47 protein-coding genes and 1 other annotated feature (1 of these 48 running past the window's edge) are annotated in these 57,671 nt (G+C 59.3%); of the genes, 31 read left to right on the top strand and 16 right to left on the bottom strand.

Annotated features, from left to right (window positions below; all coding sequences use genetic code 11):
- Positions 1–82, top strand: the end of a protein-coding gene (locus OKC31_RS11815; protein WP_247822729.1) for a hypothetical protein. The gene continues 749 nt to the left of window position 1, outside the view; 82 of the gene's 831 nt are visible here — the last part of the coding sequence; its start codon lies off the left edge, out of view; its stop codon occupies positions 80–82.
- A gap of 77 nt (positions 83–159) precedes the next feature.
- Here the strand turns inward: OKC31_RS11815 and OKC31_RS11810 are convergent, their stop codons facing one another.
- Positions 160–363: a hypothetical protein gene (locus tag OKC31_RS11810; protein WP_110303762.1), complete on the bottom strand. Its 204-nt coding sequence runs from the start codon at positions 361–363 to the stop codon at positions 160–162.
- A 484-nt stretch (positions 364–847) separates the two neighbouring features.
- Positions 848–2,089 (bottom strand): lipase family alpha/beta hydrolase, encoded by a 1,242-nt coding sequence (locus tag OKC31_RS11805; protein WP_247822730.1) that lies wholly within the window; start codon positions 2,087–2,089, stop codon positions 848–850.
- A gap of 212 nt (positions 2,090–2,301) precedes the next feature.
- Here OKC31_RS11805 and OKC31_RS11800 point away from each other — a divergent pair, with 212 nt between their 5' ends.
- Positions 2,302–3,306 carry a Wadjet anti-phage system protein JetD domain-containing protein gene (locus OKC31_RS11800; RefSeq protein WP_270657004.1) on the top strand — a complete coding sequence of 335 codons (1,005 nt, stop codon included), beginning with the start codon at positions 2,302–2,304 and terminating at the stop codon, positions 3,304–3,306.
- A 41-nt stretch (positions 3,307–3,347) separates the two neighbouring features.
- On the opposite strand, the gene OKC31_RS11795 is transcribed toward OKC31_RS11800, so the two are convergent.
- Positions 3,348–3,941: a hypothetical protein gene (locus OKC31_RS11795; RefSeq protein ID WP_247822732.1), complete on the bottom strand. Its 594-nt coding sequence runs from the start codon at positions 3,939–3,941 to the stop codon at positions 3,348–3,350.
- A 557-nt stretch (positions 3,942–4,498) separates the two neighbouring features.
- On the opposite strand from OKC31_RS11795, the gene ygeW reads away from it, so the two are divergent.
- The 7 genes from ygeW to OKC31_RS11760 all read left to right on the top strand — a co-directional run bounded on the left by ygeW (position 4,499) and on the right by OKC31_RS11760 (position 13,307).
- The gene (gene ygeW / locus OKC31_RS11790; RefSeq protein WP_247822733.1) at positions 4,499–5,686 is read left to right on the top strand and encodes a knotted carbamoyltransferase YgeW; all 1,188 of its coding nucleotides are present in this window, start codon (positions 4,499–4,501) and stop codon (positions 5,684–5,686) included.
- A 156-nt stretch (positions 5,687–5,842) separates the two neighbouring features.
- Positions 5,843–7,042, top strand: coding sequence for a diaminopropionate ammonia-lyase (gene dpaL / locus OKC31_RS11785; protein ID WP_043850868.1), 1,200 nt, complete (start codon positions 5,843–5,845; stop codon positions 7,040–7,042).
- Between the two features lie 139 nt (positions 7,043–7,181).
- Complete coding sequence (locus tag OKC31_RS11780) at positions 7,182–8,399, top strand: YgeY family selenium metabolism-linked hydrolase (protein WP_247822734.1); 1,218 nt, start codon at positions 7,182–7,184, stop codon at positions 8,397–8,399.
- Positions 8,400–8,513: 114 nt separating this feature from the next.
- Positions 8,514–9,938 carry a dihydropyrimidinase gene (hydA, locus tag OKC31_RS11775; protein WP_247822735.1) on the top strand — a complete coding sequence of 475 codons (1,425 nt, stop codon included), beginning with the start codon at positions 8,514–8,516 and terminating at the stop codon, positions 9,936–9,938.
- Positions 9,939–10,033: 95 nt separating this feature from the next.
- Complete coding sequence (gene arcC / locus OKC31_RS11770; protein WP_270657002.1) at positions 10,034–10,966, top strand: carbamate kinase; 933 nt, start codon at positions 10,034–10,036, stop codon at positions 10,964–10,966.
- 171 nt (positions 10,967–11,137) lie between these two features.
- On the top strand, positions 11,138–12,061 hold the full coding sequence (locus OKC31_RS11765) for a DMT family transporter (RefSeq protein WP_247822737.1): 924 nt from the start codon (positions 11,138–11,140) through the stop codon (positions 12,059–12,061).
- Positions 12,062–12,221: 160 nt separating this feature from the next.
- Positions 12,222–13,307 carry a calcium/sodium antiporter gene (locus tag OKC31_RS11760; RefSeq protein WP_247822738.1) on the top strand — a complete coding sequence of 362 codons (1,086 nt, stop codon included), beginning with the start codon at positions 12,222–12,224 and terminating at the stop codon, positions 13,305–13,307.
- Between the two features lie 193 nt (positions 13,308–13,500).
- Here OKC31_RS11760 and yqeB read toward each other — a convergent pair whose 3' ends face one another.
- Both yqeB and yqeC read right to left on the bottom strand, forming a co-directional pair.
- Positions 13,501–15,093 carry a selenium-dependent molybdenum cofactor biosynthesis protein YqeB gene (yqeB, locus tag OKC31_RS11755; protein ID WP_247822739.1) on the bottom strand — a complete coding sequence of 531 codons (1,593 nt, stop codon included), beginning with the start codon at positions 15,091–15,093 and terminating at the stop codon, positions 13,501–13,503.
- A 39-nt stretch (positions 15,094–15,132) separates the two neighbouring features.
- The gene (gene yqeC, locus OKC31_RS11750) at positions 15,133–15,969 is read right to left on the bottom strand and encodes a selenium cofactor biosynthesis protein YqeC (protein WP_104014758.1); all 837 of its coding nucleotides are present in this window, start codon (positions 15,967–15,969) and stop codon (positions 15,133–15,135) included.
- Here yqeC and mocA point away from each other — a divergent pair.
- Positions 15,968–16,633: a molybdenum cofactor cytidylyltransferase gene (gene mocA, locus OKC31_RS11745; RefSeq protein ID WP_333563520.1), complete on the top strand. Its 666-nt coding sequence runs from the start codon at positions 15,968–15,970 to the stop codon at positions 16,631–16,633. The two genes, yqeC and mocA, sit on opposite strands and share 2 nt — an antisense overlap.
- 109 nt (positions 16,634–16,742) lie before the next feature.
- On the opposite strand, the gene OKC31_RS11740 is transcribed toward mocA, so the two are convergent.
- Positions 16,743–16,925 (bottom strand): hypothetical protein, encoded by a 183-nt coding sequence (locus OKC31_RS11740; RefSeq protein ID WP_181222331.1) that lies wholly within the window; start codon positions 16,923–16,925, stop codon positions 16,743–16,745.
- A 181-nt stretch (positions 16,926–17,106) separates the two neighbouring features.
- Between OKC31_RS11740 and ygfK the strand changes: the two genes are divergently transcribed.
- The 10 genes from ygfK to xdhC all read left to right on the top strand — a co-directional run bounded on the left by ygfK (position 17,107) and on the right by xdhC (position 34,058).
- Positions 17,107–20,217: a putative selenate reductase subunit YgfK gene (gene ygfK, locus OKC31_RS11735; RefSeq protein ID WP_247822740.1), complete on the top strand. Its 3,111-nt coding sequence runs from the start codon at positions 17,107–17,109 to the stop codon at positions 20,215–20,217.
- Between the two features lie 30 nt (positions 20,218–20,247).
- Positions 20,248–21,576: a putative aminohydrolase SsnA gene (gene ssnA, locus OKC31_RS11730; protein WP_247822741.1), complete on the top strand. Its 1,329-nt coding sequence runs from the start codon at positions 20,248–20,250 to the stop codon at positions 21,574–21,576.
- An 80-nt stretch (positions 21,577–21,656) separates the two neighbouring features.
- A complete protein-coding gene (gene ygfM, locus OKC31_RS11725) occupies positions 21,657–22,433 on the top strand; it encodes a molybdopterin-dependent oxidoreductase FAD-binding subunit (RefSeq protein WP_247822742.1) in 777 nt (258 codons plus the stop codon).
- Complete coding sequence (locus OKC31_RS11720; protein WP_247822743.1) at positions 22,430–25,327, top strand: molybdopterin-dependent oxidoreductase Mo/Fe-S-binding subunit; 2,898 nt, start codon at positions 22,430–22,432, stop codon at positions 25,325–25,327. Before ygfM ends, OKC31_RS11720 begins: the two co-directional genes overlap by 4 nt.
- A gap of 95 nt (positions 25,328–25,422) precedes the next feature.
- Positions 25,423–26,946: a nucleobase:cation symporter-2 family protein gene (locus OKC31_RS11715; protein ID WP_247822744.1), complete on the top strand. Its 1,524-nt coding sequence runs from the start codon at positions 25,423–25,425 to the stop codon at positions 26,944–26,946.
- 52 nt (positions 26,947–26,998) lie between these two features.
- On the top strand, positions 26,999–28,315 hold the full coding sequence (gene guaD, locus OKC31_RS11710; RefSeq protein WP_247822745.1) for a guanine deaminase: 1,317 nt from the start codon (positions 26,999–27,001) through the stop codon (positions 28,313–28,315).
- 396 nt (positions 28,316–28,711) lie between these two features.
- Entirely contained in the window at positions 28,712–30,013 is a 1,302-nt protein-coding gene (locus OKC31_RS11705; protein WP_180343373.1) for an NCS2 family permease, read from the top strand.
- 373 nt (positions 30,014–30,386) lie between these two features.
- Positions 30,387–32,705 carry a xanthine dehydrogenase molybdenum-binding subunit XdhA gene (gene xdhA / locus OKC31_RS11700; RefSeq protein ID WP_270656998.1) on the top strand — a complete coding sequence of 773 codons (2,319 nt, stop codon included), beginning with the start codon at positions 30,387–30,389 and terminating at the stop codon, positions 32,703–32,705.
- On the top strand, positions 32,698–33,576 hold the full coding sequence (gene xdhB, locus OKC31_RS11695) for a xanthine dehydrogenase FAD-binding subunit XdhB (RefSeq protein WP_247822747.1): 879 nt from the start codon (positions 32,698–32,700) through the stop codon (positions 33,574–33,576). The genes xdhA and xdhB overlap by 8 nt, the downstream gene beginning before the upstream one ends.
- Positions 33,573–34,058, top strand: a complete 486-nt coding sequence (gene xdhC, locus OKC31_RS11690; RefSeq protein ID WP_021230037.1) for a xanthine dehydrogenase iron sulfur-binding subunit XdhC — start codon at positions 33,573–33,575, stop codon at positions 34,056–34,058. The genes xdhB and xdhC overlap by 4 nt, the downstream gene beginning before the upstream one ends.
- Positions 34,059–34,175: 117 nt before the next feature.
- On the opposite strand, the gene OKC31_RS11685 is transcribed toward xdhC, so the two are convergent.
- Entirely contained in the window at positions 34,176–34,715 is a 540-nt protein-coding gene (locus OKC31_RS11685; protein ID WP_247822748.1) for a glycine zipper 2TM domain-containing protein, read from the bottom strand.
- Positions 34,716–35,217: 502 nt separating this feature from the next.
- On the opposite strand from OKC31_RS11685, the gene OKC31_RS11680 reads away from it, so the two are divergent.
- Both OKC31_RS11680 and OKC31_RS11675 read left to right on the top strand, forming a co-directional pair.
- Complete coding sequence (locus tag OKC31_RS11680; protein WP_005345660.1) at positions 35,218–35,406, top strand: hypothetical protein; 189 nt, start codon at positions 35,218–35,220, stop codon at positions 35,404–35,406.
- A 223-nt stretch (positions 35,407–35,629) separates the two neighbouring features.
- Positions 35,630–37,252 (top strand): acyl-CoA synthetase, encoded by a 1,623-nt coding sequence (locus OKC31_RS11675; RefSeq protein WP_270656997.1) that lies wholly within the window; start codon positions 35,630–35,632, stop codon positions 37,250–37,252.
- A gap of 85 nt (positions 37,253–37,337) precedes the next feature.
- Here OKC31_RS11675 and OKC31_RS11670 read toward each other — a convergent pair whose 3' ends face one another.
- Positions 37,338–38,627 carry a sensor domain-containing diguanylate cyclase gene (locus OKC31_RS11670; protein ID WP_270656995.1) on the bottom strand — a complete coding sequence of 430 codons (1,290 nt, stop codon included), beginning with the start codon at positions 38,625–38,627 and terminating at the stop codon, positions 37,338–37,340.
- Positions 38,628–38,987: 360 nt separating this feature from the next.
- Here OKC31_RS11670 and OKC31_RS11665 point away from each other — a divergent pair, with 360 nt between their 5' ends.
- Entirely contained in the window at positions 38,988–40,454 is a 1,467-nt protein-coding gene (locus OKC31_RS11665) for a KAP family P-loop NTPase fold protein (RefSeq protein WP_270656993.1), read from the top strand.
- 33 nt (positions 40,455–40,487) lie between these two features.
- Here the strand turns inward: OKC31_RS11665 and hisIE are convergent, their stop codons facing one another.
- From hisIE to hisG, 8 genes are read right to left on the bottom strand one after another with little or no spacing between them, the layout of a single operon-like run.
- Positions 40,488–41,138 carry a bifunctional phosphoribosyl-AMP cyclohydrolase/phosphoribosyl-ATP diphosphatase HisIE gene (gene hisIE, locus OKC31_RS11660; RefSeq protein WP_270656991.1) on the bottom strand — a complete coding sequence of 217 codons (651 nt, stop codon included), beginning with the start codon at positions 41,136–41,138 and terminating at the stop codon, positions 40,488–40,490.
- Complete coding sequence (gene hisF, locus OKC31_RS11655) at positions 41,131–41,904, bottom strand: imidazole glycerol phosphate synthase subunit HisF (protein ID WP_043820204.1); 774 nt, start codon at positions 41,902–41,904, stop codon at positions 41,131–41,133. Before hisF ends, hisIE begins: the two co-directional genes overlap by 8 nt.
- Entirely contained in the window at positions 41,904–42,665 is a 762-nt protein-coding gene (hisA, locus tag OKC31_RS11650) for a 1-(5-phosphoribosyl)-5-[(5-phosphoribosylamino)methylideneamino]imidazole-4-carboxamide isomerase (protein ID WP_159163663.1), read from the bottom strand. Before hisA ends, hisF begins: the two co-directional genes overlap by 1 nt.
- Before the next feature lie 5 nt (positions 42,666–42,670).
- On the bottom strand, positions 42,671–43,312 hold the full coding sequence (gene hisH, locus OKC31_RS11645) for an imidazole glycerol phosphate synthase subunit HisH (RefSeq protein ID WP_043820199.1): 642 nt from the start codon (positions 43,310–43,312) through the stop codon (positions 42,671–42,673).
- Positions 43,312–44,451 carry a bifunctional histidinol-phosphatase/imidazoleglycerol-phosphate dehydratase HisB gene (gene hisB, locus OKC31_RS11640; RefSeq protein WP_247822753.1) on the bottom strand — a complete coding sequence of 380 codons (1,140 nt, stop codon included), beginning with the start codon at positions 44,449–44,451 and terminating at the stop codon, positions 43,312–43,314. The genes hisH and hisB overlap by 1 nt, the downstream gene beginning before the upstream one ends.
- A gap of 15 nt (positions 44,452–44,466) precedes the next feature.
- A complete protein-coding gene (gene hisC / locus OKC31_RS11635) occupies positions 44,467–45,537 on the bottom strand; it encodes a histidinol-phosphate transaminase (protein ID WP_247822754.1) in 1,071 nt (356 codons plus the stop codon).
- Positions 45,534–46,859 carry a histidinol dehydrogenase gene (hisD, locus tag OKC31_RS11630; RefSeq protein ID WP_270656989.1) on the bottom strand — a complete coding sequence of 442 codons (1,326 nt, stop codon included), beginning with the start codon at positions 46,857–46,859 and terminating at the stop codon, positions 45,534–45,536. Before hisD ends, hisC begins: the two co-directional genes overlap by 4 nt.
- A 12-nt stretch (positions 46,860–46,871) precedes the next feature.
- Complete coding sequence (gene hisG, locus OKC31_RS11625) at positions 46,872–47,768, bottom strand: ATP phosphoribosyltransferase (RefSeq protein WP_071910208.1); 897 nt, start codon at positions 47,766–47,768, stop codon at positions 46,872–46,874.
- A gap of 24 nt (positions 47,769–47,792) precedes the next feature.
- Positions 47,793–47,921, bottom strand: a sequence feature (His leader region).
- A 187-nt stretch (positions 47,922–48,108) separates the two neighbouring features.
- Between hisG and OKC31_RS11620 the strand changes: the two genes are divergently transcribed.
- From OKC31_RS11620 to OKC31_RS11585, 8 genes are all read left to right on the top strand, one after another.
- Positions 48,109–48,354, top strand: coding sequence for a hypothetical protein (locus OKC31_RS11620; protein ID WP_005336755.1), 246 nt, complete (start codon positions 48,109–48,111; stop codon positions 48,352–48,354).
- Between the two features lie 67 nt (positions 48,355–48,421).
- Positions 48,422–50,341 carry an ATP-dependent DNA helicase gene (locus OKC31_RS11615; RefSeq protein WP_005345619.1) on the top strand — a complete coding sequence of 640 codons (1,920 nt, stop codon included), beginning with the start codon at positions 48,422–48,424 and terminating at the stop codon, positions 50,339–50,341.
- A gap of 90 nt (positions 50,342–50,431) precedes the next feature.
- Entirely contained in the window at positions 50,432–51,133 is a 702-nt protein-coding gene (gene tsaB, locus OKC31_RS11610; RefSeq protein WP_005336751.1) for a tRNA (adenosine(37)-N6)-threonylcarbamoyltransferase complex dimerization subunit type 1 TsaB, read from the top strand.
- 110 nt (positions 51,134–51,243) lie between these two features.
- The gene (locus OKC31_RS11605) at positions 51,244–51,759 is read left to right on the top strand and encodes a Slp family lipoprotein (RefSeq protein ID WP_041202708.1); all 516 of its coding nucleotides are present in this window, start codon (positions 51,244–51,246) and stop codon (positions 51,757–51,759) included.
- An 8-nt stretch (positions 51,760–51,767) separates the two neighbouring features.
- Positions 51,768–52,646: an alpha/beta fold hydrolase gene (locus tag OKC31_RS11600; RefSeq protein WP_270656988.1), complete on the top strand. Its 879-nt coding sequence runs from the start codon at positions 51,768–51,770 to the stop codon at positions 52,644–52,646.
- Between the two features lie 198 nt (positions 52,647–52,844).
- Positions 52,845–54,521: a long-chain-fatty-acid--CoA ligase FadD gene (gene fadD / locus OKC31_RS11595; protein ID WP_270657041.1), complete on the top strand. Its 1,677-nt coding sequence runs from the start codon at positions 52,845–52,847 to the stop codon at positions 54,519–54,521.
- A 108-nt stretch (positions 54,522–54,629) separates the two neighbouring features.
- Entirely contained in the window at positions 54,630–55,742 is a 1,113-nt protein-coding gene (rnd, locus tag OKC31_RS11590; RefSeq protein ID WP_270656986.1) for a ribonuclease D, read from the top strand.
- A gap of 153 nt (positions 55,743–55,895) precedes the next feature.
- The gene (locus OKC31_RS11585) at positions 55,896–57,629 is read left to right on the top strand and encodes an SIR2 family protein (protein ID WP_270656983.1); all 1,734 of its coding nucleotides are present in this window, start codon (positions 55,896–55,898) and stop codon (positions 57,627–57,629) included.
- Positions 57,630–57,671 lie beyond the last annotated feature (42 nt).

The following is a 57,671-nucleotide window of genomic DNA, read 5'->3' as shown; positions in this document are numbered from 1 at the left end:
GCGAGGCGTGCCACCGGGTGAGCTGGTGGTCTATAAAAACGACGCCGAGATAGTGCACCAACCGGTGATCAAGGTGCTGTGACAGCAAATCCACATAAAGAGAGAGCAAGGAGCGGCCAGGTGCCGCTCTTTTGCTTTCGCAAACTGACAGATGATTCGCTAGCTTTGCGGCACCCTGACCCCTTTATCGAGATAGAGGCTACTGTAGTTGGCCCTGTGGGTGACAAACATCACCTGATGGCGGCTGCCGTCGGAGAGGATAATAAAATCCCCCGCCTGGGCGGGGCTCTGCAAGGTGATCTCCTGCTCGGGGGCGGTCAGGCGATCGACATCTTCCTTGAAGGTGAGGGTGTAAGAGTACATATGGCGCTCCACTGCTGGCTCATATCAAACACTCCGTTGAAGGTAGTTGCTGGCATGGACACGCGCGGCGCCCGATTGGCGCTGTTAGACCAAATATCAGCGATGAGAACGTGCGTGGCTTCAGTCGGGTTGTTTTGCTGAGGTGCACTTTAGGCGTTTACATCAAGGCCATTGGTATCAAAAGAGATGGGAAAGGGGCGAAAAGGAGGATGAAAAAACCGCCTTTTGGCGGTTTTTCTTATGCGGTGGGCCCTACTTCAGGGCCTTCTTCAGCTTCTTGATCTTGCCTTCATGCTTGGCAATTTTCTCAAGACGAGCGGCGATCTTCTTCTTGATCTCTTTCTTGCTTGCTTTGGCCATCGGTGGCGCTCCTTTGCAGTGGGGACACATGAGGTGTCAGTGTTGTGGGTCTTCCCTTTGACGCCCCAGAGTGCCACAGGGCTCTTTTGTGAACCAGCACTCTGTTGCTTTAATAGCCAGTTCGCTATAACTGCAAGGGGCTGAGCCAGCGCAGTAGTTGCTGGCCAACCCGCAGGTTGGCCAGCAGGGCCATATGGCTGGTGCGATAGACAATCAGGGTATGGGCAGGAAGAAAAGCCAGCTGATGGCGCGCTTCGTTGTGCTGGCCGAGGGCGCTGCGTAGCGGCACCAGTCCATCGCCAATCAGCCGATCAGCCAGCAGGCTGCGCTTGGCGGCAGTGGTCGCGGCGATGGCATAGCAGTTGACGCCACCGGGCAAGGGGAGTGGGACGCGGGGATCGCGCAAGGGCGCGGCGGGGTCGGGTTGGGCCACTTCATCTATCACCTTGCCGTGGCGCAGATCCTTGATGCCAGCACTGCGCAGCCGCGCCAGTCTGACGAAGGGCTCGCTGTAGGCGGTAGCGGGCAACAACTGTTCCAGCCAGTGACCTGCATGTTCGAGCGGTGCGCCGTGGTGTGGTGTGCCAAGAAATATCAGGTTGGCAAGGTGCGCAGGCCAGGTGAGCCCGGCCACGCCAGCATGGTGGCAGGCGCTGCGGGCAACCAGTCCCCCCATGCTGTAGCCCATTATCGTTATCTCTTTGAGCTCTCCCGGCCAGTGGGCGAGCAGCTGCTCCAGCAACAGGGCAAGTTGCTGCCCGTTTTGTGAAATGAGCAGGCCCGAGTTGTAGCGCAGGTAAAGAGGCTGATAGCCAAGCGCGTTGGCAAGTTGCTCTCCCTGATTGACCGGCTTGCCTTGATGCTCGGTCTGCCACTGCAGATCGTTCATGCAGAGTCCATGGATCATCAGCAGCACCCGTCCCTCGCGGGGTAGATCCTCCGGCATCGCTTGCCAATCGAGGGGCTTGCCCTGATATCGCAGTGTCATGGGGGTGGCGAGGGCATTGTGGTGCTCGACCAGCTTGTCCCCCAATACGCCGTTGAGCGTGGCGATCAGGGCCGCACGTTTCGGGGTTTCGGGGATCTGGTGGGGCGGCGGTGTGGCTGGCAGGCGGTTGAGCAGTTGATTGATACCGCTGCTTAGGTTGTTGGCGGCTCCATGCACTCCCTTGTAGACCAGCCCGGTGATCCCGGCTGTTTTTCCCTCATCCCGTCCCTTGAGCCCCATACCGCTCAGTACCGCCTGATGTACCGCTTCGGTGATCTCTACCGCGGCGGGCAGCGCCAGAGTCAGCAGGTGCGCCAGCTCGCGGATATCCGAAAGATGCCAGGAAGAGGATGGCGATGGGTCTGTGGCGTCGGTCATGGCAAGCCCTTGTGAAAGCGGGTATCACGTTGTCGTGCCGCGAAGAGCGCAGCGTATCTCTATATCAAACCAGCTTGCGCCCTTTGTGACGGGTTTACCAGTAACGGGCCATGCATGGCGGGGCTGATAAGAACCGCTTGCGAAGCCGGTCACGGTAATGACAGGGAAAATCACCTCTACTTTGTCATATGAAGCCACATGGAGAGGTGAGGATGTCGCTGTTTGATGAGGTGCGGGTACAGGATTTGTGTGCACGGTTGCTCGATAGCAAGAACGAGAAGGGCTGCTCCCTTGAGAGTCGGCATGGCCGCGAGTTGAAGGATCTGTTGCAGGCAGTGGCCGGGATCAAGCCGGTTGGCCGAGGTGCTCATTATGTGTTGACCGACGCGGGGCGGACTTATTTGCTCGGGCAGCTGGCGTTGGTGGCGTCCCCGGAACAGGACAAGTGTGAGCAGCTGCAACGTCTGGGAGTGAGTTTGCCTGCACGGCTTAATCAGGCCTGCTTTTATGCCCTCTGGCATGGGGACAGCAAGCATCCGCGATCAGCATCCCTTGCAGCGCCACAGCTTGCGGACTTGTCGCTCACGCAAGATGAGGTGATCCGCATCCGTACCCTCGAACCGCTCTCACTGGTCGATCGGCAGGGTCAGCAGCACGATATGACGGCAATGATGGCACTGCTGGAGGAATTGGCGTTGCCGGAGCGGACTCTGGGCACGCTGGCGGCCATCGGCTGGCAAGGGGAGCTTGTCATTACGGTGGAGAACAAGGGGGCCTTCGTCGACTACCCGCTGCAACCCGGGCAACTGCTGCTTTTTGCCCCCGGTCGCAATACCACCCTGGCCAAGCAGCTGATCCCGCTGCTGCCTGCGGGCGTGCAGTGGGCCCATTTCGGTGATCTCGATCAACGGGGTATCGATATTGCCATCGAGCTGGCGCGCGAGCTAAATCGACCGGCCATGCTCTGGCTTCCCTGTGAGCTGCAACCTTATCTGGATCACTACGCCCGTCCGGTACGCACTTTTGCGACGGACAGTGGCAAGGTGCCCTGGCGTGTGACGACGCAGGCTGATCAGGTTGATGGTCATGGCACGCCGGCAGGCGTTCCCTGGCTCGATAAACTGATCACAGACCGGACTTGGCTGGAACAGGAGGTTTTGATTCTGGCCCCTCACTGGCGGAGCTGGTCATTGGACGCGATGGGCAATCAGGGGTGAAACGGGGAGCCCGCGCTCCCCGTCATTTCGTGGTCAGCTGTTTACTTGGCGTTGATGGGCCCCTTGGTGCCGGCATCATTATCGACCCAGCCATCTTCACCCTTGATGCGGCGATCCCCCTGAATGGTGTAGATGACCATGCCATCCTTGAACACCAGCGCGCCATCGGATTTCTTGGCATTGACCTTCTTGTCGTTGACCCATACCTGATCCTTGCCATCGATGCGGATAATGGCCACGGTGGCGCCGGTTTGGGGGAAGGTGGCGATCCAGTTGCCCGCATAGGGACTGGCGCCGGTTGCCGCGGCCGGAGCATTGCCAACACCGGCAGCTGCGTTCTCAGCCTTAGTTTTGTTGATATCGCAGCCATTAAGCTCGCTCACCTGAGTGCAGCCCGAGCGCTCCAGCTTCTGCTCATAGCTCAGATTCAGACCGCCCTCCGCGGCCGGGGCGGCCGTGCCAAATCCCGCCTTGGCATTTTCCGCTTTGGTTTTGTGAATGTCACAGCCCTGCGCCTCGGTGACCTGGGTGCAGCCGGATCGCTCCAGTTGCTCGGCATATTTGGCACTAATGGCGTGGGCAGGGGTGATACCGAGCAGGGTCAGGGTGATGAGCAGAGCAGCATTCCTGGACATAGATAATCCCTCAAAGATGTAAGTCATGCAGGTTCTTCCGCGCAGTTGCGGCAGTAAACGTCGGCCTCTCCTGAGCATCCGAGACAGATGCACAGCTGGCGTATTCACGTTAGCACCTTGGGCCAACCGCGCCCAGCAATGTGGCCGAGACATTTCTGCAGAAGAGGTGGTAACAAAAGAGCAAGTCACTGCACGGCATTATCATAATGATAACGGCAACCCCGCTGATATCATTTCAGCCCCTGAAACTGACCTTTGATGATAATTCTCACCGATACCGAGATATTGCCTCTAGTTATTATCAATCGGCTATTTTATGGCTTGGCTGATCCGCTCACCTTTTTATTGAATAAACCGCTTAAATAGCCGCTGATTTTGTGGGTGGCATCACACACTTTCGCCATTTATTAATATCTGCCTGCATTTTATTGGTTTGGCACGGTTATTGATTGCCTCATATCGACGCTAACCGACGCGCTCACCCACAACCGGGATGCTGGTGACATCGTGAGTGAAAGGGGAGCTATCCATATCTCATCCAATGATTGGGGCGAACGATGAAAGCAGTTAACGAATTAATCAAAGAGATCAGAGCACTCAAATCCAACCTGCATGAAAAAGATTTTCTGCTGACCTGGGAGCAAACCCCTCAGGAGCTGGAGCTGGTATTGAAACTGGCCGAATCCCTCAAGACCCTGCGCGCCGAAAATATCTGCACCAAACTGTTTAACAGCGGGCTCGGTATCTCGGTTTTCCGCGATAACTCCACCCGAACCCGCTTCTCTTACGCCTCTGCACTGAACCTGCTCGGTCTGGCCCAGCAGGATCTGGACGAGGGCAAATCCCAGATCGCCCACGGCGAGACCGTCCGTGAAACGGCCAATATGATCTCCTTCTGCGCCGATGCCATCGGTATTCGTGACGACATGTATCTGGGGGCCGGTAACGCCTACATGCGTGAAGTGGGCGCAGCGCTGGATGAAGGGTTCGAGAAGGGGGTGCTGCCCCAGCGTCCGGCGCTGGTCAACCTGCAGTGCGACATTGATCACCCGACCCAGTCCATGGCTGATCTGGCCTGGTTGCAGGAGCACTTCGGCAGCCTGGAAAACCTCAAGGGCAAGAAGATTGCGATGACCTGGGCTTACTCCCCGAGCTACGGCAAGCCGCTCTCCGTGCCGCAGGGCATCATCGGCCTGATGACCCGTTTCGGTATGGACGTGACCCTGGCCCACCCGGAGGGGTATGACCTGATCCCGGATGTGATCGAAGTGGCCAAAGAGAACGCCAAGGCCTCCGGCGGCAGCTTCCGTCAGGTCACCTCCATGGAAGAGGCGTTCAAGGATGCCGACATCGTCTATCCCAAGTCCTGGGCCCCCTACAAGGTGATGGAGCAGCGCACCGAGTTGCTGCGCGCCAATGACCACGCCGGCCTCAAAGATCTGGAGAAACATTGCCTTGAGCAGAACGCCAAGCACAAGGATTGGCACTGCACCGAAGAGATGATGAAGCTCACCAAGGGTGGCGAAGCGCTCTATATGCACTGCCTGCCGGCCGATATTTCCGGTGTCTCCTGTAAAGAGGGCGAAGTTACCGAAGGGGTATTCGAGAAATATCGTATCGCCACTTATAAAGAGGCGAGCTGGAAGCCCTATATTATCGCCGCCATGATCATGGCTCGTAAATTCTCCGCCCCGGGAGAGACCCTCGAAACGCTGCTGAAAGAGGCCCAGAAACGGGTTAAATAAATAGCGTTGACTGACATAAATAAAAGAAATGGCAGGGGTAATCATTCCCCTGCCTGCTACAACAGCGGAATTGTCGTGAGTTTTCTCCCCGTGGTATCTGAATATCGGATTTCCCGGTGAGATGGCTCCCGACCCCATAATCTGGATGAGGTACGCATGTCCCAATTTTCTCTGAAGATGGATATTGCCGATAACCGTTTTTTTACCGGTGAACCATCTCCCCTTTTTTCTCGCGCCGAAGCACAAAAGGCCCGTGCCTTTCATAAAAAACTGGCCGGTTATGAACCGACTCCCCTGTGTGACCTGAAAGATCTGGCCGCCTATATCGGGGTAAAAAATATTCTGGTCAAGGATGAGTCAAAACGCTTTGGTCTCAATGCCTTCAAGATGCTCGGTGGCGTCTACGCCATCGCCAACCTGCTCTGTGAAAAATACGGGGTGGCCGTCGAGGATTTCTCCTTCGACCTCATCAAGCGCACCATCAAGGAGCCGATGACCTTCGCCACCACCACTGATGGCAACCACGGTCGTGGCGTCGCCTGGGCCGCCAAGCAGGTAGGCCAGCATGCGGTGGTCTACATGCCCAAAGGTTCTGCCCAGGAGCGGGTTGACCACATTCTCAATCTCGGTGCCGAGTGCATCGTCACCGACATGAACTACGACGATACCGTGCGCCTGACCATGAAGATGGCCGAAGAGCGCGGTTGGCACATCGTGCAGGACACCGCCTGGGAGGGTTACACCAAGATCCCGACCTGGATCATGCAGGGTTACTCCACACTGGCCGACGAAGCGGTCGAGCAGATGCAGGATATGGGCATCAAGCAGCCGACCCACGTGCTGCTGCAGGCCGGGGTAGGGGCGCTGGCGGGCGGCGTGCTCGGTTATCTGGTGGACTGCTTCGGGGCTAAAAACCTGCACAGTATCGTGGTCGAGCCGGATCAGGCCGACTGCATCTATCGCTCCGGCGTGGCGGGGGAGATGGTCAACGTGGGGGGCGACATGCGCACCATCATGGCCGGTCTCGCCTGCGGTGAACCCAACCCCCTTGGCTGGCCGCTGCTCAGGGGCTGCACCACCCAGTTCATCTCCTGTCACGACAAGGTGTCGGCACTGGGCATGAGAGTGCTCGGCAACCCTCTTGGCAATGACCCCCGCATCATCTCCGGTGAGTCCGGCTCGGTCGGCACCGGCGTGCTGGCGGCGGTGCGTCACCACCCGGATCGCGCGGCACTGATGGAACGTCTGGGGCTGGATAGCAACTCGGTGGTGCTCATCATCAACACCGAAGGGGATACCGATGTGAAGCACTACCGGGAAGTGGTGTGGGAAGGCAAACATCCGGCCTGCGATTAACCCCGGCTGTGAGTAATCCCTGCGAGAGCAGAGAGACGAATTGAAGCATTGATCGCGCCTCGCCAACGGGGCGCGGTAATGGGCACAGGGCGCTGCCGACGAACAGGCCGCGCACTCTCAGTTGTTATGGAGAATCACAATGAGCAAGCAAATTCCGTTTGAAATGGTGTTGGAGAAGGCCTACCAGTACAAGGCCGAGATGAGTCAGTTCCTGCGCGACATGATCGCCATCCCGAGCGAGAGCTGCGATGAAGAGCGTGTCGTGCTGCGCATCAAGCAGGAGATGGAGAAGGTTGGCTTTGACAAGGTCGAGATCGACCCCATGGGCAACGTGCTGGGCTATATCGGCCACGGCCCACACCTGATCGCCATGGATGCCCACATCGATACCGTGGGCGTCGGCAACATGGCCAACTGGAAGTTCGACCCCTATGAGGGGATGGAAGATCACGAGATCATCGGTGGCCGCGGCGCATCTGACCAAGAAGGCGGCATGGCCTCCATGGTCTATGCGGGCAAGATCATCAAGGATTTGGGGCTGGAAGATCAGTACACCCTGTTGGTGACCGGTACCGTACAGGAGGAGGATTGCGATGGCCTCTGCTGGCAGTACATCATCGAGCAGAGCAAGATCCGCCCCGAGTTCGTGGTCAGTACCGAACCCACCGACTGCCAGATCTACCGTGGCCAGCGTGGCCGCATGGAGATCCGCATCGATGTGCAGGGGGTCAGCTGCCACGGCTCCGCACCGGAGCGCGGTGACAACGCCATCTTCAAGATGGGCCCCATCCTTGGCGAGCTGCAGGAGCTGAGCCACAACCTCGGCAATGACGACTTCCTCGGCAAGGGCACCCTGACCGTCTCCGAGATCTTCTTCACCTCCCCAAGCCGCTGCGCCGTGGCAGACAGCTGCGCCGTCTCCATCGACCGCCGCCTCACCTGGGGCGAAACCTGGCAAGGGGCGCTCGACGAGATCCGCGCCCTGCCTGCGGTGAAAGCCGCCGGTGCCGAGGTCTCCATGTACCAGTACGACCGTCCGGCCTATACCGGTCTGGTCTATCCGACCGAGTGCTACTTCCCGACCTGGAAGGTGGAAGAGGATCACATCACCGTCAAAACCCTCTCCAAGGCTTATCGCGAGCTGTTCAACAAGGAGCCGGTGGTGGACAAGTGGACCTTCTCGACCAACGGGGTCTCCATCATGGGTCGCCACGGTATTCCGGTGATCGGTTTTGGCCCGGGTAAAGAGCCGGAGGCCCACGCCCCGAACGAGAAGACCTGGAAAGATCATCTGGTCAAGTGCGCCGCCATGTACGCCGTGATCCCCATGCTCTATCTGGCTGAGCTGGACAAGTAAGGGGTCTGCCGGGTGGTGACTGCCATCACCGCCCGGCTGTTGCAAGTGTGGCAAGTGCTCCGTCTCCATTGAGGCGGGGCTTTGCTGTTTGAAATGATGTTCGAGGTGGTGGGGATGAAACGGCTGATCAAAAATGGTGTGCTGGTCGATGCACAGGGTGAATATCGTCAGGATCTGCTGATCGATAACGGGGTGATCCGCGCTCGGGCCGCCGCTATCCAGCCCGATGGCGAGACCGACGTGATCGATGCCAGCGGCTGCTATGTGATGCCGGGTGGCATCGACGTCCATACCCACTTCAACATCGACGTGGGCATTGCCCGCAGTTGCGATGACTTTTTCAGCGGTACCCGTGCCGCCGCCTGTGGTGGCACCACCACCATCGTCGATCACATAGGATTTGGCCCGGCGGGGTGCAACCTGCATCACCAGTTGGCCCGCTATCACGACTATGCCGCTGATCAGGCGGTGATCGATTACAGCTTTCACGGCGTTGTTCAGCATGTGGATGACGCCATCCTCCACGAAATGGCCGCCATGGTGCAGGAGGAGGGGATCAGCAGCTTCAAGCTCTACCTCACCTACCAGTACAAGCTGGGGGACCACGACGTGCTGCGCGCCCTGGCCCGCCTCAAGGAGGTGGGGGCGCTTGCCACCGTCCATCCCGAGAACGATGCCGCCATCGCGGCGCGCCGCGCGGCCCTATTGGCCGCCGGTCACCATGAACCCTGGTATCACCCGCAAAGCCGCCCACTGGAGTGCGAAGCCGAGGCGGTGGCCCGGATGATCAATCTGGCGGGGCTCGCTGGCAATGCGCCGCTCTATATCGTCCACCTCTCCAACGGCTTGGGGCTGGAGTATCTGAAACTGGCGCGTCGTCAGGGCCAGCCGGTCTGGGTGGAGACCTGCCCGCAATATCTGCTGCTCGATGAGCAGTGTTATTACAAGGAGAACGGGGTCGACTATCTGCTGAGCCCGCCGCTGCGTGGGCGTAGCGAGCAGGACAAGCTGTGGGTTGGCATCGCTGCGGGTGACATCGATACGGTAGCGACCGATCACTGCAACTTCTCCCACGCCCAGCGCATGACCCTCTCGGGGGGCGATTTCAGCCGCTGCCCCAACGGCTTGCCCGGGGTCGAAAACCGGATGCTGCTGCTGTTTTCCCACGGGGTATTGGGCGGGCGCATCTCGCCATCGCGCTTCGTGGCCCTCACCAGCGCCAACCCGGCGCGCCTGTTTGGCCTCTGGCCGCGCAAGGGCAACCTGCAACCGGGGTCTGACGCCGATCTGGTGCTGATGGATCCCCGCGGTGACACCCTGATTTCTCACCCACTGCTGCATGACAACGGCGACTACAGCCCCTACGAGGGGATGCGCTGCCCGGGCCAGATCAGGATGACCCTGAGCCGTGGCGAGATAGTCGCTCGCGATGGCGAGTTCCTCGGGCGGCGTGGTCACGGCCGGTTTTTGGCCAGAGCGCCCTTTGATCCGGCGTTGGCGCCGGAGCTGCGCTCGCCTTGCCCCGCGGCTGCAGGCTGACAATCCGTTCGAAACAGGCAGAGCAGCAAGGTTATGTGAACAACGAAAGGTGGGCCGGTATTGCGCCGGCTTGTCCCATCACTGGAGATAACAAGATGAAACAGAGAATCGTACTGGCCCTTGGAGGCAATGCGCTGGGCAACAACCTGCCCGAGCAGATGAAGGCGGTGCAGAGCACGGCGGGCACCATTGCCGACCTGATCGCCCAGGGGCATGAGGTGGTGGTGACCCACGGCAACGGGCCGCAGGTGGGGATGATCCAGCAGGCGTTCGAGGTGGCTGCCCGCCATGACCCCAAGGCGCCCCATCTGCCCATGTCGGTCTGCGTGGCCCTGAGTCAGGGTTATATCGGTTATGACCTGCAAAACGCCCTGCGCGAGGCCTTGCTGGCGCGTGGTATTCACAAGCCGGTCGCTACACTGGTGACCCAGGTGGAGGTGGATAAAAACGATCCCGCCTTCCAGGACCCGAGCAAACCCATCGGCGGCTTCTTCAGCAAGGAGGAGGCCGAAGCATTGATGGCCAAAGGGGAGCGGCTCAAAGAGGATGCCGGCCGTGGCTATCGCCGGGTGGTCGCATCTCCCAAACCCATCGACATCATTGAGAAGGAGACCGTCTCTGCCATGCTGGCCGCCGGTCAGGTGGTGATCACCGTCGGTGGCGGCGGCATTCCGGTGCTGCGCGAAGGTAATCACCTGCGCGGTGCCAGCGCGGTGATCGACAAGGATTGGGCCAGTGCCAAGCTGGCGGAGCTCATCGATGCCGACATGTTGATCATCCTCACCGCGGTGGAGAAGGTTGCCATCAACTTCGGCAAGCCCGATGTGCAGTGGCTCGATACCCTGAGCGTCGCCGATGCCAACAGCTTTATCGCCCAAGGGCAGTTTGCCAAGGGATCCATGTTGCCCAAGGTGGAGGCGGCGCTCTCGTTCGCTACCTCCATGCCGGGGCGCAAATCCCTGATCACCTTGCTGGAGAAGGCCGCCGACGGCATTGCCGGCAAGACGGGAACTCTTATAAGCCGCTAGGTGTTCCAGCTCGGGTTGAGTGTGATTGCGGGGGCCGTCGGCCCCCTTGTTCATTTTGGGGCAGTCATGGTCAGCGGAGGATGAGCGGCGTAAGATGGCCGCCTTCAAGCGCGGGCAAGACGCCGAGAACAGACCTGGCGCAATGAGTGACAAGAGGTGAGTAACAAACAAATGAGTGGAAAGATCAATATGGCGGCGCTGGTGGGATTGATCCTGCTCACCGCCATCTGGAGTTACAGCTGGATCGTGATGAAGCAGGTGATGCTCTACGCGGGGGCCTTCGAGTTCACCGCCCTTCGCTGCCTGTGCGGATCTCTGGTTCTGCTGCTGGTATTAGCCCTGCGCGGGCGCCGTTATCTCAAACCCACTCCGTTTCGCTATACCCTCGCCATCGCCCTGTTCCAGACCTGCGGCATGGTGGGGTTGGCCCAGTGGGCTTTGATCAGCGGCGGGGCGGGCAAGGTGGCTATTCTGAGCTACACCATGCCGTTCTGGGTGGTGATCTTCGCGGCGCTCTTTCTCGGTGAGCGGATGCGCAAGCTCCACTATCTGGCGGTCGGAGTGGCCGCCTGCGGGCTGCTGCTGGTGATCCAGCCCTGGCAACTGCACCTGGATTCCATGAAGAGTGCGCTGCTGGGGATTGCCTCCGGTATCTGCTGGGGGATCAGCGCCATCATCGCCAAGCGGATGTATGCCCGCCATCCCGCGGTGGATCTGATGTCCCTCACCACCTGGCAGATGATCTACGCCACCATGGTGATGGCCGTGGTGGCGGCGCTGGTGCCGGAGCGACCCATCGACTGGCAGCCCTATGTGTTTGGTGCGCTCGCCTACAGCGCTATCTTCGCCACGGCACTGGCCTGGAGCCTCTGGCTGTTCGTACTGAAAAAGCTGCCTGCCGGGATCGCCAGCCTCAGTACCTTGGCGGTGCCGGTGACCGGCGTGCTGCTCTCCTGGTGGCTGCTCGGCGAAAATCCGGGGCCGGTGGAGGGGAGCGGTATCGCCCTTATCGTGCTGGCGCTGTTGGTGATTAGCCGCAAGGGCAAACGCTCTGTGGTGTCGGTGGCGGGGGAGACTCGCATCAAGCATGGTTGAGTGGTGACTGGGCTGCCAGTGGTACGATAAACGGCACTCAAAAGAGCCCGCGACAGGGGACCAACCCCTCGTTACAATGGCGTGGTCTGACTGTGCTGGAGCACAGGTATCTGATTTATTGTGATTATTTCAACGAACCTAACGGCAAGGATGAGACCGTATGATGACGCTGGTGTGGTTGGCTGTAGGCCTGGTATGTCTGGTGGTGGGGGCCGAATCTCTGGTGCGGGGCGCCTCTCGCCTCGCCACCATGATGGGGATATCGCCACTGGTGGTGGGATTGACCATAGTGGCCTTTGGGACCAGTGCTCCCGAGCTGGCGGTGAGCATCCAGTCTGGCCTCGAGGGGCAGGCAGGGATAGCGGTGGGGAACGTGGTCGGCAGCAATATCTTCAACGTGCTGTTTATTTTAGGTATTTCGGCACTGATCGTACCGTTGACCGTCTCACAGCAACTGGTACGTCTCGACGTTCCCTTGATGATAGTGGTCTCTTTTCTGGTGTTGTTGCTGGGCTACGATGGCCGTATTGCGCCACTGGAAGGGGCGCTGCTGTTTGCCGGTATCATCGCCTACACCGTGTTTCTCTTTGTCCAGAGTCGACGGGAAAACAAAGCGGTGCAGGCGGAGTACGAGCAGGAGTTTGGTACCCGTGAAGCGAGTACGGCGGGCAACTGGTTGCGCAATCTGCTCTTTATTGCCGCAGGTCTGGGTCTGCTGATCCTCGGCTCCCGTCTGCTGGTTGGCAGTGCGGTTGAGATTGCCCACTACTTCGGGGTGAGCGATCTGATCATCGGCTTGACCATAGTGGCGGCCGGTACCTCCTTGCCCGAAGTGGTGACCTCCATCGTCGCAGCCCTGCGCGGGGAGCGGGATATCGCTGTGGGGAACGTGGTGGGCAGTAATATCTTCAATATCCTCTGCGTGCTGGGGCTCACCTCCATCGTCACTCCCGGTGGGCTTGAAGTGTCGGCCACCGCCCTTCAGTTCGATATTCCGGTAATGATTGCGGTGGCGCTTGCCTGCCTGCCCATCTTCTTTACCGATTACACCATCGCCCGCTGGGAAGGGGCCCTGTTTCTGGCCTACTACATCGGCTACACCTGCTGGCTGATCCTCCACGCCACATCCAGTCCGCTGCAAGGTCAGTTCAGTGCAGCGCTAACCGGTTTTGTGTTGCCGCTCACCGCCATCACTCTGGTTGTGCTGGCGGTGCGAGCCTGGCGATTGCAACGAACCCGGTCGTGATGCAGGTTCTCCTGATGTAAAGGAGCTGCATCAACCGACAGGCCGAAAAAAGCCCCACCATCATGGCGGGGCTTTTGGCTTGGTGAGGGGACGCGAAGAGCCGTTATCGGCGCTGGGCCGGATGCATCATTGCTTCCAGCACGGCGCCGCTAATTGATAACGCAGGCCCTGCCGACAGGTTGTGAGTCGGCCTTCATCTGCGCTGGGCCAGATGCATCATGGCTTCCAATACGGCGCCGCCGATGGCGCGTGCCTTGTCCGATACCGTAGTGGCGTCGGCTCGCTCGCCTCTGGGGTCGATATCACCGATCTTGAAACCGATGGTGACCTCTATGCCATCGCTGAGCAACCCCCGCACCATACCCGAGAGCGGCGCGATAATGGGGGCGTCCCCCACATGGGCAATCACATCTCCCTCCTGCACCAGATCGCCGAGCTTGATAATGCTCTTCATCACACCGGCGACAGGGGCGCGTACCACTCGGCGGGCGGAGTGCCCCTCGATCACCCCGGGAATGCCGGTATTGGGCTGGGCGGGGCCCTGATAGATGACCCGGCCCAGATGATGGCCGCGGTTGGTCTCGATCACCGCATCGCAGTCGCGCCCCGCCTCAAAACCCGGGCCAAGGGCCACCGTAATGGGGGCCATCTCCTTGTGGGTGCCGAGATTCTGCTTGGCGAGGATGGCATCCACCAGATAGCGGGGCTTGAGCTCGGCGAGGGTGGTGCAGTCGGGGTCAACCAGCAGCGGAATGATGCCCCGATCCAGCTGCTCGAACGCCTGTTCGACGCTCTCGACCCGCTTGGCTCGTACCCCTTCGACGCTGGTTTCGCCGTCAAACATCCCTTGCGCGAAGGCGACAGTGCGGCGGATCACCGTGGGCTTGTCGAGATCCAGCATCACCACCTTGAAGCCTGCATTGTGCAGGCGCAGCGCCACCCCGGTGGCGATATCGCCGGAGCCACGCATCACCACCAGCTGATCCCGCTTGAGGCGCACATCATCCTGCATCAGGCCACCCGATTTGCCGTTTTTCACCTGCAGCAGCTCAGCGAGGATGCTGATGGCGATCTCCTCGGGGGTTTCGGCACCTATGTTGTAGCCGATGGGGGCGTGCAGCCGCTGCAGTTGGGTCTGGCTTATCCCTTGCTGGCGCAGCGCCTGGGTGAAGGTCTGCACCTTACGCTTGCTGGCGAGCAGTCCCAGATAGGCGAGGGGACGGCTTATCAGCCGCTCCAGCGCCTCCTTGTCCTGATGGTTGGTGGCGATGATGACGAAGTTGGCAGGTTCGATAGCCAGTGCCTCAATCACCGCGCTGATGGTATCGGCCTGTTTGAGATGGGTACCGGCGGGGAAGTGATCGGGGTTGAGGCTCCCTTCAAAGCAGTCGCCGACATGGATATCAAAACCCAGCGGCGCGGCGGCATGGGCCAGCGCCCGGTTGACGTGGCCGGCACCAATGAGCACCAGCCGTGGTCGCAGACCATATACATCGATATAGACTGACATGGCACCGCCACAATCCGACCCTACCGCATGTTCACCGTTGCGGGCCATCCGGCCATGGAAGATGCGCGGCTTGCGTTCGGCAATGGCGGCCATCGCTTCCTCGATCACCAGCCGCTCGATCATGCCGCCGCCGATGGTACCGAGGATCTGGCCATCGGCCATCACCAGCATCTGGGCCTGATGGCGCGGGGTGGAGCCCCGGCTCTCGATGATCTGGGCCATGGCAAACGGCGTGTTCTCCTGTTCCAGTCGGGCTGCGTGTGCAAACAGATTCATAAGGTACCTCTTTTCATCCTTAAAACGTCAGGGGTGAGGCTAAAGCGCCTCCCCGTGCGGAGCTGTGCAGATCAGGTGACGGATGGGGGGGGATTCGCGCACGGCCCCCTGCCAGATGGCGTGGATCTCGGGGTGGCGGCTCTGCAGCTTTATCAATTCCGCCAGCCACGACGCCTCATTTTGATAATCGCCATTGATAAACCAGATCCGGCGCGCCCCGGGCGGGGTGCCCTTGAACACCCCCTCGGGGTGGGAGAGCAGTCTGTCAAACAGTGCCCAATCCAGTGGCTCACCCGCCGCAATCCCGCACAGGGCCTGCAATTCAGCCCAGCGGTGGATCTGCGATGGCTCGGCATTGGCTCCCACCATGGCGCCGCCCAGCAGGGCGATCACCCAGTCACTTTGGTGTGGAATGCAAGGTTCATGCAAAGCGGGCACTTTCAATAACTTGTGATGGGCGCCATCCGCTTCGACCAGGATGAGATCGAAGCGCTGCTGTCCTTTGAGCAGGTCGATTTGGCGCAGATCCGGCCCTGCAACCTTGCCGGTGCGCTCGTCAAGATGGCTGAACAGGGCAACCAGGGTCGGGCCATCCGGCAGCGCCTGACAGCGGGTAAGTTGACGAACGGGATCCGTCTCGATAATCAATTCCCGATAGTGTGATGGGGCTGGCAGAAACATTCGGGTGGTGGTGGTAATTAGCACCCTTTTACCCTGCTTATAAAAATATTCCGCCAGCCAGAACAGGGTGCTGGTTTTTCCGCCGGCACCACAAAGGCTAATTAGCGTGGTATGGTTGTCACTATTTTCAAGCAGTGGATTTAAAAGCGAACCAATATCCGGAAACGCGTGAATAACAGAGTGTGGCAAGGACATGGCAATGACCGAAATAAATAGCGAGGTGAATGAAAAGGTGCAGGCTCGGGGGCATGAACAGTGTGACTGTATAATTACCGCAGCAGGTTTGTCATCCCGCATGGGGGCATGGAAAATGATGCTACCTTATGGCTCGGGGACAATTCTTGATGCAAGTCTCAAAAATGCCCTGGCCTTCTGCTCCCGGATTATTTTGGTCGTGGGCCATCGCGGGGCCGAACTCGCAGCCTGTTATGGAAATCGCCCCGACATTCTCATCGTCCATAACCCTGACTATGAGTTGGGGCTGGGCAGTTCCATCCGCTGCGCTCTGGCGGCCAGCGATGCTGACTACCTCTTTATCAGCCACGGGGATCTGCCCTGTATCCCGTGCGAGGTCTATCAGCAGTTGTGGCAGGCGCGCGGAGAGCTCGCCCTGTTCCCGAGCTTTGAGGGGGAGGCGGGTCATCCGGTCTTGCTGCCAAAGTCCCTCGCAAGGGCGCTGGCTGCCGCGCCGGCACAGGGTTCGGTGCGCCGCTGGTTGCTGCAACGCCCACACCGAAGCATACCGGTCGAGAGTCCTGCCATCCTCTTTGATATCGATACCCCCGAGCGATATCAGGCGCTGATCCGCGGCGAACTGGAGCTGCGTTCTGCCGACGAGCTGACATCTGCACAGGGCTGAGTCGTATCGTTGGGACCCACCTCCCTTTGCGTGCAATGGCAGCCAGCGGGGCGGTAACGCCGAGTCATCTCGCAGCCTTTGGATAAACCGAAATAGCGACGACCGCCTTTTATATAGCAGTGACTTTTAAGCCAGCCCCGGCCATATTGGCTGGGGCTGGCTTGCGATAATGCTGGATGATTTTCACCCTATCAAAGTGATATTTATCGCTGCCGATTTGATACTTCTCTTTTTTCTCTGGCATTGCCTTGAATAAAATTTCAAGTGAGTGAGAACCACTCTCATCAATCATAATGGCGGCATGTCAAACCGCCTTCATTAATTCGAGCCATCTCACGCTTTTACCCTAAAAAATAGTTTTGCCGATGGAGTGGCCTGATAGTTGCTCATCTCCTTGCCAAGGGGTAATGCCCGTGCGGGATACCCCATTTATTCATGCTGCCAATGCGCAGAACAGCTGCAAGGAGATAGCCATGGGCGATATTATGCGACCCGTTCCCTTCAAGAACCTGCTGACCCGTATTTTTGCGGAATATAAAGAGAGTCAGACTATTTTCGGTATTCCCGCCGCGCAATTCTATCGCAAACAGGACGAGCGCAAGATCAAGGTGTTCGGTGAAACCTGCGAGACCCCCATTGGCCCGGCAGCCGGCCCCCATACCCAGTTGGCCCAGAACATCGTTACCTCCTGGCTGACCGGCGGGCGCTTTATCGAGCTCAAGACGGTGCAGATCCTGGACCGTCTCGAACTGGAAAAGCCCTGCATCGATGCCGAAGACGAGTGCTTCAACACCGAGTGGTCTACCGAGTTCACCCTGCCCAAGGCATTTGACGAGTATCTGAAAGCCTGGTTTGCCCTCTACCTGCTGGAAGAGGTGTTCGATCCGCGGCTCGACGGAGAGGCCAAGTCCTTCATCTTCAACATGAGCGTGGGGTACAACCTCGATGGCATCAAACAGCCACCGATGCAGCAGTTTATCCACAGCCTGATGGATGCAAGCCAAAGTCCGAAGTTTGCCGAGTACCAGCAGGTGCTGCGCGAGCTGGTGGCCGACGAGCAGTTTATCGCCGAGCTGGGGCTGGGGGCGCGCCGCGATCGTCTGCAACAGCTGGTGGATCGCATCCCGGCCGAGCTGGTGCACGGTGTCACCCTCTCCACCATGCACGGCTGCCCGCCGAACGAGATTGAGGCCATCTGCCGCTACATGCTGGAAGAGAAGGGGCTCAACACCTTCGTCAAACTGAACCCGACCCTGCTGGGCTACCCGCGGGTGCGCGAGATCCTCGATACCTGCGGCTTTGATTACATTGGTCTGAGCGAAGAGTCGTTCGATCACGACCTCAAGCTGGATCAGGCCAAGGCGATGCTGACCCGCTTGATGGCGCTGGGGGCCGAGAAGGGGCTCACCTTCGGGGTCAAGCTCACCAACACTCTCGGCACCATCAACCGCAAAGGGGCGCTGCCGGGTGATGAGATGTATATGTCCGGCCGTGCGCTGTTCCCGCTCTCCATCAACGTGGCGGCCGTGTTGTCTCGCGCCTTCGATGGCAAGCTGCCCATCTCCTACTCCGGCGGCGCCAGCAAGTTCAACATCGCCGAGATCTTCGAGACCGGTATCCGCCCCATCACCATGGCCACCGACCTGCTCAAACCGGGTGGCTACCTGCGCCAGATCGAGTGCCTCAAAGAGATAGATGCGTCGGGCAGCTGGGGCATGAGTCAGGTGGATGTGGCCAAGCTGGAAGCGCTGGCCGCCAAGGCGCTCACCATGGATTACACCCAGAAGGAGTGGAAGTCCGATGATCGGATCGAAGTGGGGGGCGGTCTGCCGCTGACTGACTGCTACGTGGCGCCGTGCGTCACTGCCTGCGCCGTGCATCAGGATATCCCCGAGTACATTCGTCTGATGGGCGAGGGAGAGTATGTCGCTGCCCTTGAGCTGATTTATCAGCGCAACGCCTTGCCCGCCATCACCGGCCATATCTGCGATCACCAGTGCCAGTACAACTGCACCCGTCTCGATTACGACAGCGCGCTCAATATCCGCGAGCTGAAAAAAGTGGCGCTGGAGCGCGGCTGGGAAGGGTACAAGGCGCGCTGGCACAAGCCGGCAGGCAGTGGTGACAAGCACCCGGTTGCAGTCATTGGCGCCGGCCCGGCCGGTCTCTCCGCCGGTTACTTCCTGGCCCGTGCCGGTCACCCGGTCACCGTGTTCGAGCGCGAAGCGGATGCCGGTGGCGTGGTCAGGCACATCATCCCCGAGTTCCGCATTCCGGCTGAGCTTATCCAGCATGACATCGACTTTGTCGCCGCCCACGGGGTCAAGTTCGAGTTTGGCTGCGATCCGGCGCTCACCGTCGACAAGCTGCACGCCCAGGGCTTTAGCTATGTCTTCGTCGGCATCGGTGCCGACAAGAACGGTGGCATGCGCCTTGAGGGGGGGCACGAGCGGATTTACAAATCCTTCCACTTCCTGCGCAGCTTCAATCAGGGCAAACCGCTGCCGCTGGGCCGTCATGTGGCGGTGATCGGTGCCGGCAACACCGCCATGGACTGCGCCCGCGCGGCTCTTAAAGTGCCGGGTGTCAGCGATGTCACCGTGATCTACCGTCGCAGCGAAAAAGAGATGCCCGCCTATCGCGAGGAGTATCTGGAAGCGGTGGAGGATGGGGTGCGTTTCTGCTTCCTCACCAATCCGGAGCGCTTTGAGAAAGATGGCAAGCTCACCGTGCGGATGATGGCGCTGGGGGAACCTGACGAGCAGGGTCGCCGCCGTCCGGTGCCCACCGAGCAGACCGAAGTGATGCAGATGGATGCGCTGATCACCGCCATCGGTGAGCAGCCTGACTGCGAAGTATTGAAAGCGATGGGCATTCCTCTTGGCAGCGATGGCTGGCCCGAGGTGGATGGCCAGACCGGCGAAACCAGCCGTCGCAACGTCTTCCTCATCGGTGACGTGCAGAGCGGCCCGTCCTCCATCGTAGGTGCCATCGGTGGTGCCCGCCGCGCCGCGGATCTGGTGCTCTCTCGCGAGCATATCGCCAGCCAGCAGAGTGAAGTGACCATCCAGCCGTCGGGCAAGGATGAGATCTATCGCCGCAAGGGAAGCATTGCTGTCACCCTGGTCGACAAGAGCGAGCGGGATGCCTTCGTGGCGCAAGAGGCTCACCGTTGCCTCGAGTGCAACTACCTCTGCAGCAAGTGCGTGGATGTCTGCCCCAACCGGGCCAACGTCGCCATCGCAGTGCCGGGCTTCAAGGATCAGTTCCAGACCCTGCACCTGGATGCCTACTGCAACGAATGTGGCAACTGCGCCCAGTTCTGCCCGTGGCAGGGCAAGCCCTATCAGGACAAGGTCACCATCTTCAGCCTGCCCGAGGACTTCGACAACAGCCGCAACCCCGGTTTCTATCTGGCTGACGGTGGCGAACTGCGGGTGCGTCAGGGTGGCGAGACCTATCGCCTGACCATAGACGCCCAGAGCCGGATCAAGGATGCGCCAGCGGCCCTTGGCGATATGTGCCGCATCATCAGCCATGTCCACGCTCATCACCACTACCTGCTGGGGGCCGTTGAGGCCTGAGCGAACAACGAATAAGCGAAGGAGCAAACCATGTTTATTCTGAAGAACGTCACCGCTGTCCAGCTGGAGCCGACCCGGGTGCTGGAAGGGGTGGATATCGCCATCGAAGGATCGCTTATCAAAGCGGTAGGGCCCAATCTGCGGGCCCTCTACCCGGAGGCCAACTATCGGGAGATGGGCGGCAAGCTGGTGATGCCGGGCATCGTCTGTGCCCACAACCACTTCTACTCCGGCCTGTCGCGGGGGATTATGGCCAATATCGCCCCTTGCCCGGACTTTATCTCCACCCTGAAAAACCTCTGGTGGCGGCTCGATCGGGCGCTCGATGAGGAGTCCCTCTACTACAGCGGCCTCATCTGCTCGCTGGAGGCGATCAAGAGCGGCTGCAGCGCGGTGATCGACCACCACGCCTCGCCCAACTTCATCAAGGGCTCGTTGAATGTATTGCGCAAAGGGTTTGTGGAGGCGGGTCTGCGCGGCATGACCTGCTTCGAGACCACGGATCGCAACGGCGGTCTCGCCGAGCTGCAGGCCGGGGTGGAGGAGAACATCCTGTTCGCCCAACAGATCGATGCGGCCAAGGCCAAGGGGAACGAACCCTATCTGGTGGAGGCCCATATCGGCGCCCACGCCCCCTTCACCGTGCCCGACGAGGGGCTAGCCATGTTGCGCGAAGCGGTGCAGGTCACCGGTCGCGGTCTGCATATCCATGTGGCGGAAGACCGCTACGACATGGCCCACGGTCACCACCACTATGGCAAGGAACCCATCGCCCGGCTGGACGAGTTTGGTCTTATCGACAGCAAGTCGCTTGTCGCCCACGGCATCTACCTGAGCCCGGCTGACATCGAGCTACTCAACAGCCGCGATGCCTTCCTGGTGCATAACGCCCGCTCCAACATGAACAACCATGTGGGCTACAACAGGCACCTGCCGGAGTATCGCAATCTGGCGCTCGGTACCGATGGCATCGGCTCCGACATGCTCGAAGAGCTCAAGTTCGCCTACTTCAAACACAAGGATGCCGGCGGCGCCCTGTGGCCCGACAGCTTTGCCCGGTTCCTCTGGAACGGCAACACCCTGCTGGAGCGCAACTTCGGCGCCAAATTTGGCCGCCTGGAGCCAGGCTACAAGGCCGACCTCACCATCTGCGACTACGACGCGCCGACCCCGCTGGCGCCGCGCAACCTCGGTGGCCATCTCGCCTTTGGTATGGGATCGAACAGCGTCAACAGCGTGATGGTGGAGGGGCGCATGGTCTATCAGGACCGCGAGTTCCCGTTCGATGTCGCGCCCATTTATGAGCAGGCCAGCAAGGTGGCGAGCCGCCTGTGGCAACGGATGGATCAGCTGGCCTAAGGCCACCTTCCACAGTTTTGGACCGGATTGCCCGCCCTGTGGATCTCCCCGGCGGCGGGCAGCAAGAGTAAGGACGACACATGATTGAGCAATTCTTCCGACCCGAGCAACTGGGTCAGGCTTTGGAACTCAAGGCCAGTTTCGGCAACGACGCCGTCTACATGGGAGGCGGCAGCAAGCTTAACGCCGCTCCGACTCGCACCGACAAGAAGGTCGCTATCTCGCTGGACAAGCTGGGACTGAACCAGATTGAGCAGCAGCACGGCCAGCTCCATATCGGCGCTACCGTCACCCTGCAGACCCTGAAAGATGATCCCCGTACTCCGGCAGCCCTGTGCGAGGCGCTGGGGTTTGTCTACTCCCGCCATCTGCGCAATCAGGCCACCATTGGCGGCGAACTTGCCTGCCAGCAGCAGGACTCTCCGCTGTTGCCGGTACTGCTGGTGCTCGAAGCCGTGGTGGTGCTGGAGAACAACCTGCTGCAACCCATCGACGCCTATCTGGCTGGTCAGCGCAATGCCCTGGTGCTGGGGATTGTGCTGCCGGAGCCTGAACTGCGCTGCGCCACTCGCCGCATCAGCCGCAACGCCGATGGCTTGGCGGTGATGACCGCCGCGGTAGCCCACGACAGCATTGGCGAGATGCGGGTGGCCGTCGCTGGCGTCACCCCGCAGCCGATGCGCCTGCGGGATCTGGAGCGCCGTGAACTGCACGATGCCGCGCTGGAGGCCGCCGTGAGCGAGCTGATTGCGCCCCGTGAGGATCTGGCGGGCAGCATAAGTTACAAGCGTTATATCACCGGTGTAGTGGTGGCGGATCTGCTGGTGGATTGCCAGCAGCAGGAGGTGCAAGCATGATGGAACTCAACTTTACCCTGAACGGTGCCCTGCGCACCGTCATCTGCAAGGCCGGTGACAATGCCCAGCGGGTGCTGTTCAATCAGTGCCGGATGCACTCGGTGCGCAACAGTGACGACGGCTTCGGTTTTGCCGGCTCCGACGCCATTCTCTTCAACGGCAAGGTGATCAACGCCTCTCTGCTGATCGCCGCCCAGCTGGAGGGGGCGCAGGTGCGCACCGCCGAGTCGCTGGGCAGCTGGAACCAGCTCAGTCTGGTACAGCAGGCGATGGTGGATGTGGGGGTGGTGCAGTCCGGCTACAACGATCCGGCCGCCGCGCTCATCGTCACCGACCTGCTTGATCGCCACCCCGAGCCTACCCGTGATCAAATCGACGATGCCCTCTCGGGCCTGTTTCACCGCGATGGCGGCTACCAGCAGTTCTATCAGGCCATCGAGCTTGCCTGTTCACGGATGAAGGATCCCGATTACCTGTGCCAGATCGCCCCGGAATTTCGCGACGATCTGCGCCATATCGGCAAGAGTTGCCCGAAAGTGGACGCAGCCAAGATGGTGCAGGCCAAGCCCTGCTACGTGGAGGACAGGGTTACCGAGGATGCGCTGATCATCAAGATGCTGCGCAGTCCCCATCCTCATGCGGTGATCACCAAACTCGACGTGAGCCGCGCCGAAGCCATGCCGGGGGTAGTGCACGTCATCACCCACCTCAACTGCCCGGATGTGTTTTACACCCCGGGTGGTCAGAGTGCTCCCGAGCCGTCACCGCTGGATCGCCGTATGTTCAGCCGCAAGGTGCGCCACGTAGGTGACAGGGTCGCCGCCGTGGTGGCCGAGAGCGAAGCCATCGCATTGGCCGCGCTCAAGCTCATCGAGGTCGAGTATCAAGTGCTGCCGGCGGTCATGACCATCGATGAGGCGATGGCTCCCAATGCACCGTTGGTGCACGACGAGCCCATCGTCTACATGGCTGGTGCGCCTGCGGATCTGGAGCAGCAGAACGCCTGCTCGGTGCGCCGCGGCGATGAGCACATGATCATCAACTTCCCCATCGGCTCCCGCCCCCACGAGAACCTGGCCGCCAGCGTCCATGGCCAGATCGGCGATGTGGCCAAAGGCTTTGCCGAGGCGGACGAGATTGTCGAGCGCACCTACGAATCGACCCAGGCCCAGCAGTGCCCGACCGAGCCACATATCTGCTTCACCTACATGGATGGGGATCGTCTGGTCATTCATGCATCCACCCAGGTGCCGTGGCACGTGCGCCGTCAGGTGGCGCGTATCGTCGGCCTCAAGCAACATCAGGTGCACGTGATCAAGGAGCGGGTAGGGGGCGGCTTTGGCTCCAAGCAGGACATCCTGCTGGAAGAGGTGTGCGCCTGGGCGACCAAGGTCACCGGCCGTCCCGTCACCTTCCGCTACACCCGTGAAGAGGAGTTCATCAGCAACACCTCCCGCCACGTGGCCAAGGTGAAGGTGAAAGTGGGGGCCAAAAAAGATGGCACCATCACCGCCATCGACATGGATTTTCGCGCCAACACCGGCCCTTACGGCAACCACTCATTGACGGTGCCAAGCAACGGCCCGGCGCTCTCCCTGCCGCTCTATCCGTGCGACAACGTGCGCTTTACGGTCAACACCTACTACAGCAACATTTGCCCGACCGGCGCCTATCAGGGTTATGGCGCGCCCAAGGGCAACTTCGCCCTGACCATGGCCATTGCCGAACTGGCCGAGAAACTGGGTATCGATCAGCTCGACATGGTGGAGCACAACCGGGTGCATGAAGGGGACATCCTCAAGGTGCTGGGGGCCATCGGCGAGGGCAAGATGCCTACCTCTGTGCCCCACGCCGCCAGCTGCGCCCTCGAGCCCATCCTCAAACAGGGTCGCGAACTGATTGCCTGGGATAGCCCCAAACCCGCTGACGGGGATTGGCGCATCGGCCGTGGCGTCGCCATCATCATGCAAAAATCGGGGATCCCGGATATCGATCAGGCCAACTGCATGGTCAAGCTGGAATCGGACGGCACCTTTATCGTCCACTCAGGTGGCGCCGATATCGGCACCGGCCTCGATACCGTGGTGGCCAAGCTGACCGCCGAGGTGCTCGGTTGCCCGCTCAGCGATGTGCATGTGATCTCTGGCGACACCGACCACGCCCTGTTCGACAAGGGGGCCTACGCCTCGTCCGGTACCTGCTTCTCCGGCAATGCGGCCAAGATGGCGGCCGAGAACCTCAAGGCGAAGATCCTGTTCCACGGCGCCGCCATGCTGGGCGAGCCGGTGGAGGATGTGGAGCTGGTTCACCCGGGTATAGTGCGCGGCAAGCAGGGGGAGGTGACCCTCGCCAAGCTGGCCCACAGGGCGGAGACAGGTACCGGCTTCGGCATTCTGGTGGGCACCGCCAGCTACATCACTTCGGAGCTCGCCTTCCCGTATGGGGCCAACTTCGCCGAGGTGGCGGTCAACGTCAGAACCGGCGAGATCCGCCTCGACAAGTTCTACGCCCTGCTCGACTGCGGCACCCCCATCAACCCGGAACTGGCCCTCGGCCAGATCTACGGGGCGACCATGCGGGCCATCGGCCACACCATGAGCGAGGAGATCTGCTACGACAGCAAGGGCATCCCGCTCACCCGGGATCTGAAGAGCTATGGCGCGCCCAAGATTGGCGACATTCCGCGCGACTTCCGGGCCTTCCTGGTGCCGAGTGACGACAAGGTTGGCCCCTACGGCGCCAAGTCCATCTCGGAGATCGGGGTGAATGGCGCGGCGCCGGCCATCGCCACCGCCATTCACGATGCCTGCGGTGTCTGGCTGCGCAAGTGGCACTTCACGCCGGAGCAGATCCTGCGTGAACTGGGCAAGCTGGAGCAAAAAGTGTCGGCATAACAAAAGAAAAGGTGAGGGGCGGGCGCCAGCTCGCCCCCAGCGCCTGACGGCGGAATGAGTACTCCGCCTACATTCTGTGTGATGGGACAAACACGATGTCTAAAACAACACGCAAGCACTCGGATCTCATTTACGAGCTGGAAGACAAACCCCCGTTTTATCAAACCCTGATGGGCGCAGTGACCCATCTGCTGGCCATTTTTGTTCCCATGGTGACCCCGGCGCTGATCGTCGGCGGCGCCCTGGGCCTATCCACCGAGATCACCGCCTATCTGGTCTCCATGGCGATGATCGCCTCCGGTATCGGCACCTGGTTGCAGGTGAACCGTTATGGTCCCATCGGTTCGGGGCTGCTCTCCATCCAGTCGGTCAACTTCTCCTTCGTGACCGTGATGGTCGCGCTCGGCGGCGCCATGAAGAAAGATGGCATCCACGAGGAGCTGATCGTCTCGACTCTGCTCGGGGTCTCCTTTGTCGGTGCCTTTCTGGTGATGGGCTCCTCCTTCGTGCTGCCCTATCTCAAGCGGGTGATCACCCCGACCGTGAGCGGTGTGGTGGTGCTGATGATTGGCCTGAGCCTTATCAAGGTGGGGATCATCGACTTTGGCGGCGGCTTCTCCGCCATGAGCAGCGGCACCTTTGGCAAATACGAGCACATCGGGCTGGGGCTTTTGGTGCTCTGCGTTATTGTCGCCTTCAACTGCAGCCGAAGCCCGCTGCTGCGGATGAGCGGGATTGCCATCGGTCTGATGGTGGGCTATGCGGTGGCCCTGATGCTTGGCATGGTGGATTTTTCCGCCCTTGAGAACCTGCCGCTTATTACGGTGCCGATCCCGTTCAAGTACGGTTTCTCCTTCGATTTTCACGCCTTTATGCTGGCGGGCACCATCTATCTGTTGAGCGTGCTGGAGGCGGTGGGGGACATCACCGCCACCGCCATGGTCTCCCACCGGGATATTCAGGGCCCCGAGTTTCAAAAACGGCTCTCCGGCGGCGTACTGGCGGACGGTCTGGTCTCGGTGATCGCCTCGGCCCTCGGTTCCCTGCCGCTCACCACCTTTGCCCAGAACAACGGGGTGATCCAGATGACCGGGGTGGCGTCACGCCATGTGGGCAAGTTTATTGCCGTCATTCTGGTGCTGCTGGGGCTTTTCCCCGTAGTAGGGCGCTTCTTTACCACCATACCGTCACCTGTGATGGGGGGCGCCATGGTCATCATGTTCTCGATGATCGCCATCGCCGGTGGTCGCATCATCATCAGCCACGGCTTCGATCGACGGGAGACCCTGATCGTCGCCACCTCGCTGGGTCTTGGGCTCGGGGTTTCCTATGACCCGAACGTCTTCAAGGTGCTGCCGGCGGGTATCTACATGCTGGTGGAGAACCCCATCTGCGCCGGCGGTATCACCGCCATCATCATGAATCTGGTGTTGCCGCAAAGCCGCAAACGCAAGGCGGCCGTCAGGGATGCCGAGGCGGTTGAAGTGATCCAGCTGAGCGACAAGCCGGATGTGATCTTTACCGCCCGCAGTGCGGGCCAGCCATCGGCCAGCAGGGGGGAGGGTTCACCAGAGCCAGTACCCGGGCAGGCGGTGGCGCCACAAGTGGAACGGATCTGACGGTTAAACCGGCAAAAAACGTCAACAGAACAAGAAAAACAGGGAAACGGTTATGAAAAACGACAACTCTGTCAAAGCGGTACGCGGCAGCTTCTTCGATATCACCCGGGTGGTGGATCAGCCCGAGGAGATTGAGTCCAACGCCCGTCTTATCGAGGATGGTCTGCTGATCATTCGCAACGGCTGCATCGATTGGTTCGGTGAGTGGGAGGAGGGGAAGGATCGCATTCCGACCGAAGTGCGGGTGCGGGATTATCGCGGCAAGATGATAGTGCCTGGCTTTGTCGATACCCACATTCACTACCCCCAGAGCGAGATGGTGGGGGCCTATGGCGAGCAGCTGCTGGAGTGGCTCAACCGCCACACCTTCCCAGCCGAGCAGCGCTACAACGATCTCGAATATGCCCGCGAGATGTCCACCTTCTTTATCAAGCAGCTGCTGCGCAACGGTACCACCACGGCGCTGGTGTTCGGCACAGTTCACCCCGAGTCGGTGGATGCGTTGTTCGAGGCGGCCAGTCGCATCAATATGCGGATGATCGCCGGCAAAGTAATGATGGATCGCAATGCGCCCGATTATCTGCTAGATACCGCCGAGAGCAGCTATGAACAGAGCAAACAACTCATTGAGCGCTGGCATGGTAACGGTCGACTGCTCTATGCCATCACACCACGATTTGCACCCACTTCGACACCCGAGCAGCTGGCGATGGCGCGGCGACTGCGCGAAGAGTTTCCCACCACCTATCTGCACACCCATCTGTGCGAGAACAAGGACGAGATCGCCTGGGTCAAATCTCTTTTCCCGGCGCACAAGGGCTATCTCGATGTCTATCACCAGCATGGGCTGACCGGCCACAACTGCGTCTTTGCCCACTGCGTCCATCTGGAAGAGCAGGAGTGGGATTGCTTGAAGGAGACCGGCTCAACCATCGCGTTTTGTCCCACCTCCAACCTCTATCTTGGCAGTGGCCTCTTCAAGTTGCACAAGGCGTGGCGCAAGCAGGTGAAGGTGGGGATGGGCACCGACATTGGCGCGGGCACCACCTTCAATATGCTGCAGACCCTCAACGAGGCCTACAAGGTGATGCAGTTGCAGGGCGAGCGGCTATCGGCCTATCAGGCCTTCTATCTGGCCACCCTGGGCGGCGCCCATTCGCTGGGGCTTGACGAGAAGATCGGCAGCTTTGCGGTGGGCAAGGAGGCGGACTTCGTGGTGCTCGACCCGGTCGCTACCCCGCTGCAGCAGCTGCGTTATGACAACTCCACCACCCTGCGGGACAAGCTCTTTGTGCTGTTGACCCTGGGGGATGACAGATCCATCTACCGCACCTATGTGGATGGCCAACTGGTGCATGAACGGGGGTAGAGGCTGGAGTGGGCTGCCGCGGCGCAGCCCCAACGAATACGGCGGCTGGCGTACCCCACGGGGCGCCAGTCTTGCCGCACGACAGGGGATCTCCCCGCATAGAACGTGAAATGGCCCGGTTTTTTTGACCAGCAAGGCAAACGTTTGAGTCAAGGCTGCCTGCCCTGGTCTGTCTGTCGCATCCTCTGCCACCATCGCCTGTTTCTCATCAGACTGGCGCTCGGCAGACCCGCAGATCCTGTCGCCATTTCGTCATGGAACATTCAGGCGCGTGTGAAGGAGTTGGGTATGACCCAAGCAAACAGCAGGACAAACAGCGTGGAACAGCTGGCCAATGATGACGCCAGCCAGAGCGCAGCAAAGCAACAGCCGCTCACGGCTCTTGATCGCTACTTTATGATCAGCGAGCGGGGCAGCAACGTCAGACAGGAGGTGCTGGCGGGCCTCACCACCTTCCTTGCCATGGTCTACTCGGTGATCGTGGTGCCGAGCATGCTCGGCAAGGCGGGCTTTCCTCCCGGCGCCGTGTTTGTCGCCACCTGTCTGGTGGCGGGGTTCGGTTCACTCTTGATGGGGCTTTGGGCCAAGCTGCCGATGGCCATCGGCTGCGCTATTTCCCTCACGGCGTTTACCGCCTTCAGTCTGGTGCTGGGGCAGCAGATCCCCATTCCGGTGGCGCTGGGGGCCGTCTTTCTGATGGGGGTACTCTTTACCGCCATCTCGGTGACCGGGGTGCGTAGCTGGATCCTCGACAACCTGCCGATGGGGATTGCCCACGGTACCGGTATCGGGATCGGTCTCTTCCTGCTGCTTATTGCCGCCAACGGGGTGGGGCTGGTGATCAAGAACCCGCTTGAGGGACTGCCGGTGGCGCTGGGGGCTTTTACCTCCATGCCGGTCATCATGTCCCTGATCGGCCTGGCGGTGATCTTCGGGCTGGAGAAGCTGAGAGTACCGGGGGGGATCCTGCTGGTGATCATCGCCATCTCTATCTTCGGCCTTATCTTCGATCCGGCGGTGAAGTATCAGGGACTGTTCGCCCTGCCGAGCCTCTCGGACGATCAGGGCAAGTCCCTCATCTTCAGTCTGGATATCATGGGGGCCCTCTCGCCGCTGGTGTTGCCCAGCGTGCTGGCGCTGGTGATGACGGCGGTATTCGATGCCACAGGCACCATCCGGGCGGTAGCGGGGCAGGCCAACCTGCTCGATAAGGATGGTCACATCATCAACAGCGGCAAGGCGCTCAGTGCCGACTCGGTCAGCAGCATCTTCTCCAGTCTGGTGGGGGCGGCGCCGGCTGCCGTCTATATCGAATCGGCCGCGGGCACGGCGGCGGGGGGCAAAACCGGCCTGACTGCTACCGTGGTTGGCGGCCTGTTCCTGCTGATGCTGTTCCTCTCGCCGCTCTCCTATCTGGTGCCGGCCTATGCCACCGCACCGGCCCTGATGTATGTGGGGCTCTTGATGCTGAGCAATGTCACCAAGCTCGATTTCGATGACTTTGTCGGGGCCATGTCCGGGCTAGTGTGTGCGGTCTTTATCGTGCTCACCTGCAATATTGTCACCGGCATCATGCTTGGCTTCAGCTCGCTGGTGATCGGCCGCATCTGTTCGAAGGAGTGGCACAAGCTCAACGTCGGCACCGTGGTCATCGCCCTGGCACTGGTGCTCTTTTATGCTGGGGGGTGGGCTATTTAGGGATAACCCGCCCGTTTGGGGTCGCTCTGGCGGCCCCATTTTTATGCCTGTTATTTTTAGCCCGCCCACGCAGGCATCACGCCTCGGCCGTCTCCGCAGTTGGGGGGCATCGCGATACCATTTTGATAAATCCTCCTACCAGATTGATAGGCTCCCACCCTTGATCTCCTCGCTCTGCCGCTTTTTTCACCGCTGATGTGTCCCGTTTGTTCAGGGGCCACGCTTGGCTTGTCGCTTCGGGCCAACAAAAGCGGGCTAGATGGGATCCCCTTCACACTTCTCCCCATTCTCCTGACGATGGCGGGAAACAGGCGCATATCTTGCTGTTTTTTATGCCGGTTCCAGATTTTTCCATTCGAAAAAGGACTTGCATATGTCCATAGGATTACCGCTCAAGCGGGTGGATGCCGAGGCCAAGGTGACCGGCAGCGCCCGCTATACCGATGACAACATCATGCTCGGGATGCGCCACGCCAAGTACGTGCGAAGCAATATTGCCCACGGCAAGGTGCTCGCCATCGATGCGACCGAGGCACTGGCCCTGCACGGGGTCGAAGCCGTGTTTACCCATGAGGATGTGCCCACCACCTGCTTTCGCACTGCCGGTCACGCCTGGTCCCTCGATGAGGCCAAACGGGATGTGAAAGACCGCCGTCTGCTCACCGACCATGTACGCCACTTCGGCGATGGGGTCGCTATCGTGGTGGCGCGCGATCCGCTGGTGGCCGAGAAGGCTGCCGCCCTGGTCAAGGTCACCTACGAGCCGCTGCCGGTGATGACGGATGCCCAAAGCTCGCTGGCCGACGATGCCTATCCCATCCATCCGAATGGCAACCTGCTGCGGCAAAGCCAGATCCGGGCGGGTGAGCCGGAACAGGCAATCGCAACAGCGGATCTGCAGTTCAAGGGGCACTATCAGACGCCGGTGGTACAGCATTGCCATCTGGAAACGGTGACCTGCTACGCCTACATGGATCAACCGGACCACATCATAGTGGTCAGCAGCACCCAGATCCCCCAGATAGTGCGCAGCCGGGTGGCCAAGTCCCTCGGCCTGCCCTGGTCGAGCGTGCGGGTGATCAAACCCTATATGGGCGGCGGCTTTGGCAACAAGCAGGATGTGCTGGAAGAGCCGATGGCGGCGTTTTTGAGCTACAAACTCGGCGGCGTGCCGGTCAAGGTGACCTTGAGCCGGGAGGAGTGCTTTTTTGCCTCCCGCACCCGCCACGGCTTTGCCATCGATGGCAAGATGGGCCTCAATCGCGACGGCACCCTCAAGGGCTATCAGCTCGACGTGCTCTCCAACACCGGCGGCTATGCCTCTCACGGCCATTCCATCGCCAGCGCCGGTGGCAACAAGATCAGCTACCTCTATCCGCGCAGCGCCTTTGGCTATGACGCCAAAACCTTCTACAGCAACCTGCCCACCGCCGGTGCCATGCGTGGTTACGGCGCGCCCCAGGTGATTTTTGCCCTCGAATGCATGCTGGATGATGCCTGCGCCGAACTGGGGCTGGATCCGCTCGATGTGCGGATCGCCAACGTGGCGCGCGAGGGGGATGTCAATCAGGTCAACCAGAAGACCATCTACAGCGCCGGGTTGCCGGACTGCCTGCTGCGTGGTCGCGAGATGTTCGAGTGGGATCGGCTAAAGGCCGAGTGTCTGGGGCAGGATCCTCACCTTAGGGTGCGACGCGGCATCGGGGTTGCATGCTTTAGCTACGGCTCCAACACCTATCCGGTGGGGGTTGAAATTGCGGGCGCCCGCATGCTGCTCAATCAGGATGGCACTGTCAATTTGCAGATCGGTGCTACCGAGATAGGGCAGGGATCGGATACCGTCTTTGCCCAGATGGCGGCCCAGACATTGGGCATTCCGTTTGAGCAGATCCGGGTCATCTCGACTCAGGATACCGACATTACCGCCTACGATCCGGGCTCGTTCGCCTCGCGTCAGAGCTATGTGGCGGCCCCCGCCATTCATCAGGCGGCGCTGCAACTGCGGGCCCGCATCCTCTCGCTGGCAGCCCAGCTCTGCCATCAGGATGTGGGATCGCTCACCCTGATCGACGGCTACGTGGTGCTGGCCGGTGCGCCGGACAAGGTGCTGATCAGCGTCGCCGAGGTGTCGGTCAACGCCTACTACCACCTCACCATCGGTGGCCAGATCACGTCGGAAGTCTCCCACAAGACCACCACCAACCCGCCCAGTTTTGGCTGCACCTTTGTCGATCTCAGCGTCGATATCGATCTCTGCAAGGTGACCATCAATCGCATCATCAACCTGCACGATGCCGGCAAGATCCTCAATCCACAGCTGGCGGAGGGGCAGGTGCATGGCGGCATGGGGATGGGGATCGGCTGGTCGCTGTTCGAGGAGATGATCATCGACGCCAAAACCGGCGTGGTGCGCAACCCCAACCTGCTCGATTACAAGTTCCCCACCATGCTGGATTTGCCCGAGCTGGAATGCGACTTCGTGCAGACCTACGAGCCCCAGTCGGTCTATGGCCACAAATCCCTGGGGGAACCGCCCATCATCTCGCCGGGCCCGGCCATCCGTAACGCCATTCGCATGGCGACCGGGGTGGCCATCAACGAGCTGCCCATCACCCCCAAGACCCTGTTTCGGGAGTTTGTCACGGCGGGTCTAATTGGCGAGGGAGCAGGGGAGGAGCAACACCATGTTTGATATTGCCCGTTACTACAAGGCCCGCAGTGTGGCCGAGGCGGTCACCCTGCGTCAGGCAGACCCTGAGGCGCGTCTCTTGGCCGGTGGCACCGATGTGATGATCCAGCTGCATCACCTCAACGCCGCCTATCGTCATATCGTCGATATTCACGACTTGCCCGAACTCAAAGGGGTGAGCGAGCTGGCTGACGGTTCTATCCGCATCGGCTCCGGCACCACCTTTACCGAGCTCATCGAGAACGAACTGGTGCAGCGCCGCCTGCCGATGCTGGCCGAGGCGGCCGCTACTATCGCCGGCCCGCAGATCCGCAACGTCGCCACCTATGGCGGCAACATCTGCAACGGCGCCACCAGTGCCGACTCGGCGGCGCCTACCGTCGCGCTGGAGGCCGAGCTTGAGATTGCTGGTCCTAACGGCACACGCCGCATCCCCATCGCCGGTTTTCATACCGGCCCAGGCAAGGTTGCGCTGCAACCGGCGGACATTCTGGTAGCGTTTCACTTTGCCCCGGACTCGCACCCCCATGTGGGCTCCCACTACTTCAAATACGCCATGCGCGATGCCATGGATATCGCCACCATCGGCTGCGCCGCCTACTGCCAGATTGAGGATGGTCACTTCAAGAGTCTGCGGCTGGCCTATGGGGTGGCGGCCCCGACCCCGGTGCGTACCCCGCACGCAGAAGCGGCAGCCGAAGGGCAACCGCTGACTCGCGCCACACTGGCCGCCATTGCCGAGGCGGTGGTGGCCGATGTGGCGCCACGATCCTCCTGGCGGGCGGAAAAGGAGTTTCGCCTGCACCTTATCAAAACCCTGGCGCAGCGGGTGGTCGCCTGCGCAGTCGAACGTGCCGGAGGGAAGATCCTATGATGCAACCGCAAAGCTGTCCCGCCGTGGAGATCCAGTGCGAGATCAACGGCAAGCCTTACTCCTATGCAGTGCCGCCCACCATGTCGCTGCTCCACTTCCTGCGCGGGCAGGGGCTCATCAGTGTGAAAGAGGGGTGCAGTGTCGGTGAGTGCGGCGCCTGTACCGTGCGGGTGAATGGCACTGCCATCGACAGCTGCCTCTATCTGGCGGTGTGGGCCGATGGCAAATCCATTCGTACCGTGGAGGGGGAGCGCAAAGGCAATGAGCTCTCCGACGTGCAGCAGGCCTTTATTGACGAGGGGGCGGTGCAGTGCGGTTTTTGTACCCCGGGCCTCGTGATGGCGAGCGCCGCCTTGCTCGACAAGACCGAGCGTCGTCCGCTGACCGATGCGGAGATCCGCCGCGGGCTGTCGGGCAACCTCTGCCGCTGTACCGGTTATCAGAACGTGGTACGGGCGGTGAAGAAGTGCTGCAAAGGGTGATAGTTCGGGTGCCGTGAGTGGTGCGTGCCGTTGTTTGAAAAAAGGAAATCAAGCCGCCCAAAAACACAGGCCCGCTTCGAAAGAGGCGGGCCTGCTGCTGAGTGGGGTCAGGAGACATCACACTTTTGACTGGTCGATCACCAATTTGCCATCTTTGACCGGAATGGTGGCGCCCGGGGCTTGCTTCATGCGGATCACCCCCTCCTGACCGGCCAGGCGATAGGTCACGTCATAACCTATGGTGTTGACGCTCGTATCCTGCACGGTCTTGCAGCGCTGCTCGGTGGTGGTGTAGGTATCGCCCGCCTGCATATTGCCCTGCACCTGATTACCGGCATAACCCCCCGCGACGGCCCCTGCAGCAGTGGCCACCTTCTTGCCGCTGCCGCCGCCAAACTGGTGGCCAACCACGCCACCCAGCGCTGCGCCCACCACTGTGCCGAGGATCTTGTGCTCATCCTGTACCGGCTTGCGGTGGGTCACGGTGACGTTGCGACACTCCTGTCGGGGAGTCTTGATGGTCTCGGTGATCGGCTTGCTGGCGATCACCTCGGCAAAGGTGGGTTGGGGTGTAAAGAGGGAGCTGCTGGCCGCCGCCGAGAGCGCCAGGGCCGAGGCGATGCCAATACCGATACCTGCCATCATGGATCTGTTCATCTTGTTGTTCTCCTGCATACCCATACGGGCTGTTCCAATTTGGCGCCATCTTGTCATAACCGGTTGGCCGGACAAGGCGAGGGGGGATGGGCCTGCGACAGGCGCTGGCAAGGTCAAAAAATAGCCACCATAGAAAAGTGTCTGGCTTTGGCGACAACGGACTAAAAGTGACCGGTTTCCGGCGCATGGTGGACTGTGTCAGTGTGATAAGGAGCAATTCGAGTCGCAATTTGCAAGGCGGGCGGTGAGCAGAATGCCAGAGTGGCAAAGTGCTGACGGGGACAGGTCAAGGGAGGCCTTGAGCAAAGGCTCTGTTCGTTGAGATGGCCACGCAAGTGGTTGATAAATGGCTCCAGCCCCATCGGATGTTGGCCGATAAGAGATCACGGCAAGCATTTTGCTTTGATTGGGTGAAGCAGAGGGTGAGCGGGTCGGCAGACAACTGCGTAAGACCTGAAATGAAGATGTTCACCCGAGATCACCGGATCAACGAGGGGGAGATATGTCAATGTTACCCAGCTGGATCACCCCGGCCATCCAGGCCAACATCATCACGGTGCAGCAGGCCGAACGTCTGCTCTCATCCCTCTACCGGCCCCTGGCCGAGCAGGGAGAGGAGCTTCCTGCCGATATCGCCGACATCAGCCTCAAGCTCTACTGCTTCCGCCAGCAGGGGCGGGTTCGCCACTAACGATGATTGAGGTAAAGCCTTCGGCATTGGCGGGGGTTCGCTTGCCCGTACTCGCACCGAATACCTCTTCCGCTCTTCCTCTAAGACGTTTTGCTAATACCTGCCGCCGCAGGCTCACTGTTAGGCTGTCATTCCCATAAGAGACCAGCGGCGGGCAGGATGCCCATGTCGCTTGTTGATCCCGGAACTGCCCGTTTTGTGCCACTTGTGAGGAAGGAATCCGATGACAGTGCAGAACATCTATGAGCGCGACCTTGCCAAAACCGCCGCCAATTTCGAGGCCCTGACCCCCATCAGCTTTTTGGGGCGGGCGGAGCGGGTCTATCCCGACTATCCGGCGCTGATCCACGGCCCGCTGCGCCAGAGCTGGGGCGAGACCGCCCGCCGTTGCCGCCAGCTGGCCTCGGCCCTGCGGCTGCGCGGTATCGGGGAGGGAGATACCGTCTCCATCGTTGCGCCCAATATCCCGGCGATGTTTGAAGCACACTTCGGGGTGCCCATGAGCGGCGCCGTGCTCAACACCATCAATACCCGGCTCGATGCAGAGTCGATGGCCTTTATCTTCCAGCATGCCCAGAGCAAGGTGGTGCTGGTGGACAGGGAGTTCGGCCCTGTGGTGCGCAAGGCGCTGGATCTGCTGGAGCGCCAACCGCTGGTCATCGCCATCGACGATCCCCTTTACCGGGAAGGGGGGCTTGTCAGTGAACTGACCTATGAGGCCTTTATTGCCACTGGTAACGGCGATGAACCCGGCTGGTTGCCAGAGGATGAGTGGCAGGCGATCTCCCTTAACTACACCTCCGGCACCACCGGCAACCCCAAGGGAGTGGTCTATCACCATCGCGGTGCCCACCTCAACGCCATCAACAATGTGCTCTCCTGGGAGCTGCCCAAACATCCCGTCTATCTCTGGACCTTGCCGATGTTTCACTGCAACGGCTGGTGCTTCCCCTGGACGCTGGCGGCCACCGCCGGGGTGAGCGTCTGCCTGCGCCATGTGCAGGCAGACGCTATTTATGAGGCGCTGCACGAGCACAGGGTGAGCCATTTTTGCGCGGCGCCCATCGTGCTCAATATGCTCAACAATGCCGATCCGGCGCTCAAGCGGGGGCTGGATCACCCCATCAAGGTGATGACCGCTGGCGCTGCGCCGCCCGCCACCGTGATCGCCGGTATGGAAGCGATGGGGATCGCCGTGACCCACGTCTATGGCCTGACCGAAACCTATGGCCCCTGCGTGTTGTGCGAGCCGCAAAGAAGTTGGCAAGGGCAGGATGCCACGGCGCTCTCCCGCCTCAAGGCGCGCCAGGGTGTTGCGTCGCCTCTGCAGGGGGAGATGCGGGTTATCAACCCGGTCAGTGGCGAACCGGTGGCCAAAGATGGCAAAACCATGGGGGAGATAGTGCTGCGCGGTAATGTGGTGATGAAGGGGTATCTGAAAAATCCGGCGGCCAGCGCCGATGCGATGGCGGAGGGGTGGTTTCGCAGTGGCGATCTGGCGGTATGGCACCCGGATGGTTATGTGGAGATCAAGGACAGATCCAAGGACATCATCATCTCCGGCGGGGAGAATATCTCCAGTCTGGAGGTGGAGGACGTGCTCTATCGTCATCCGGATGTGGATGAAGCGGCGGTGATCGCCATGCCCGATGAGAAGTGGGGGGAGGTGCCCTGCGCCTTCGTGAAATTAAAAGAGGGGCGAGAGACCACCCAGGCGGAGTTGATCGCCTTTTGCCGGGAGCAGATGGCTCACTTCAAGGCCCCCAAACGCATCATCTTTACCCCGTTGCCCAAGACCTCGACCGGCAAGGTGCAAAAATTCGTGCTGCGCAAACAGTTGGGGTAGCAGCCTGTTCGTAAGGAGCCAGCACAGCCATTCATAGGGGGGAGATACAAGGGGTCTGGAGGGCTGCTGGCCCTCCCGTTGGTGGCTAGGGGGTTTTGCAGGCGACGCAGTTGCGGCCGCTCTGTTTGGCCTGATAGAGCATCTGATCGGCGCGGGCGTAGAGGCTATCCATCAGCTCCCCTTCGCCATTTTCCACCAGTCCGGCGCTGATGGTGATGACCAGCTTATCCCCATCGGGCAGGGGCAGCGGGCTTTGCATCACCTGCAGGCGCAGCCGCTCGGCCAGAGATGCGGCGGCCAAGAGGGTGGTGTTGGGCAGCAAGATGGCAAACTCGTCACCGCCGATGCGGGCCAGCACATCTTCGCTGCGCAGCACTGATTGCATCACTCTGCCCAGATGCACCAGCGCGCTATCCCCAAGGGGGTGACCGAAGCGATCGTTGATGCACTTGAACTGATCCACATCCAGCACCATCAGCACCGAGGTGAGGTGGTGGCGCATGTCCAGACTGAGGTTCTTCTCGCACAGTTCGAAAAAGAAACGGCGGTTGTAGAGACCTGTGAGGCCATCGCGCACCGACTGCTGGTGTAGCTGCTCCTTGAGCTGATGCAGTTCGGTGATATCTGAGGAGATACCGATCAGGGTGGGGGTGCCATCCCCCAGCAGAAAGGGCACCTTGACCGACCAGTAGTAGTGCTGATTGCCTTCGGGATCGGTCAGCATCTCTTCCCCGGCTTGCAGCTCACCGGTTTCGAATACCCGGTTGTCCAGCCGCCACAGCTGGCAGGCGCTGGCAGCCGGGATCACCTCATCATCTCGCCGGTTGATGATCTGCTCGGCAGGAAGGCCCAGCAGATCGGCGACCTTTTGGTTGACGTAGAGAAAGCGGTGCTGGCTGTCCTTCATATAGATATGGGCATCCACGTTGGCGAGGATGATTTCCAGCAGCTGATGCTGCTCCGCCATGCGGGCCTCAATCAGCTTGTGTTCGGTGATATCGGTGGAGATGCCGCACAGGCCGATCAGGTTGCCATCCTTGTCATGGATGGGCTTTTTAACGGTCCAGTAGCAGCGCTTTTCCCCGGTGGATTTGAGGTAGTTGATCTCCTCCTGGGCGATGGCGAGCTGCTGCTCCAGTACCAACCGGTCGTTGCGTTGAATGGTGTCGGAGAATTCGAGATCAAAAAAGGCCCGATCATCCTGCCCCTGCAACTCGGCGAGGGTGCAGCCAAAGAGATCCAGCACCGCCTGATTGGCATAGGTGTAACGGCCCGCCAGATCCTTGGTAAACATGTAGGCGTCCGTCTCGTTGAAGATGGCTTTGAGGTGATCCAGCTCATGCTGTAACTGGATAGAGAAGGGTTCATCCTTCATGGGGCTAGCCATCCTTGGGTCGCTACGATGGGTCGGTTGAACAAGACGCGCAACAGAGATCAACAGTTTTAAATAAAGCACCGAACAGGTCAGGTTTCGCGTTTATTTCCGCAAGTTCTGCGCCATGTCACACGATTGTCATCGTTGGTGTGGTCAAAGGAAATCAACTGAGTCCGTGACTATTCAGATAACCGTTTCCTCTGTATCGACCCAGTTTTGTTGGCCAGTTGCAGAGAAATTAACCAGCAATAAAATACGCCACTCCGAGTGGCAGAAAGGGCAACAAACAGGTCTTTAATCAAACTATTTTCACTGTGTCCTTGATATCATCCTCAGCAACGCAATATGGAGAGACACGAGATGGCAGTGGCACCGTTTAATTGGGATGACGCAGTTCAGTGGGACGGGCCGGGGGCCATTGCGGGTAGCGAAGAGATCTTGAGTGCCGATCGGCTGGATCGCGCCCGCTATGCCGAATTTCTGACTAAATACCTCGCCGCCGAAGGCAAGCAACGCAACTATGTGCTCAACCTCAATGCCGAGTGGGGGGCGGGTAAAACCTGGTTTATCAAGCGCTGGTATATGGAGCTGAAAGCGCACTATCCCACCGTCTATATCGATGCCTGGCAGCAGGACTTTTCCGATGATCCTTTATTGACTGTGATTTCATCGATTATCGACCAGTTAAAAATGATTGCGGGAAAAGAAAACCCGATTCCAGAAGGGATGCGTCAGCGGCTGCTTGGATTATTTAAGGTCGGCGGCAAACTGGCATTGAAAGCGGCAATCAAGAAGGCTGGATTGGAAGAAGATGATTTTTCTCTGGAAGGGGATGATGCCAATCAACTGGTAGATGCCTTATGCAGCAATCAGAAAGAGCGTTATGAATCTATCCAGTATCTTAAACAAGAAATTAGGCAATGGGTGGAAGGTGCTGTTGGATTAGGTAATGGAGAGCTTGATTATCCCACTTTTATTTTGATTGATGAACTGGATCGCTGCCGCCCTTCTTATGCGGTAGAAATGCTTGAGACAATCAAGCATATATTCGATATTCCCGAAGTGGTTTTTGTACTGGCCACGGATACTGAGCAGTTACAGCATGCTATCAAGGTCATTTATGGTGAAGGATTTCATGCATCTGCTTATCTAAGACGTTTTTTTAGGCGGCAATTTTCCTTAAAGGAAATATCAAAAGCGTCATTCATTGAAAGCTACATGACTATTGATGATGCATCATGGGAGAACCTTTTCCCAAGATTTAAAACAATAAGCGAATTTTCATTGTTGCTATCCGTGCTCGCAGATGCCTTTGGTCTTCAGCTTAGAGATATTGAGCAATACATAGACAAAGTAAAGGCGGCAATATCAAATTTTAGTGATGATTTTGATTTAGTGATTTTTTCTATACTTCTTTTAGCCAAAGAGCATGAGCCTGACTTATATAGGCAGATAGTGAATTTAGAACTATCACTTCGAAATGAAGATAAAAATTCAATGTCGAACATTGGATTCTACAAACGGGTAAAAGTTAATATTTTATTGTGCTTTAACTTGCCTTCAGTGAATAATGTAGGTGACTATTTAAAAGCCGAAATAAGTATATCTAAATATATAGGTTGTTTCTTTTATTCTATCAGGAACAAAGCACAATTAGTCGCAGAAAGGGATGCTGTTGCGATAGATGGGGTATTGAGGCAACATTCTATAGATTCATTCTCAATCGCTAGCAAAGAGGAGACTCTATTAGCCTATCATTTGGCAAATCAAAGCATCAATATTAATGACTATAAAGATCTTGTTGAGTTGGCTTTCTATTTAAAATAGAAATGGGCATAAGCCCATTTCTTGATAGGAATATTATTTTTGATGCCGCTCATAAAGCCGCTGAACGACATCCTTTAATCCGAGTCCTTCGTTTTGCAGCAGTACGGTCAGGTGGTAGAGCAGATCGGCGGATTCGTTGATGAGCTCCTCCCAATCCTTGGCCATGGCGGCCAGCGCCACTTCCACACCTTCCTCACCGACTTTCTGGGCGATGCGCTTGGTGCCCTTGCCATAGAGGCTGGCGGTGTAGCTGGTGGCCGGATCGGCCCCTTTGCGGGCTGCCAGGATCTGTTCCAGCTCTGCCAGAAAACCGAGGGGCGGCAGCGGGTGACCATGGAAGCAGGAGGTTGTCCCTTTGTGGCAGGTGGGGCCGACGGGGTTGGCGGCGATCAGCAGAGAGTCCTGATCGCAGTCGGTGCTGATGGCCACGAGTTGGAGCACATTGCCCGAGCTTTCACCCTTGGTCCAGAGCCGCTGTTTGCTGCGGCTAAAGAAGGTGACCTGACCGGTGGTCTGGGTCTTTTCCAGTGCCTCACGGGTCATAAAGCCCTGCATCAGCACCTCGCCACTGGCGGCGTGCTGGACGATGGCGGGGATCATGCCATCACATTTTGCCCAATCGAGCTGATCGGCAAGGGGGCGCGCGCTGGCGGTGGTTTGTGCATTTTCAGAGAAATTATTCACGGATGGCGACTCCTTCGGTTTTCAGCCAGCGTTTCAATTCGGGAATGGGGATAAGGCCCTTGTGGAACACAGAAGCGGCCAGCGCCCCATCCACATCGGCGAGGGTGAAGGCATCGCGAAAGTGCGTCATGGCACCGGCGCCGCCGGAGGCGATCAGCGGCACCTTGCAGACGCTGCGCACCAGCTTGAGCTGGTCGAGATCATAACCCTGACGCATGCCGTCCTGATTCATCACGTTCAGCACGATTTCACCTGCGCCGCGCTTTTGCACCTCCTGCACCCAGTCGAGGGTGTGCCAGGCGGTGGTGCGGGTGCGGCTCTCGTCACCGGTAAACTGTTTGACCTGATAGTGGCCCGTGTCGGCGTCGAAGTAGGAGTCAATGCCTACCACCACGCACTGCACGCCAAAGCGCTCGGCCAGTCGGCTGATCAGGGTCGGGTCGGCAAGGGCAGGGGAGTTGATGGAGACCTTGTCGGCACCAAATTCCAGGATCTGGCGGGCATCTTCCACGCTTTTAATGCCACCGGCAACGCAGAAGGGGATATCGATCACCTCCGCTACCCGGCTCACCCAGCTCTTGTCCACTACCCGCGCATCGCTGGAGGCGGTGATGTCATAGAACACCAGCTCGTCAGCGCCCTCTTCGGCGTAGCGGCGCGCCAGCTCGACAATGCCGCCCATCACCTCGTGGTTGCGAAATTGCACCCCTTTGACCACCACGCCATCTTTCACGTCGAGGCAGGGGATAATGCGTCTTGCCAGCATCAGTTGCCTCCTGTGGTATCGGCTGCGGGGGCTTGCCAGCAGGCGATGGCGTCACCTACCGAGAACTTGCCCTCCAGCAGGGCGCGGCCAAGGATGATCCCCTTGACGCCGGAGCCCTTGAGCGCCTCGATATCCGCGATGCCGCCAATGCCACCGGAGGCCTGAAAGGCGACGCTCGGGTAGCGGGCGCAGAGATCCCGATAGAGCTCGACGTTGGTGCCAGCCAGGGTGCCGTCACGGCTGATGTCGGTGCAGAGCACATGTTTGAGCCCGGCGGGGAGGAAGCGCTCGATCAGTGCCTCGATGGTCACGCCGCTGTTCTCCTGCCAGCCCGCCACCGCGATATGGCGATTGCCCTGTGCATCGATATTGACGTCCAGCGCCAGCACGATCTGCTCGGGGCCATATTTCTCCATCCAGCTCGCTACCAGATCCGGGGATTTGACGGCGGTAGAGCCAATCACCACCCGGCTGGCGCCTGCTGCCAGCAGATCTGCAACATCTTGCTCCGTACGCACGCCGCCACCGACCTGCACCGGCGCCTCGGTGGCCGACAGCAGTTGGGTCAGCAGGGGCAGCTGGCGCGCCTTGGCATCCTTGGCACCGTCCAGATCCACCAGATGGAGCTGCACCGCCCCCTGGGAGACATATTCATCGAAGCGGGCCTGCGGGCTGCTGCTGTATTCGGTCTTCTGCTCGTAATCCCCCTGATAGAGGCGAACTACCTGACCATTGATAAGGTCAATTGCTGGAATGATCATGCTAGTCACAGCTCCAGAAAATTTTGCAGCAAACGGGCACCGGCTGCGCCTGAGCGCTCTGGGTGGAATTGGGCGCCGAAGAAGTTGCTGTGCTCTGCAACCCCACCGACGATGGCGGTAAACGGCTGGCCGTAGTCGCAGGTCGCCAGCGTCGCTTCGGTCACCTCCAGCGCATAGGAGTGGACGAAGTAGAAGTAGCTGCCGCTCGAGATCCCCTTGAGCAGAGGATGGGTCTCGTCATGCTCAATCTGGTTCCAGCCCATATGGGGCAGCCGCAGATTACCGACCTCCATCAGCCGGATCTTGCCCGGCACTATGCCAAGGCAGTCGATGAGCCGCTCTGGCGAACCCTCTTTGCCCATGCTCTCTTCGGAGGCCTCAGCCAGCATCTGCATACCGAGGCAAAAGCCCAGCAGCGGCTGCTTGGCGGCGCGAATGAGCGGTACCAGCTCGCGTTCGTTGAGGTTCTTCATGGCGGCCACCGCAGTGCCGACACCGGGCAGGATCAGCTTGTCCGCCTGCTCGATATCGGCGGCCTGGCTTGAGACCAGCGGCTGCACGCCGAGGCGTTCGAACGCCATTCTGACCGAGGCCAGATTTGCACAGCCGGTATCGATAATGACCAGCTTCTGCTTGCTCACATCCATCACAGCACTCCCTTGCTGGAGGGGAGCTCGCTCCCTTCCACCCGAATAGCCTGACGCAGGGCGCGGCCAAAGCCTTTGAACAGCGCCTCCACCTGATGGTGGGTGTTGCCGCTGCCCACCTTCATCTGCAATGTGATGGCCATGGCGTCCGACAAAGAGCGGAAGAAGTGGGGCACCATCTCGGTGGCCATCTCGCCCACGTTGTCTCGGCCAAAGCCGCTCGGGCAGTCGAACACGAAGTAGGGGCGACCGCTCAAGTCCAGCGCTGTGCTTACCTCCTGCTCGGTCAGCGGGCGCGCATCGATCACCGCCTGCACCTCGTCCATCGCCAGCACGAAGCCGAAACGGCCGATACCGCGCTTGTTGCCAAGGGCCTGACGCAGTGCCTGACCCAGCGCCAGTCCGACGTCTTCCACCGTGTGGTGATCGTCGATATGCAGATCGCCACTGACGTTCAGCTTGAGCTGGAAACCGGCGTGGGTGGCAATCTGATCCAGCATGTGATCAAAGAAGCCGATACCGGTGGCGATCTGGTTGCCACCGCTCTTGCTTGTGGCAGAAGGGTCCAAGTCCAGCGCCACTTGAATGCGGGTCTCCTTGGTGTAGCGCTCCACCGAGGCTACGCGGCCCTTATTTGGACTGAGAACAGCGAGCAGCTGATCACGGATGGCGAGCCAGTCGTGATCCTGCGGGTGGTAGCGAATACCGCCAATGCCCATGTTCTCGGCCAGCTGCAGATCGGTCTGGCGATCGCCAATTACAAAGGAGTTGGCAAAGTCGATGCGACCGGAGGCGAGATACTCCTTCACCAACCCGAGGTGGGGCTTGCGGCAGCTGCAGCCGTCGGTGGGGAAGTGCGGGCAGATCAGCACCTGTTCCCACTTCACCCCTTGCGATTCGAACAGATGCATCATCAGGTCGTGAGGCGGTTGGAAGTTCTCAAGCGGCAGGCTGGCGGTGCCCAGCCCGTCCTGATTGGTCACCATCACCAGCACATAGCCGGCGGCCTGCAAGTCGCGCAGCACCGGAATGACCATGGGCTCGAAGCGCAGCTTGGCGAGGCTATCCACCTGCTTGTCGGTCACCGGCTCTTCAATCAGGGTGCCGTCGCGGTCGATAAACAAAAACGGGGTCTTCATCGCTACATCCTTGTCTTACAAAGTGGGAGAGGGCAGATCACGCAGTACCGCCAGCACGGCATCCATCTCGCCCTGATAGCCGATGGTGACGCGAATGCTGTTATCCAAGCCGGGTTTGGTCGAGAAATCCCGCAGTATGATGCCGGCGGCCTTCATGGCAGCAAAGACGGCGGCGCCATCCACAAAGCGCACCAGCACGAAGTTGCCCTTGTCTTCGAATACTTCCCTTACGCAGGCAAGCGTTGCCAGCTCTGCCTTGAAGGCGGCTTTTTGCTTGTTGAGCTCTATTACTCGCTCGCGCATCAGTTCCAGCCCCATTGGGGAGAGGGCCTGCGCCGCGATCTGGGCGATGGGCTCGGGGATGGGATAGGGGGCGATCACCTTGGCCAGCATGGCGATCACCTCGGGGCTTGCCAGCGTAAAGCCACACCGGATCCCCGCCATGGCAAAAGCCTTGGAGAGGGTGCGGGTCACCACCAGATTGGGGAAGCGGGCCAGCAGGTCCACCACGGACGCTTCCGGGCAGAACTCGATATAGGCCTCGTCCACCACCACGATGGCGCGATCCCGGGCTTTTTCCAGCAAAGCGATAAGGCCGTCACGCCCCACCAGATCCCCGGTAGGGTTGTTGGGGGAGCAGAGAAACACCAGTTTCACATCAGACAGACGGTCCGCGATGGCGGGCCAGTCCGGCTGGCGGCTGGCGGTAAGCGGCTGCTCGACGATGCCGACGCCACAGGTCTCGGCGCTGATGGCGTACATGCCGTAGGTGGGCGGGCAGATGAGGATCTGATCTTCACCCGCTTCGCAGAAGGTGCGGATCAAGAGCTCGATGGCCTCGTCGGCACCGCGGCTCACCAGCACCTGATCGGGATTGACCCCGGCATAGGCGGCATAGCCGTTCACCACCTCGGCCGGTTGGCACTCGGGGTAGCGGTTGAGGCGGCTTCCCTCGATGGTGAAGGGATAGGCCTGCGGCGCCTCGTTGGCGTTGAGCCAGACGTGGCCCTTGCCGCCGATGCGGCGAGCGGATTGATAGGGGGTGAGGGCCCGCACCACGCGGCGCGCCAGATTGGCAATGCTCATGACAAATCCTTCTGCTGTGCTGTTGGTTGGGGCGCGGCGGCCAGGGCGTTCAATCTCAGCGTCACGGCATTTTTGTGGCCATCGAGCCCTTCGGCCTCTGCGATGCGCTCGACAATGGGGCCAAGGCCACGAATACCTTCGGCGCTCAGCTCCTGCACCGTGTAGCGGCGCTGATAATCGGCAAGGCCCAGGCTCGAGCAGGTGCGGGCATAGCCATAGGTTGGCAGGGTGTGGTTGGTGCCGCTGGCGTAATCGCCGACCGACTCGGGGGTCCATGCTCCCAGAAAGATGGAACCGGCGTTCTCGAGTTTATCCAGCAGATCACGCGGAGCTCGGGTCTGCACGATCAGGTGTTCCGGCGCGTAGGCGTTGGAGATGGCACACGCCTCGGCCAGATCGTCACAGAGGATCACCAGACTGCTGCCGAGCGCTTGGGCGGCGATATCGCGCCGAGTCAACTTGGCCAGCTGGCTCTTGATCTCCCCTGCGATGGCATCGGCCAGCAGCGGCGAGGTGGTGACCAGCACCACCTGGCTGTCGGGGCCATGCTCGGCCTGGGAGAGCAGATCTGCTGCCACGAAGGCGGGGTTGGCGCTCTCGTCGGCAATCACCAGCACCTCGGAGGGGCCGGCGGGCATATCGATGGCAGCGCCGCGCCAGTCGCGGGAAACCTGCCCCTTGGCTTCGGTCACATAGGCGTTGCCCGGGCCGAAGATTTTGTCCACCTTGGGGATGCTCTCGGTGCCGTACGCCATGGCGGCGATGGCCTGGGCACCGCCGATGGCGAACACCTTCTCGACGCCGCAGGCGCGGGCGGCAAACAGGATCTCGTCGCTGGCGGGGGACGGGGTACAGAGCACCACTTCACGGCAACCGGCTAAGCGTGCCGGAATGGCCAGCATCATCACGGTGGAGGGGAGCGGTGCGCTGCCCCCCGGCACATAGAGGCCGACCCGACTGATGGGTTGGGTGCGCAGCTCGCACACCACCCCGGGCTGGGTTTCCACTCGCACCACTGGCTGCAGTTGCGCGGCATGGAAGGTGCGAATATTGGCAATGGCCGCTTCGATGGCGCTTTTTATCTCGTCATCCAGTCGTGCGCAGGCTTCCTCGATTTCGGCTTCGCTGACGCGCAACTGCTCACGGGGGGCGCGCTCGAAGCGCAGGCTCAGCTCGCGCAGGGCCTCGTCGCCACGGCTGCGTACCGCGGCGATAATCTCTTTGACCACGGCGCCGATATCGGCCTCGTCATTGAGGGCGGGGCGGGTCAGCACGTCGGCCTGCTGGGCAGGGGAGAGGGTCTTCCAGATCAGGGTCTGCATGATATCCCTTCCTTATTCCATCATTTTTTCGATGGGCAGCACCAGAATGGAGCTGGCACCGAGGGCCTTGAGCTGCTCCATGGTCTCCCAAAACAGGGTCTCGCTGGAGACGACGTGCAGGGCCACCTGATTGGTGTCACCGGCCAGTTGCATGATGGTGGGGCGCTCGGCACCCGGCAGCAGATCGGTGATGGCATCGAGCTTGTCTTTGGGGGCGTGCAGCATGATGTATTTGCTCTCGCGGGCCTGCTGCATCCCCTGAATGCGGGGCAGCAGTTTGTCGATGAGCTTCTGTTTGGCATCAGACAAGGGGTTGGGGGCCTGGACCAGTACCGCCTTGGAGCGGTAGATCACCTCCACCTCTTTGAGGCCATTGGCTTCCAGCGTCGCGCCGGTGGAGACCAGATCGCAGATGGCATCAGCCAGGCCCGCTCGGGGTGCCACTTCCACCGAGCCGCCCAGCATCACGCTCTTGAAGCCGAGCCCCTTTTCGTCAAAGAAGCGCTTGAGCAGCCCGGGGTAGGAGGTCGCGATGCGCTTGCCGGCAAGGCTCTCTGGCCCTGTGTAGGTCACATCTTCCGGCACCGCCAGCGAGAGGCGGCAGCCACCAAAGTCCAGCTGCTTGAGGGTTTTGACCTCGAAGGGGAGGCCTTGTGAAGCGCGAATAAGCTGCACCTCTTCCAGCACGTTCTCGCCGATGATGCCAAGGTCAACCACCCCTTCCATCACCAGACCCGGGATGTCGTCATCACGCACCCGCAGGATATCGATGGGCATGTTCTCGACATGGGCGATAAGGCGCTGCTCGCGCAGGTTGATCTTGAGGCCACAGCTCTTGAACAGGGCTTGGGAGTCCTGGCTCAGACGACCGGACTTTTGCATGGCGATACGCAGACGTTGTGTTTCCATTGCTCGATTTCCTTCTAGTCAAAAACGAAAAAACCCTCGGAAGTGGGTGCTTCCGAGGGTTTATGAATCTTGCGGTCCTTTTGGAAGTCACCAGTTAAGTGTCTTCCAGCAGTCAACCTCCTGAAAGACTAGTCGGGATGATGATGGTGGTGATGAGTCTTCAGGGTGGTGAACTTCATGTAATCAATCCTTTACAAAATAAGATGTCGTAATTGACGCCTGATTTAAACTACCTGCCTTGACAGAAAATGCAACCCGAAATTGTGATTTGATCGATTAAAGTGGCGAAAACGGTTTTCTGGTCGATAACTAGACAATAACCCCTGCAGGAGTCGCCATCATGCCCAGCCAGGACCTGTTGTTCCCCATTTTGCCCCGGGCGCCCGCTGCGCCCGGCAGCGAAGAGATCAAGCGGGAAGTGAACCAGATCAGCAAAAAGCACCAGCTGCGCAAGACCAGCACTGACAACAGTGACTCCCAGCAGCGCCAGCAGGCGTATAGCACGCCCGCCAAGCGTGATCAGCCCAAGGCGGAGGAGGGCGATCACAAGCCGGACCCCGAGCATCAGATCGATCTGTTCGTCTAGGCAGATTATCTGTCCCGCTTTTGCCGCGCTTTTGGCATAATGGCCGCTTTTGCTGCGGGACGCCCTTTTGACCATCCAGACCCTGTTCAAGCCAGATGGCCCTCTGGCCAGCCATATTGACGGTTTTAAAGCCCGCGCTCCCCAACTGGAGATGGCCGAAGCGGTCGCGCGCGCCATCAAAAGTGGTGGCCGTCTGCTGGTGGAGGCGGGGACCGGTACCGGCAAGACCTACGCCTATCTGGTGCCAGCGCTGGAGTCCGGCAAGCGGGTGGTGATCAGCACCGGCTCCAAGAACCTGCAGGAGCAGCTCTTCTATCGGGATCTTCCGACCATCACAGGGGCGCTCTCCTACACCCCACCGGTGGCCCTGCTCAAGGGACGCAGCAACTATCTCTGCATCGAGCGGATGAACCGGCTCTTGAGCGAATCCCATCTGCAAAAGCCTGAAATCCTGAACGATCTGGTTAAGGTCAAATCCTGGTCCACTGCTACCGATAACGGCGATGTGGGGGATATTCCGGGATTGCAGGAGAACGCCGAGATCCTCGCCCACGTCACCAGTACCAACGACAACTGCCTCGGTCGCGACTGCCCCTATTACGATGACTGCCATCTGGTGGTGGCCCGACGCCGCGCCATGGATGCCCAGGTGGTGGTGATCAATCATCACCTCTTCTTCGCCGATATGGCGGTGAAAGACACCGGATTTGGCGAGTTGGTGCCGGAAGCACAAGTCTATGTATTTGATGAAGCCCATCAGCTGCCGGAGATCGCCACCAACTACTTCGGCAAGTCGGTGGGCAGCCGAACGATTCAGGATCTGGCGCAGGATATCCAGCTGGCCTATCGGGCAGAGGCCCACGACATGGCCCAGCTCGGCAAGGCGGCGGACCGGCTCGCTATCGCCAGTCAGGATTTGCGGCTCGCCTTCGGGGTGGATGGCGGTCGCGGCAATACCCGCGACATGCTGCGCCAGCCGCTTTGGGGGCAGGCTTTGGCTCGTCTCAACGATGCCATCGGGCTCTGCTACGAAGTGCTCAAACTGGCTCTCGGCCGGGGTGAGCAGCTGGATCACGCCTTCGAGCGCATCAGTGAACTGCGCACCCGTCTTGGCGAGGTGCTGGCGGTTAACCAGACCGGTTTCTCCTACTGGTACGACTGCTCACGGCTTCATTTCACCCTCAATCTGACGCCGCTGTCGGTGGCCGAGCGATTCAGTGCCGAGGTGCAAAGACCAGAAGTGGCCTGGGTCTTCACCTCCGCCACTCTGACGGTGGATATGCGTTTTGATCACTTCAAGGCCGAGCTGGGTCTGGCGGGTAGCGCCGAGCTGATCCTCGACAGTCCGTTCGACTATGGCGAGCAGGCGCGGCTCTGTGTGCCCCGTTATCTACCGGAGCCCAACGCCTTTGGCCGTGGCGAGCAGCTGGCCAATCTGATGATCCCCCTCATCAACAAGACGCCGGGGGGCTGTTTCTTCCTCTGCACCAGCCATCAGGTGATGCGTCAGGTAGCCGAGGTGCTGCGCCGGGAGATTGGCCGTACCGTCTTGTTGCAGGGGGAGGATAATAAGCAGCGGCTGCTCAAGGAGTTTGTCGAGAATGGCCGTGCCGTGCTGGTGGCGACCAGCAGTTTCTGGGAGGGGATCGACGTGCGAGGGGCGGCGTTGTCGTGTGTTATCATCGACAAACTGCCGTTTGCCAGCCCCGATGATCCGCTGCTCAAGGCGCGGGTGGATGATTGCAAGCTCAAGGGGGGTGATCCCTTCGCCGAGCTGCAGTTGCCCAAGGCGGTGATTGCCCTCAAACAGGGGGTGGGGCGGCTTATTCGTGATCGCAGTGATCACGGTGTACTGGTGATCTGTGATCCCCGAATGGTCAACAAGCCTTACGGCGCCACCTTTATCAAGAGTCTGCCCGCCATCCCTCGCACCCGGGAGTTGGGAACGTTGGGGAGTTTTTTCGATCGCACTGAACGCGGTGAATAAGTGTGCCGCCAGCTAACAGATTTGAACAACGGGTGAGCATATCTCGCTTGCCGGTTATGTAATTGACTGATTTTATAGAGATTGGAAAGCATGAATGAGTTGAAGATCCTGGCCGTTGATACCGCCACCGAAGCCTGCTCCGCCGCCTTGCTGGTGGGTGACAAGCTGTTCTCCCGCTGGGAGGAGGCGCCACGGGATCACACCCGAAAAATCCTGCCCATGGTTCAGGCTGTGTTAGAGGATGCCGGGATAAGTTTGAGTGACCTCGATGCCATTGCGTTCGGCCGCGGCCCGGGCTCCTTTACCGGCGTGCGGATCGGCATCAGTGTGGCGCAAGGTCTGGCGTTTGGTGCAGGTGTGCCGCTGATTGGCATCTCAACCCTGGCCGCCATGGCGCAAGGCGCCTATCGACTGGATGGCGCCGAGCAGGTGCTGACCGCCATCGATGCGCGGATGAACGAGGTCTATTTCGGCCGCTATGAGCTGATTGATGGCCGCATGCAGCTGGTGGGGGACGAGGTGGTGAGCGATCCCGTGGCGCTGGTTGACGTCCGTGGCAAGCTGGCGGGTCGGGTGACCTGCGTCGGCACCGGTTTTGAAACCTATGGCGAGACCCTGAGTGGTCTGGCCGATGAGCTGGCGGTGAGCCAGGTACGTTTCCCGGCGGCAGAGGACATGCTGCCGCTGGCCCGCGCCGCCTGGCTGGCGGGGGAGGCGGTGCCTGTGGAGCAGGCGACGCCGGTCTATTTGCGTGACAAGGTGACCTGGAAAAAACTGCCGGGTCGCGAATAAGGGCAGGAGCACTGACGTCATGTCGCTCATCAGCTGCAATATAAGCGGGTGGCCCCTACGGGCCACGCCGGCAACAGGAGAGTGACATGATGCGTAATAGCAGAAGCGACATGATGAAACGCGGGATGGTGGTCGGGGCGCTGGCCCTGCTGCTCGGGGCCTGCAGCTCGGTTCCTAAAGAGCTGGCCTATGAGCCAGAAAACCAGCTGGTGGCCTATCAGCCCGCCCTTGGCGGGATGGAGGGCAAACCGGCCCGCTGGAGCGGCGTTATCTCGGCGGTGCACAACAAGGCGGATCAGAGCGTCATTGAAGTGGTCTATTTGCCGCTCAAGTCCAACGGCGTGCCGGAGCAGACCGAGCAGAGCCCGGGCCGTTTTCTGGCCATCATGAAGGGCTTTGTCGACCCGACCCTCTATGCCAAGGGGCGCAGCCTGACGGTGCTTGGCACCATAGGCAAACCGGTTGATAGCCAGATTGGCGAGCACAAGTACCGCTTCTCTGTGCTCAATGTGACGGGCAGCAAGCTGTGGCCGCCAGTCAAAGAGGTGGAGGTACGCTATATGGACCCCTACTTCTATGACCCCTTCTATGATCCCTTCTGGCCGAGACGGCCGCTGCGTCGCTAAGGCTTGCCATGATCAACAGCATCAAAAGCACTCTGCACGAACGTCTGCTCACCTTGGCAGATGGTCGGCAGGTGGCCCTGCTTGAGAATCAACTCGCGGATCAGGCTCAGCAGGGCAAACCCCTGCTGATTGCCCTGCACGGCTGGCTCGACAACAGTGCCAGCTTCTTGCCGCTGGCGCCGCATCTGGGGGATTTTCACCTCATCTGTGTCGATCTGCCGGGGCACGGTCACTCCGATCACAAAACCACCCCTTATGTCTTTGTCGACTGGCTGGACGATCTCTACCAGATCGTGCAGGCGGCAGGGTGGTCGCGCTTCACTCTGCTCGGTCACTCCCTCGGGGCGTTGATCGCATCCGCCTATGCCGGGGTGTTCCCCGAACAGGTGGAGCGGTTGATCATGCTGGAGGGGCTGGGGCCGCTGAGCCAGCCCGATGAGGAGGTACCTGCCCAGCTGCGACGTGCGATTTTAAACCGCAGTCGCACCCGGGAGCGCAGTGCTAACGGCTTTGCCTCCATCGATGAAGCCGTGGCTGCTCGTTGCAAAGTGGCGGTTATCACGCCGCAGTCGGCGCGTCTTATCTGTGAGCGGCAGCTTGAAGAGCGGGCAGGGCGCTGGCACTGGCGCAGCGACCCCCGTTTGCGGGATCTGTCGCCCCTGAGAATGAGCGAAGGACAAGCTCGGGCACTGATGGCGGCTATCCGTTGTCCGGTGCTGTTGATTCAGGGGGAGCAGGGCTTTGCTGCGCTTGAAGCCCAATGGCAGGCCCGTCAGGATGCCTTCCAGCAGATCGAGCGGGTCATATTGGGTGGAAACCACCATTTTCATATGGAAAATTCGGTTGATACGGCCGTTTGTATCGTAAAGTTTTGTCAAGTTCGGTAGAATCGCCAGCTTTCAATAATTCCAGGTTTGTTTTCTCCCTCACATTTTTCTGTTGTTAATTTGCTGTTAATTGATGTTGCACTGTGTAAATATGTGCGGCATTAGAGCATCAGCTTAAAACAACCGATTAAAATGGATGTGAACCGGGACGGAGGCAACACAGTGAGCGCACAGGTGCTAGTTATGCAGGAGAAGTTTGTGGAAAAAGTCTGGCTGAAACGTTATCCGGAAGGGGTCCCCGCCGAGATCAATCCAGACCAATACAGCTCCCTGGTCGAGATGTTCGAATCCTCGGTGACCCAGTTTGCCGATCAGCCCGCCTTCGTCAACATGGGCCAAACCATCACCTACCGCCGGCTGGAAGAGCAGTCCCGCGCCTTTGCTGCCTACCTGCAAAACGAGCTGAAGCTGGAGAAAGGGGATCGGGTTGCGGTGATGATGCCTAACCTGCTGCAATACCCCATCGCCGTGTTCGGCATCCTGCGCGCCGGCATGATCGTGGTCAACGTCAACCCGCTCTATACCCCGCGCGAGCTGGAGCATCAGCTCAAAGATTCCGGTGCCAAAGCCATCGTCATCGTCTCCAACTTCGCCCATACCCTGGAAAAAGTGGTCTACGAGACCCCGATCAAGCACGTTATCCTGACCCGGATGGGTGACAACCTGGGGCTGGCCAAGGGCACCCTGGTCAACTTCGTGGTCAAGTACGTCAAGAAGCTGGTGCCGAAATACAATCTGCCCCACGCCACCACCATGCGTCAGGCCCTCTCCAAGGGGCGTTTCCTGCAGTACATCAAGCCGGAGATCACCAACGACGATCTCGCCTTCCTGCAGTACACCGGTGGCACCACCGGCCTCTCCAAAGGGGCCATGCTGACCCATCGCAACATGATTGCCAACGTCGAGCAATGCCTCGGCGTCTACGGCCCCATGCTGGAGCGCGGCAAGGAGTTCGTGGTCACCGCGCTGCCGCTCTATCACGTCTTCGCCCTGACCGTGAACTGCCTGCTCTTTATGCGCATCGGTGGTTACAACCTGCTGATCAGCAACCCGCGCGACATCCCAGGCTTTGTCAAAGAGATCAAGAAGTACCCCTTCACCTGTATTACCGGGGTCAACACCCTGTTCAATGCGCTGGTCAACAACGAAGAGTTTCAGGGGATCGCCTTTGACAAGCTCAAGCTCACCATCGGCGGCGGCATGGCAGTGCAGCGCGCGGTTGCGGAGAAGTGGAAGACACTGACCGATACCCCGCTGCTGGAAGGCTATGGCCTGACCGAGTGCTCACCGCTGGTGAGCGTCTGCCCCTACGATCTGACTGATTACAACGGTTCCATCGGTCTGCCGGTCTGCTCTACCGAGATCCGGCTGGTGGATGACAACGGTCAGGTGATCCACGCCCTCGGCACCCCAGGCGAGATGCAGGTGCGCGGCCCGCAGGTGATGGTTGGCTACTGGCAGCGTCCCGAGGCGACCGCCGAAGTGATGCAGGATGGCTGGCTCTGTACCGGTGATATCGCGGTGTGCGACGAGCAGGGCTTCTTCAAGATCGTTGACCGCAAGAAGGACATGATCCTGGTCTCCGGTTTCAACGTCTATCCGAACGAGATCGAAGATGTCGTTGCCCTGCACCCGAAAGTGCTGGAAGTGGCCGCCGTCGGTGTGCCACACAAGGTCTCCGGCGAGTTGGTGAAGATCTTTGTGGTCAAGAAAGATGCAAAATTGCAGGAGGACGAGATTATTGCCCACTGCCGCAAACATCTGACTGCCTATAAGGTGCCGAAACTGGTAGAATTTCGTGACGAACTTCCCAAGACCAATGTGGGCAAGATCCTGCGGCGCGTACTGCGCGACGAGGAGATTGCCAAGCAATAACCGGACTGCGGCTGCAGAATCTTCTGCAAACCAGCACCGTCGTTATGCAAAACCGTGGGTCATCCCACGGTTTTTTCTTTTTGGCCCTGATCAACCGCGCAGGCACAGATGCACTATCAACTTATCACTCAGCAAGACGAACTTGAGCAGTATCTCGCTTCTCTGGCCGACGTTCCCCTGGCTATCGATACTGAATTCGTTCGCACCCGTACCTACTACCCCCAGCTTGGCCTGTTCCAGATCTATGACGGCGAGCATCTGGCGCTGCTGGATCCGCTGACGCTGGATCTCTCCGCCCTCTGGCAGCGACTGGGCAGGGGAGGGCAGATCGCCATCCTGCACGCCTCTGGCGAAGATCTGGAGCTTATCCAGCATCAGGCGGGCCACTTGCCCAACCAGATGCACGACACCCAGCTTGCTACTGCCTTTCTCGGTTACGGCGTCTCGGTCGGCTTTGGTGCGCTGGTAAACGAATTCCTTGGGGTCGAGCTGGAAAAAGATCAGGCGCGCACCGATTGGCTGGCCCGCCCGCTTACGCCACGTCAGCTTGAATACGCGGCAGCGGATGTCTTCTACCTGATGCCGCTCTACGAGAAGGTGATGGCCAAACTGCGGGAAAGCGGCAAGTTTGCCTGGTTCGAGCAGGAGTGCCAAAACCACTCCGCCCGCAAGACCCAGGGCAGCGATCCCCGTCAGGCATATCTCGATATCGTCAACGCCTGGCAACTGGGTCGCCGCGAGCTGGCCATTCTGCGCGAGCTGGCCGCCTGGCGCCAGCAAGAGGCGGTGCGCCGGGATCTGGCCCTCAATTTTGTGGTGAAAGAGCTGCACCTGTTCAAGGTGGCGGAGCGTCGTCCTGCCTCCCTGCGGGATCTCAACGAGCTCGGCCTATCGCCCATCGAGATCAAGATCCACGGCAAGCGGATGCTCGATATCGTCGCCAAGGCGCAGCAGAGCGATCCTGATTGCTGGCCCGAGCCCATTCGCCGGCTGGTGGACTTCCCCCAGTACAAGGCCGAGCTCAAGCGCATCAAAGCCATGGTGGAAGAGAAGGCCAAGGCGAGCAATATTCCGCCCGAGCTGATTGCCAGCAAGAAGATCATTCACCAGTACTTCACCTGGAGCTGGCGGATGAATGACGAAGAGCGGGCCCGCAGCGACAAACCCATGCTGCTGCAAGGGTGGCGTCATGAGCTGGTCGGTCACCTGCTGGCACAATAAGCCACCAGACGGTTGCACCTATAAATCAATCCTCACCCTCGGGTGGGGATTTTTTATTGGACGAAAGCTAGAAATGGGTTCGCCGATCGAGGGAGGTATTGCGGTACCATATTCCAGTCAATCCACCGTATCTACTGGATAGGAAACAGGAAAATGCAATTTATCCCCAATGGCCCCGATATTCCCAATGAGCTGCTGCATGCCCATGAAGAGGGACGTGTGTTGTTTTTTTGTGGGGCGGGCATTTCCTATCCAGCGGGTTTGCCTGGATTCGGTGAGCTCGTTATTAGGATGTCAAAGCATGCAGGCGAGCCATTAGATAGGTCTGAGCAAGACATGGTCACACAGGGTGGACTTGATCGCGCAATCGGACATTATGAGAAGCGTATTCAAGGCGGGAGAGCTGCGGTACGTCGTGGTTTACCATCCTGCCTGACTGCTGATTTATCAAAGCCACGAGCTCTCACTACTCATCTTGCTTTGCTGACTCTTGGCAAGGATAAAAAAGATAACCTGAAACTCGTTACCACTAACTTCGATACCTTGTTTGAAAAGGCGGGGAAATCACCGATAACCATTCATCAGGCCCCACCCTCCCGATCCCGTTGGAATGGAGTGGTGCATTTGCACGGACGTATGCCAGATTCAGCCTCGGAAGAAGACCTTGATCAGCTGATCTTGTCTGATGGCGATTTTGGACAGGCATATCTTACTGAAGGTTGGGCAGCTCGGTTTGTCGCTGGCCTATTCAGAGATTACACACTCTGTTTTGTCGGTTACAGCATTGATGATCCTGTATTGCGATATATGACCGCCGCCCATGCATTGGATGGTTCACGGAAGATTTTTGCTTTTGCATCCTATAAACGTGATGAATTGGATATCACGAAGCAGAAATGGCAAGACAAACATGTCATCCCTATTATGTATGACGATGTAAATTATCATCGCATGTTACATCAGACTTTGCATGTATGGGCATCTATATATCGTGATGGTGTAAGGGGCAAGGAGCGATTAGTTGCTCGGTATGCATATAAGCAACCCAATCAGAGTTCGTCACAAAACGACTTTGTTAGTCGAATGCGATGGGCTTTAGCCGATCCATCAGGCTTGCCCGCCAAATGCTTTGCCCAGCTTAATCCGACTCCATCACTGGACTGGCTTGATGTATTTACCAGCAAATGTTTTGGTCACAATGATTTAACATGTTTTGGTGTGCAACCGCAGGGTAAAATAAATGAAAGCTTGAGCTTTAGCTTGCTACAACATCCTGCTTCCTATATGTCTGCGCCAGCCATGAGTGTGGTTACAAATGGCTTGTCAGGCGATTGGGATGAAGTGATGCCACCTTTGGCATATTGGCTTACTCGCCACTTGGGGAACCCAAAATTACTACTTTGGGTTGTCTCAAATGGAGGTCAATTGCATAGACGATGGCGGAGGTTAGTGGAAAATGCCTTATCCCGCTTTGATTCAATGATGTGTGACGGTCAGTTTATCGAAATTGACGAAGTCAAGGATCAGTCACAGTATGCAATTCCAGACCCTATGATGCGCACCTTGTGGCGTCTGTTGCTGCTTGGTCGGATAAAGTGTTCAGATTGTGATGGCAATATCTTTCAGTGGATGTCGCGCCTGGGGAGAGAACCATTAAATTTGATGTTACGTTTGGAATTGCGAGAGTTACTTGCGCCAAAAATAGGATTGAAAAAAACATATTACTTAAGTGGTGACAAAACGAACCAAGAGCCAATAAATGTTAGAGCTCAGGTAGATTGGGCGCTTGTGCTTGCCACAGATGATGTGAGGTATGCGATTCCACATGATGTAAATAACCAACAATGGAAAACGCGAATTCAACTTCGAAGTGCAATTCCCGATTAAAAATCAGGCTGCTTTCAGAAGTTCGTCAAAAACCACCTGTGG

Origin of the sequence: Aeromonas sp. Y293-4 (assembly GCF_027705905.1) — a bacterium.
GTDB classification, from domain to species: domain Bacteria; phylum Pseudomonadota; class Gammaproteobacteria; order Enterobacterales; family Aeromonadaceae; genus Aeromonas; species Aeromonas veronii.
Note: the sequence above shows the minus strand (reverse complement) of the source record. Positions and strands in the feature narration are given on the sequence as shown.

What these genes read in the sequence shown, in the direction of transcription:
- OKC31_RS11810 (WP_110303762.1), bottom strand. Translation starts at nt 363, where the DNA reads ATGTACTCTTACACCCTCACCTTCAAGGAAGATGTCGATCGCCTGACC.
- OKC31_RS11805 (WP_247822730.1), bottom strand. Translation starts at nt 2,089, where the DNA reads ATGACCGACGCCACAGACCCATCGCCATCCTCTTCCTGGCATCTTTCG.
- OKC31_RS11800 (WP_270657004.1), top strand. Translation starts at nt 2,302, where the DNA reads ATGTCGCTGTTTGATGAGGTGCGGGTACAGGATTTGTGTGCACGGTTG.
- OKC31_RS11795 (WP_247822732.1), bottom strand. Translation starts at nt 3,941, where the DNA reads ATGTCCAGGAATGCTGCTCTGCTCATCACCCTGACCCTGCTCGGTATC.
- ygeW (WP_247822733.1), top strand. Translation starts at nt 4,499, where the DNA reads ATGAAAGCAGTTAACGAATTAATCAAAGAGATCAGAGCACTCAAATCC.
- dpaL (WP_043850868.1), top strand. Translation starts at nt 5,843, where the DNA reads ATGTCCCAATTTTCTCTGAAGATGGATATTGCCGATAACCGTTTTTTT.
- OKC31_RS11780 (WP_247822734.1), top strand. Translation starts at nt 7,182, where the DNA reads ATGAGCAAGCAAATTCCGTTTGAAATGGTGTTGGAGAAGGCCTACCAG.
- hydA (WP_247822735.1), top strand. Translation starts at nt 8,514, where the DNA reads ATGAAACGGCTGATCAAAAATGGTGTGCTGGTCGATGCACAGGGTGAA.
- arcC (WP_270657002.1), top strand. Translation starts at nt 10,034, where the DNA reads ATGAAACAGAGAATCGTACTGGCCCTTGGAGGCAATGCGCTGGGCAAC.
- OKC31_RS11765 (WP_247822737.1), top strand. Translation starts at nt 11,138, where the DNA reads ATGAGTGGAAAGATCAATATGGCGGCGCTGGTGGGATTGATCCTGCTC.
- OKC31_RS11760 (WP_247822738.1), top strand. Translation starts at nt 12,222, where the DNA reads ATGATGACGCTGGTGTGGTTGGCTGTAGGCCTGGTATGTCTGGTGGTG.
- yqeB (WP_247822739.1), bottom strand. Translation starts at nt 15,093, where the DNA reads ATGAATCTGTTTGCACACGCAGCCCGACTGGAACAGGAGAACACGCCG.
- mocA (WP_333563520.1), top strand. Translation starts at nt 15,968, where the DNA reads ATGGCAATGACCGAAATAAATAGCGAGGTGAATGAAAAGGTGCAGGCT.
- yqeC (WP_104014758.1), bottom strand. Translation starts at nt 15,969, where the DNA reads ATGTCCTTGCCACACTCTGTTATTCACGCGTTTCCGGATATTGGTTCG.
- OKC31_RS11740 (WP_181222331.1), bottom strand. Translation starts at nt 16,925, where the DNA reads ATGATTGATGAGAGTGGTTCTCACTCACTTGAAATTTTATTCAAGGCA.
- ygfK (WP_247822740.1), top strand. Translation starts at nt 17,107, where the DNA reads ATGGGCGATATTATGCGACCCGTTCCCTTCAAGAACCTGCTGACCCGT.
- ssnA (WP_247822741.1), top strand. Translation starts at nt 20,248, where the DNA reads ATGTTTATTCTGAAGAACGTCACCGCTGTCCAGCTGGAGCCGACCCGG.
- ygfM (WP_247822742.1), top strand. Translation starts at nt 21,657, where the DNA reads ATGATTGAGCAATTCTTCCGACCCGAGCAACTGGGTCAGGCTTTGGAA.
- OKC31_RS11720 (WP_247822743.1), top strand. Translation starts at nt 22,430, where the DNA reads ATGATGGAACTCAACTTTACCCTGAACGGTGCCCTGCGCACCGTCATC.
- OKC31_RS11715 (WP_247822744.1), top strand. Translation starts at nt 25,423, where the DNA reads ATGTCTAAAACAACACGCAAGCACTCGGATCTCATTTACGAGCTGGAA.
- guaD (WP_247822745.1), top strand. Translation starts at nt 26,999, where the DNA reads ATGAAAAACGACAACTCTGTCAAAGCGGTACGCGGCAGCTTCTTCGAT.
- OKC31_RS11705 (WP_180343373.1), top strand. Translation starts at nt 28,712, where the DNA reads ATGATCAGCGAGCGGGGCAGCAACGTCAGACAGGAGGTGCTGGCGGGC.
- xdhA (WP_270656998.1), top strand. Translation starts at nt 30,387, where the DNA reads ATGTCCATAGGATTACCGCTCAAGCGGGTGGATGCCGAGGCCAAGGTG.
- xdhB (WP_247822747.1), top strand. Translation starts at nt 32,698, where the DNA reads ATGTTTGATATTGCCCGTTACTACAAGGCCCGCAGTGTGGCCGAGGCG.
- xdhC (WP_021230037.1), top strand. Translation starts at nt 33,573, where the DNA reads ATGATGCAACCGCAAAGCTGTCCCGCCGTGGAGATCCAGTGCGAGATC.
- OKC31_RS11685 (WP_247822748.1), bottom strand. Translation starts at nt 34,715, where the DNA reads ATGAACAGATCCATGATGGCAGGTATCGGTATTGGCATCGCCTCGGCC.
- OKC31_RS11680 (WP_005345660.1), top strand. Translation starts at nt 35,218, where the DNA reads ATGTCAATGTTACCCAGCTGGATCACCCCGGCCATCCAGGCCAACATC.
- OKC31_RS11675 (WP_270656997.1), top strand. Translation starts at nt 35,630, where the DNA reads ATGACAGTGCAGAACATCTATGAGCGCGACCTTGCCAAAACCGCCGCC.
- OKC31_RS11670 (WP_270656995.1), bottom strand. Translation starts at nt 38,627, where the DNA reads ATGAAGGATGAACCCTTCTCTATCCAGTTACAGCATGAGCTGGATCAC.
- OKC31_RS11665 (WP_270656993.1), top strand. Translation starts at nt 38,988, where the DNA reads ATGGCAGTGGCACCGTTTAATTGGGATGACGCAGTTCAGTGGGACGGG.
- hisF (WP_043820204.1), bottom strand. Translation starts at nt 41,904, where the DNA reads ATGCTGGCAAGACGCATTATCCCCTGCCTCGACGTGAAAGATGGCGTG.
- hisA (WP_159163663.1), bottom strand. Translation starts at nt 42,665, where the DNA reads ATGATCATTCCAGCAATTGACCTTATCAATGGTCAGGTAGTTCGCCTC.
- hisH (WP_043820199.1), bottom strand. Translation starts at nt 43,312, where the DNA reads ATGGATGTGAGCAAGCAGAAGCTGGTCATTATCGATACCGGCTGTGCA.
- hisB (WP_247822753.1), bottom strand. Translation starts at nt 44,451, where the DNA reads ATGAAGACCCCGTTTTTGTTTATCGACCGCGACGGCACCCTGATTGAA.
- hisC (WP_247822754.1), bottom strand. Translation starts at nt 45,537, where the DNA reads ATGAGCATTGCCAATCTGGCGCGCCGCGTGGTGCGGGCCCTCACCCCC.
- hisD (WP_270656989.1), bottom strand. Translation starts at nt 46,859, where the DNA reads ATGCAGACCCTGATCTGGAAGACCCTCTCCCCTGCCCAGCAGGCCGAC.
- hisG (WP_071910208.1), bottom strand. Translation starts at nt 47,768, where the DNA reads ATGGAAACACAACGTCTGCGTATCGCCATGCAAAAGTCCGGTCGTCTG.
- OKC31_RS11620 (WP_005336755.1), top strand. Translation starts at nt 48,109, where the DNA reads ATGCCCAGCCAGGACCTGTTGTTCCCCATTTTGCCCCGGGCGCCCGCT.
- tsaB (WP_005336751.1), top strand. Translation starts at nt 50,432, where the DNA reads ATGAATGAGTTGAAGATCCTGGCCGTTGATACCGCCACCGAAGCCTGC.
- OKC31_RS11605 (WP_041202708.1), top strand. Translation starts at nt 51,244, where the DNA reads ATGATGAAACGCGGGATGGTGGTCGGGGCGCTGGCCCTGCTGCTCGGG.
- OKC31_RS11600 (WP_270656988.1), top strand. Translation starts at nt 51,768, where the DNA reads ATGATCAACAGCATCAAAAGCACTCTGCACGAACGTCTGCTCACCTTG.
- rnd (WP_270656986.1), top strand. Translation starts at nt 54,630, where the DNA reads ATGCACTATCAACTTATCACTCAGCAAGACGAACTTGAGCAGTATCTC.
- OKC31_RS11585 (WP_270656983.1), top strand. Translation starts at nt 55,896, where the DNA reads ATGCAATTTATCCCCAATGGCCCCGATATTCCCAATGAGCTGCTGCAT.